The sequence below is a fragment of the Bifidobacterium sp. LH_417 genome, assembly GCF_056357035.1.
In genome coordinates this window covers 1-57,671 of record NZ_JBKEVI010000013.1, presented here as the reverse complement: position 1 = coordinate 57,671, position 57,671 = coordinate 1, and the positions used below count along the sequence as shown (strand labels likewise).

Genomic DNA, 57,671 nt, shown 5'->3' with positions numbered 1-57,671 from the left:
CAGCTATGATTCGAAGTCCGCGAGCACCAACCAGGGGTGGGCGTTCTACGCGGCCCCCGATACCAAGGCCCCGACCTACAAGTCCGAGCACTATCTCGGCATCATGGACCTCACCACGTCGCTCGCGTTCCAGCGCTACAACAACGACGGCTCCGGCCGCAACAGCTCCGGCAGCGCCGAGGTGAAGGATCTCAAGAACGATTGGCGTCACGTCGACATCGTCATCGCCCCGACCTCGTCCACGCTGTACATCGACGGCTCTCAGGTTGCGACCGCCACGCCCGACGGCGCGAACAAGCAGGGCATCGCCGACATCCTCGGCGCGGACGGCGGCATCCTGCAGGTCGGCAAGGCGAACTGGGTGAACGGCGAATACTATTCCGGTCTGCTCGACAACCTGAAGATCTACGGTTCCGCGCACACCGCCGACCAGGTCAAGAAGGACTACGAGGAGTCGCAGCAGCAGTCCAAGCAGGCCGAGGCGGACGCCAACGCGCTCACGGTCAACAACGGCGAATCCGACGTGTACGCGAGCATCACCCTGCCGGACGCCGGCACGGTGAACGGCTCGACGATCACGTGGAAGTCCAGTGACGCCGCCGTCATCACCGACGCCGCGACCGGCACCGACGGCACGATCCCCGCCGGCGTCGTCACCCGTCCGAAGGCGGACACGAAGGTGACGCTCACCGCGACCATCACCGGCAAGGACGGCTCCACCGCGACGAAGACCTTCGAACTGACCGTCAAGGCCGCCGTCGCCGAACCGAAGACCACCGACTACCTGTTCGCGCACTTCACCGGCACGGAAGGCAGCACCACCGACGAGCAGATGTACTTCGCGACCAGCAAGGACGGTCTCACCTGGCACGACACCCGTTCTGCCGGTGACCCGGTGCTCACGTGGGAGAACAGCCAGACCGGTAACAGCCGCGGCAAGGACAACGGCGTGCGCGACCCGTATCTCGTGCGTTCCCCGCAAGGCGACACCGTCTACCTGATCGCCACCGAGCTGAGCATCCACAACCGCGGCGGTTGGGGTGCGGCCGGCGCCACCTCCACCGGCAGCACCAACCTGATCGTGTGGGAATCGCATGACTTCGCCCACTGGAGCGCGCCGCGCGCCGTGGACGTCGCGTCGAAGATCCCCGGCGCGGGCATGGCGTGGGCTCCGGAAGCGTACTGGGATGAGGCCAAGCAGCAGTACATGGTCTACTGGGCGACCGCCTCCGACAAGGACAACGAATCCGGCGACCGCACCAACATGTACTACTCGACCACGCGCGACTTCGTGCACTTCACGACACCCGTCAAGTGGATCGACCGCGCCAAGTCCGTCATCGACACGACGATGATCAAGGCCGACGACGGCTACTACTACCGCGTCTCCGGCGACACGTACCTCGGCATCGAACGCTCGAAGGACCCGTACGCGACGACGCTCACCACCGGCGACACCGTCGCGAACGGCTACTACAACACCGACACCAGCGACCCGAACCAGTGGACGCTCGTCGGCACGTTCGGTGACCTCACCGGCACCGGTCTGACCGGCAAGCAGCTGGAGGGCCCGGAACTGTTCTTCTACAGCTCCGACGACATCCAGACCAACGCCGCCGGCAAGAAGATGAAGTACGGCCTCATGTGGGACCAGTACTCGTCCGGCAAGGGCTACACGCCGTACCGTTCCGCCGATCTCGGCAGCACCGACAAGTCCGATTGGGGCTACGCCTCCGACGTGAACTTCGGTTCGCTTAAGAAGCGTCACGGTACGATTCTGCCGATCAGTGAGACCGAGTATGACGCGGTGATGAAGGCGTTCGATAAGAACGCGCCGCTTGAGCCGGTCACGCCGGACGCGTCCGGTTCAAAGCCGATTGCCTCGTATGATTTCGAGGACGACAGCGATCTCGGTAAGGACACGACCGGTAATGGCAACACGATGACGCTGCACAGCGTCACCGAGCATGGCAAGCCGGGTGATTGGGACAGCAAGGCGATCCAGTTGCGCGGCAACGGCGAGTATGCCGAGCTGCCGGCCGGCCTGTTCGATGGGCGCGACGAGTTCACGCTCGAGTTCTCGTCGAAGTCGCGTCAGTCCTCCGGTAACTTCTTCTCGTTCGCGCTCGGCCAGGACAACAACAAGTACCTGTTCATCCGCCTGCGTGGCAACGAGGCGTACGCGGCCATCACCAAGGGCTCCTACCAGAACGAGCAGAAGATCTCCGGCACGATCAACACGCAGGTGTGGCACAAGTACACGCTCACCGTCACCAAGAACCACATCGCGTTGTACGTGGACGGCGATCTCGCCGGCCAGGTCGACACCGACGTGGCGATCACCGATTTCGGCAGGAACACGAAGGCGTACTTCGGTAAGTCGTTCTACTCGGCCGACGGCACCTACAACGGCGGCATCGACGACGTGAACGTCTACAACTACGCGAAGTCCGCGCTCGACGTGCAGGGCCCGGCCGCCGCGCTCAAGGTGAAGAAGACCGACCAGATCCTCTCGCAGAACGCGACCACCGCCACCGACGGTTCCGGCGCGGTCACGAAGACGATCGTGCTCGACTACTGGGCGGACGCGAAGACCGGCGCGAAGTCGGACAAGTCGAAGGTCTCCTTCGACTATGAGATTCCCGACGGCGTGACCGTCGCGGACGAGTCCGGCAAGACGCTCACCGCCGCCGACCTGGACAAGATCACCGACTACTCGCAGCCGCTCAAGCTGAAGCTCACCTACGACGGCAGGACCGTGGGCTACACGGTCGGCGTCGAGGTGCTTGTCACCCCGGTGCGCATCAGCGGCGACAAGGCGAAGGCCTCCGGCATCGGCGAGAAGGATCCGACCGGCAACGAAGGCTGGAAGTTCTTCGCCGACCCGCAGGTCGTCGCCTACGGCGGCAAGTACTACATCTTCCCGACCACCGACGGCTACTCCGGCTGGGCCGGCCACTCGATCCACGTGTTCGAGTCGTCCGACATGGTCAACTGGGAGGACAAGGGCACCGTCGTCGACCTGTCGAAGGACTACAACGACATGATCGACGGCCGCAAGGAGAAGGCGTGGGCCCCGGGCTTCGCCGTCCGCAACGGCAAGTTCTACCTGTACTTCTCCGGCGGCGGCATGACCAACGTGGCCATCTCCGACCCGGCGAAGGGCGGCACGATCACGTCCGGCTACAAGATCCAGAAGGTCAAGGTCGAGTCGAGCATCGACCCGGCCGTGTTCCAGGACCCGAACGAGCCCGACAAGTACTATCTCGCGTGGGGCCAGTCCCCGGGCAAGTACGCCGAGCTCAACGACGACATGACCGGCATCAAGGCGGGCACCACGGTGACCACCAACGCCACGAAGGACATGCGCGAGGGCTCCTACATCACGTCCCGTCCCGATCCGAACAAGCCCGGCAACACGATTTACTACTACAGCTACTCGTGCTGGGACACCAACGAGCCGCGCTACAGCGTCGGCTACGCGTACGTCTCCGCCAAGAAGCTGAGCGACGTGAAGGGCACGGACTGGCAGTACGGCGGCTACATCCTGTCGAAGGACGACGCGAAGGGCATCCTCGGCACCGCACACCACTCGTTCGTGCAGGTTCCGGGCACCGACGACTGGTACATCGTGTACCACGCGTTCCTCACCGACGAGATGCGCCCGCGCGGCTACGATTCCACGCACAACAACGCGCAGCTCGCCAACGGCAACAAGCGTGAGATCCGCATCGCGCGCGTCACGTATGGCGCCGACGGCACGATTGAGACGATCCCCGTCACGTACGAGGGCGTGCTGCCGGAGACGACGCCCGAAGTGTCCGTCACGGGCGCGGTCGCCGGTTCCGGCGACGACGCGGCCGCGACGCCCGTCGGCACGACGCTGACCGCCGCGTTCAACGACGGCTGGAGGCTCTCGTCCGTGCAGTGGTACCGCGCGGATTCCGCGGACGGTTCCGACGCCGTCAAGATCGACGGCGCGACCGCCGCCGAGTACACGCTGACCGACGCGGACGCGGGCAAGACCGTGTTCGCGAAGGCCATCGGCGAGAACACGACCGGCGTGCTGCAGAACGCACAGCCCGGCACCGAGGGCGCCCAGCCGTCGAAGACGTACGAGCTGACCAGCGTCAACACGGTGAAGGTCGCCGACAAGCCCGCGACCGTGCCGGCCGAATCCGTCACGATCACCGGCGACGGCGTCGCGAACGGCAAGGTGACGGTCGGACCGGAACCCGGCACGCTGCAGCTGAAGGCCACGGTCAACCCGACGAACGCGACCGACAAGGTCACTTGGTCTTCGTCCAACGAGGCTGTTGCCACGGTTGATGAGAACGGTCTCGTCACGTACAACACGGTCTCCGCGGACACCGACGTGACGATCACCGCGACCGCGGGCGACAAGACCGCGACGGTCACGGTGACGGTGAAGGCACAGGGCGAGCCGTCCACGCCGAAGCCCGTCGAATCCGTCACGATCGCCGGCGACGGCGTCAAGGACGGCAAGGTGACGGTCAAGGAAGGCGCGTCCGTGCAGCTCAAGGCCGTGATCACGCCCGCCGACGCGGATAAGACCGACGTCGCGTGGACCACGTCCAACGCGGCCGTCGCCACCGTCGACGAGAACGGCAAGGTGACCGGCGTCAAGGCCGGCACCGCGACGATCACCGCGACCGCTGGCAGCAAGACCGCGACGATCACGGTGACCGTGGCGGCCAAGGACGGTTCCGGTGATGCGAAGCAGCCGGGCAACGGTTCCGGCCTGTCCGCGACCGGTGCTGCCGTGATCGGTGTGGTGGGTGCGATCGTCGCGCTCGCTGCCGCCGGAGCCGGCCTCATGGTCTGGCGCAAGCGCCAGGCCTGATCGGCGCGCCTAGGCGTCTCGCCCTCGCTGGCGGGGGCTGTCGGCGAAGCCGACTGGGGGTGGTCGCGGTGCGTGTGTGCTGTGGCCACCCCCAGTCAGCCTGTCGGCTGACAGCCCCCCCGCCAGCGGGGGCAGTGCGCGTCCCTATCCAGCGTCCTAATTTACGGAGATGAGCCCATTGTTCCGTAAATTAGGACGCTGATTCGTTTTCAGCGTCCCCGATTCCGGAGATGGGCCGCTATCTCCCGACAACGGGACGCTGACGTGTTCTCAGCGTCCCCGATTCGGGAGCAATGGGCTTATTTCCGGACAACGGGACGCTGAGCTGGGGGTGAGTGTCCCGGATTCGGGAGCAAGAGGCTCATCTCCCGACAATGGGACGCTGAGTTGCAGTGAACGCTAACGATATAATGCTGTAAGCAGTTTGGCTGTGCCGTGATGCCGTGCGCAAACTTCGCGAAACCGTGGTGTTTCGTGGGTTTGGGCGCGGCGTCACCCCACCCGCAGTGATGCGGGGACATCATCGGATCGGGCGGCAAGAGCGGCCGCCATGCCCGTGTGTGGCCGTCGCAACGGGCGTTTCGACAACGTGTTGATAACGATTCGATAACAAAACCGACGACAACGTCGGCAACGCAACAAGACAATGACGTGCAGTGAAGGAGAGGCTCTCAGCGCATGAGAACTACCGATAATCACGGAAACGAACAGAAGGGGAGGCGCGTGTGGCGCAAAGGCGTCGCGGCCGTGGCCGCGCTGCCGATGATGGTCACACTGATGACCGCGGGCACCGCCGTGGCCGCCGACGCGACATCGACGATCGCTCCCGCCACCAACGACACGAACAACGTGCTCGACCTCGCATTCGACGGTGACGCGAACGACGCGTCCAACGCGAAGAACAACGGCACCATCGTCGGTGACGGCTCCAGCTACGTCGCCGGCGCGAAGGGCCAGGCCTTGAAGCTCACCGGCAAGCAGCACGTGAGCCTCGGCACCGCCGACAGCCTGCAGTCCGGCAAGCTCACGTTCTCGTTCTGGCTCAAGCCGGATGGTTCGATGGGCGACGGCGAACAGCTCATCGCCTGGGACAAGGCCGCCTGGTACGGCGACGGCTGGTACCTGACCACCACGAAGAACAAGGCGCTGCAGCTGTCCGCCGGTCCCGCGAACGCCAACAAGCAGCCGTACATGATCTCCGTGCCGACCGCGCGCGACGACTTCTTCCCGGCCGGAGAGTGGACGAACGTCGTCGTCACCTACGATTCCGACACGAAGACCGCCACGTTCTACCGCAACGGCGTCAAGCAGTCCACCGAAGTCACCTACAACTACGGTTCCGACGGAGCGACCGGCGTGATCGGCACCACCGCGGACGAGAAGGGACTCGGCTGGAACGGTGCCCAGTACAAGACCGATTCGCTCAACGCCGCGATCGACGAGGTGCGCCAGTACGACGTCGTCGCCACCACCGCCGACGTCGAGAACCTCGTCAAGGAGGGCGACGCCGCGTTCGATGCGAAGACGCTCGCCCAGACGGCGCTCGACAAGGTCGACATCGCGACCAAGGCGACCGCGAACCTCACGTTCGACGCGGACGCCGCGAACGGTTCGACGCTTACCTACGCGTCCGACAACCAGTCCGTGATCTCGAACGACGGCGTCGTCACCCGTCCGGCCGTGGGCGAGAAGGACGCGACCGTGAAGATCACCGTCACCGCGAGCTACGGTTCCGCGGCGGTCACCAAGGAATTCACCGTGACCGTGCCGGCGCAGACCGAGAACGGCGGCGACCATGACGTCCAGTACCTGAAGAACTACCTGTCCGAGTCCGGCATGGACAACGTGACCGTCTCCGACTCCTATCTGCAGAATGCCGGCAAGAAGGAGGTCGAATACCTGCTGAGCTTCGAGCCGGACCGACTGCTCGTCGAATTCCATGCACAGGCCGGCATCGCCACCAACGGCGCGAAGAACTACGGCGGCTGGGAGAACGGCCCGTCCGGTTCCCGCAACCCGGACGGCACCAACAATCCGACCCGCTTCACCGGCCACTTCGTCGGCCACTGGATCGCCGCCGCCTCGCAGGCGCAGCGTTCCACGTTCGCCACTGACGATCAGAAGGCCCAGCTCGCCGAGAAGCTCAAGGCCGTCGTCACCGGTCTGCGCGAAGCGCAGCAGCAGTACGCCAAGAACGATGCCGCCAACGCCGGATTCTTCCCCGCGTTCCCGGTGAGCGCGGTCCCCGGCGGCAAGAACGGCCTGCTCGTCCCGTTCTACAACCTGCACAAGGTCGAGCAGGGCATGGTGCTCGCCTACGAGTACGGCACCGACCAAGAGACGCGTGACGCCGCCAAGGCATCCGCCGTCGACTTCGCCAAGTGGGTCGTCAACTGGAAGAAGGCGCACGCCACCACCGACATGCTCCGCACCGAGTACGGCGGCATGAACGACGCCCTCTACCAGGTCGCCGAAATCGCCGACAAGGACGACAAGGCCACGGTGCTTGAGGCCGCGCACCTCTTCGACGAGACCGCGCTGTTCACCAAGCTCGCCAACGGCCAGGACCCGCTCAACGGCCTGCACGCCAACACCACGATTCCGAAGCTCACCGGCGCCATGCAGCGCTACGTCGCCTACACCGAGGACGAGGACCTGTACAACAGCCTCTCCAAGGACGAGCAGGGCAAGCTCACCAGCCTGTACCTCAAGGCGGCCGAGAACTTCTTCGACATCGTCGTGAAGGACCACACGTACGTGAACGGCGGCAACTCGCAGTCCGAGCACTTCCACGTGGCCGGCCAGCTGTGGAAGGACGCCACGCAGAACGGCGACCAGAACGGCGGCTACCGCAACTTCTCCACCGTGGAGACCTGCAACGAGTACAACATGCTCAAGCTCGCCCGCCTCCTGTTCCAGGTGACCCGCGACGCCAAGTACTCCGAATACTACGAGCACACGTTCATCAATGCGATCGTGGCCTCGCAGAACCCGGAGACCGGCATGACCATGTACTTCCAGCCGATGAAGGCCGGCTACCCGAAGGTGTTCGGCGTGACCGGCACCGAATACGACTCCCAGTGGTTCGGCAATGCGATCGGCGAATACTGGTGCTGCCAGGGCACGGGCATCGAGAACTTCGTGAAGCTCAACGACTCGTTCTACTTCACCGACAAGAACGACGTCTACGTGAACATGTTCTGGTCGTCCACCTACACGGACAAGCGCCATGACCTGACCATCACGCAGACCGCGAACGTCCCGAAGCAGGACACGGTCACCTTCTCCGTGACCGGTTCCGGCTCGGCGAACCTCAAGCTGCGCGTGCCCGACTGGGCCATCGCCTCCGACGTGAAGCTCGTCGTCGACGGCGCCGAGCAGGCGCTCACGAAGGACGACAACGGCTGGGTGACGGTCGCCGTCAAGGGCGGCACGCAGATCGCCTACACGCTGCCCGCGAAACTCCAGGCCATCAGCGCCGCCGACAACAAGAACTGGGTCGCCTTCCAGTACGGCCCGGTCGTGCTCGCCGGCGCGCTCACCGACACCAACTACAAGACGAACTACTCGTACGGCGGCGTGAAGGTCCGCGTGGCCAACTACGACTCCGACGCGAACGCGAAGGCCGCGGTCATCCCGACCGACGGCCAGACCGTGGCCGAATGGCTCAAGGGCATCAACGCCGACGGCAAGTCCGGCAACCTCGTGCGCACCGACGACCCGAACGACGGCGGCGCCCGCGAGACCCTGAGCTTCAAGTTCGCCAACGTGGACGGCGACGCCGCGAACCTCACGCTCCAGCCCTACTACTCGACGTACAAGACCACGTACGCGATCTACTGGGACATGGCCGAGGTCGACTCCGACGCCTACCAGCAGAACATCCTCAAGAAGAAGAACGACGCCGCCAACGCCGCGCTCGTCTCCGACGCGGTCGACGCGTTCGACAACGAGTTCCAGCAGGAGCTCGCCCACAACGCCGCCAAGTCCGACGACTCCAACGCCGGCACGTATGAGGGCAAGCAGTACCGTGACGCGAAGGCGGGCGGCTGGTTCAGCTACGATCTCGCCGTCTCCGCCGACAAGGACAACTACTTGGGCGTCCAGTACCAGTCCGCCGACGCGGGCCGCACGTTCAGCATGATCGTCGATCCGACCCCGGTGTCCGACAAGTCGAAGGGCGAGGTCTCCGCCAACGCGAAGACCTACACCGTGACGATCGAGAACAAGGGGTCGAAGGCCTTCTACTGGGATGTCCGGCAGCTGCCCGCCGATCTGGTCGCACAGGCCAAGGACGGCAAGGTGCGCGTGCTGTTCAAGTCCACCGGCGGTCTCGTCGGCGGCGTCTACGGCGTGCGCATCCAGAACGCGAAGGATCTTTCCTCCGACGCGTCGCTCAAGTCGCTCGCGTTCAGCGCCGGTACGCTCGACAAGACGTTCGACGCCGCGAAGCACCAGTACACGCTCACCGTCCCCGCCGACGCGACGTCGGTCGACGCGACGATCGGCGTGAACATGCCCGGCGCCTACGTGAAGGTGAACGGCGTCATCATCGACGACACGAAGGCGCGCGCGATCGCGCTCGACGGCGACGTCACCACCGTGGACATCTCCTCCGTCGCGCAGGATCACAAGGCGACCGAGTACTACTCGGTGCGGATCGTGCGTGAGGGCGCTTCCGTGCCCGCCGCGACCGGTCCGGTGCTCAAGTACACCTTCGACAAGGACACGATCGCGAAGGGCGGCACGATCGCCAACAGCGGTTCCGCCGGCACCAAGCTCGACGGCAAGGTCGTCAACGACGGCGCGTCCGCGTCCGACCACGCCGACAACGGCAAGGCACTGACGCTGACCGGCGGCGCCAAGAGCACCGCCTCCCCGTACGTGCAGATCCCGGCCGGCGCGATCACCGCCGACCAGAAGGACGTCACCATCTCCGCCGACTACCAGTGGGATGGCAACAACACCTGCATCTACCCGTGGGCGCTCGGCCAGAACAACAAGAACTACCTGGTGAACATCGTCTCCTGCGGTTCCAACACGCGTGTCGAAGCGTCGAAGAACGGCTCGCAGACCCAGCTCGCCGGCAGCACGCCCGCGAAGAACACGTGGGTCCACGTCGACGTGGTCGTCAAGGGCGGCAAGTCCATCGACTACTACCTCGACGGCGCACTCGTCGCCTCCAAGGCGACCACGCTCACCGCGGCCGACTTCATCGGCACGTCCGACATCTCCGGCTACCTCGGCAAGTCGTTCTACGACGACCCGTACTTCGGCGGCCAGATCGACGACTTCCAGATCTGGAACCGTGCGCTCACCGCGGCCGAACTGTTCAACCCGGACACGGACGAGCCGGCCCCGGCACCGTCCGATGACGCGACGCTCAAGTCGCTCACCGTCGCCGGCCAGACCGTCGACCTCAAGGCCGCCGCCTCCGCGGACGGCGCGTCGGTCACCGTCGACGATCCGGCCGCCGTGGCCGCCGCCGACGTCGTCGCCGAAGTCAACGAGACGAACGCGAAGACCGCCGTGACCATCGCGGACGGCGTCGTGCTCGTCAAGGTGACCGCCGCCGACGGCACCACCGAGAAGACCTACACGGTCAAGCTCGTCCGCAAGGCCGTTCCGGTCACGTCCGTCACCGTGACCGGCGACGGCGTCGCGGACGGCAAGGTCGCGCTCGAAACCGGCAAGACCGTGCAGCTCAACGCGACGGTCGCGCCGGAGAACGCCGACGACACGACCGTCACGTGGAAGGTGACCGAGGGCGATGGCGTCGTGACCGTCGGCGCGACCGGACTCGTGACCGCCGTCAAGGCGGGCGCGGCGAAGGTCGTCGCCGTTGCGGGCGGCGTCGAATCCGCGCCGGTCGAAATCACCGTAACCGATCCGACACCGGTGCCGCCGGCCGCGACCGTCGACTCCGTGACGGTCGCCGGCGACGGCGTCAAGGACGGCAAGCTGGCGCTCAAGGCCGGCGACACCGCCCAGCTCACGGCGGACGTGAAGGTGACCGGCGACGCGGCGACGACCGTCGCGTGGACCACGTCCAACGCCGCGGTCGCCACCGTGGACGAGAACGGCAAGGTGACCGCCGTCGCCAAGGGTTCTGCGACGATCACCGCCACCTCGACCGTCGACAACGCCAAGTCCGATGCGGTGACCGTGACCGTCGCCGCGAAGGACGACGGCGGTTCCGACAAGCCCGACCAGCCGGAGCAGTCCGCCCCGGCCGAGAAGGACCTGACCGACGCGAACAAGGTGACCGGTCTGATCGGCGTCGACTCCGTCAAGCCGGGTGCCAAGCTCACGCTCGCCGTGGGCAAGGCGTTCGCCGGCAAGACCGTCAACGTGTACGCGATCGCCGGCGGCAAGACCGTGCTCATCGCCTCTGGCGTGACTGTGGCTGCCGACGGTACGGTCGTCGTGACCGTTCCGGCTGACCTCGCGCAGGGTGCGACCAGGTTCGTCGTCCAGTTCGCCGATGGCGCGCTGATCTGGGATGCGGTCAACGTCGCCAAGCCGACCGCTGACCAGCCGGGAGCCTCCGGAGGCCTCCTCGGCGGTGCCCTGGGCGGCGCGGGCCTGTCTTCGACGGGTGCCGCAGTGCTCGGTGTGCTCGGTGCGGTGGCGGTTCTCGCCGCCGCCGGAGCCGGCCTCATGGTCTGGCGCAAGCGCCAGGCCTGATCGGCGGGGCCCGGGGCGTCTCGCCCCTCCCGCTGGCGGGGGCTCTCCGGTGAATCGGGAGTCTGGTAACTCGCCCGCCGCTGGCGGGGGATCTCCGGCGAGTCGGGGATTTGGCAATCTCGCCCCCGCTGGCGGGGGCTGTCGGCGAAGCCGACTGGGGGTGGTTGCGGTGCGTGTGTGCGGTGGCCACCCCCAGTCAGCCTGTCGGCTGACAGCCCCCGCCAGCGGGGGCGGGGTTCGTTGCTCTCCGTTGGCGGTGTGGTGTTCGGACCCGATGTTTTGCCCCCACTGGCGGGTTTCCGGTGAGTCGGTGGCCTGATAATCTCGCCCCCGCTGGCGGGGGCTGTCGGCGAAGCCGACTGGGGGTGGTTGCGGTGCGTGTGTGCGGTGGCCACCCCCAGTCAGCCTGTCGGCTGACAGCCCCCGCCAGCGGGGGCGGGGTTCGTTGCTCTCCGTTGGCGGTGTGGTGTTCGGACCCGATGTTTTGCCCCCGCTGACGGGTTCCCGGTGAGTCGGTGGCCTGATAATTTCGTCCCCGCCGGCGGGCGGGGTTTTGTCCCCTTGGCCCTTCCGACGAGGGGCTGTCTAGCCTACGGTCGACCGGGGGCGAGCCGCCGTAAGCGCACTTCGTGGTCGCGCCCTCTATCCGGCGTCCTAGTTTACGGAGACGAGCCCATTGCTCCGTAAATTAGGACGCTTATTTGTTCTCAGCGTCCTCGATTCGGGAGATGGGCCGCTATTTCCCGACAACGGGACGCTGAGCTGGGGTGAGTGTCCCCGATTCGGGAGCAATGGGCTCGTTTCCCGACAACGGGACGCTGACTTGTTCTTAGCGTCGTTTTTTCGGGAGCAGTGGGCTTATTTCCTGACAACGGGACGCTGAGCTGGGGTGAGTGTCTCGGATTCGGGAGCAGTGGGCTCGTTTCCCGACAACGGGACGCTGAGGCTGGGACGCTGAGGCTGGGATACTAAGCCCGGGCGATGCGGACGCGGCAAAGGGCGCGGGTACAATCGGGCGTAATCATCCGCAGGGCAATCATCGACGTGGAAGGACCATCATGCGCGAACTCAACTGGGCGACGCTGGGATGCGGCGTCATCGCCAACCAACTCGAGCAGGCGCTGGAACGCAACGGACGCACACTGTACTCGGTGGCGAACCGCACGCACGCGAAGGGCGTCGCGTTCGCCGAGAAGTACGGCATCGGCAAGGTCTACGACGAGATCGACGACGTGTTCGCCGACCCGGACGTGGACGTCATCTACATCTCCACACCGCACAACACGCATATCGAATTCCTGCGCAAGGCGCTCGCCGCCGGCAAGCACGTGCTGTGCGAGAAGTCCATCACGCTCAACTCCGACGAGCTTGACGAGGCGATTGCGCTCGCCGAAGCGAACCACGTGCTGCTCGCCGAGGCGATGACCCTCTACCACATGCCGCTCTACCGCGAACTCGACCGGATCCTCGCCGGTGACGACGGCGAACTCGGCAAGGTCAAGCTCATCCAGATGAACTTCGGCTCCTACAAGGAGTACGACATGACGAACCGCTTCTTCAACCGCAATCTCGCGGGTGGCGCGATGCTCGACATCGGCGTGTATGCGCTCTCCTGCATGCGGTGGTTCATGAGTTCCAAGCCCGACCAAATCGTTTCGCAGGTCAAGGCCGCGCCCACCGGCGTGGACGAGCAGGCCGGCATCCTCCTGACCAATCCGGACGGGCAGATGGCGACGGTCACGCTGTCGCTGCACGCGAAGCAGCCGAAGCGCGGCACCATCTCGTTCGAGAACGGTTACGTGGAGATCTTCGACTATCCGCGCGGCGAACGCGCCTCGATCCACGACACGTCCGGCGCGCTCGTGCGCGAGGTCGAGGCCGGCGAGACCGCGAACGCGCTCGCCTACGAGGTCGCGGACATGGAGGCTGCGATCGAGGCGTTCGAGGCGGGCGAGTCCGGCGAGATTCCGGCCGACGAGGCCGCGGCGAAGGTCGAGAACCTGCTGCACCTGAACTACACGCGCGACGTGATGGACATGATGACCGAGATCCGCCGCGACCAGTGGCATATGACCTACCCCGAAGAGGAGTAGGGGGCGCGGTCAACACGCGTTGACCGAAAACGGTAGATATGGTCCGGCGGCTGATTCGTAGCCGTAGGGTGGGAAGCGTAATCGCACGGTGACGTGAGAGGAGCGGACCATGACGGCGAAACGAGGCGGTTCCGGCAGCAGCGGCGTGGCCGGCGGCCGGAGCGGCAATGGTCGCGGTGGCGCGACTGGTGGCGGAGGTGCGGCCGCGGTCGCCCGACGCATCCAAGAGATGCTGGGATGGCGTTGCTGGACGATTCCGATCGCGCTGGCGGCGCTGGTGCTGTCCGCCTCGCAGTGGCGCGTCGAACTGATGGGTGCGCAGGACTGGGCGTGGCCCAAACTGCTGATGCAGCTCGTCATCATCGCGTCGACCGCGTTGTTCGCGGTCACGCCGGCGGCCTCCAGCGTGCTGACGATTGCCGCCTACTCGGTCGATGTGCTGTTGCCGTACCCGTATCTGGAATCGAACGGATGGTGCCTCGCTATCGCGCTCGGATACATCGCCTACCGGGCGCGTACCTCGGTCACCGTAGGCGTGCTCGGCTATCTCGTGTTGATGAAATGGCTGGAGATGACGGCGGCCGGCGGCATCGTATGGAACATGCTGATTCCGCTCAACTCCACATACATCGCCGCGGCGATCATCGGAGTGATGGCGCGCCGGCAGACCGAACTTGCCGCGTTGCGCCGGCAGGCGATGCGCATGCGGCAGGTCGAGCGCGACCTCGATGTCGCCCACCGGCTGCACGACGCCACCAGCGGTGAACTCACCTCCATTAGTCTGATGGCGCGTCTCGGCATGCAGGATGCGGCTTCGGAACGTCAGCGCGGACTGTTCGCCGACATCATGGCGCGTGCCGGCGAGGCGCTGGAGCATGTGCACCGCATCATCCGCGTCCTCGCGGATGATGACGGCGGTGCGCGTGCGGACGGTAGCGGTGAAAGCGCCGAATCGGGGGAACACGGATGTTCCGGTGCGGGGTATGCCGGCGGGGAAGCCACAGAGGTCGGTGACATCGCCGACGTGGTCGCCGCGGTGCTGCGCGAATTGATGGCGAACGTCGTCCGGTACGGCGGCGAGGGCGGCAGACGCTACACATTGGATGTCGACGCGTCCGGTCGGGGAGTGAACATCGTGCAGACCAACCCGATGGACGGTGCCGGGAACATGGCTGAAGCGGGGACTGCGACGAATGAAGGCGTCGACCGGGGCGGAAGCGCTGGTCGGGATGCCGGCTGTACGCCGGTCGTGTTGCCTCCGGGGCGCGGGCTCGCACTGCTGAGGAGACGCATCGAGGCGGTCGGCGGAAGCATGGTGGTCTCGGCGGAAGGCGGGACGTGGCGGGTTGCGGTGCGAGTCCCGTGTGCGGAGGCCGAACAATGAACGTCATCACCATCGCCATCGTCGACAACGACGTCATCACCGTGAAGGCGCTCGCCGCATTGCTGGAACGCAACGACGACTTCCATGTCATCTGGACCGCGTCGTCGGGGCGGCAGGCGCTCGTCAACTGTCTTGAGGACGAACGATGGCCCGACGTGCTGCTCGTCGACGCGGAACTCGGCGACGAGCGCGGCGCGGAGATATGCCGCCGTCTGCGCGCGGATGATGGCACGTGCGCGATGCTCGTCGTCACCGCGTACCCGCCCGAACGCTACCGGCGCGACGCCGCGCGCGCCGGTGCGCAGGGCATCGTCGGCAAGGCCGACTACCCGTGGCTGGAACGGGCCATCCGGCTCGTCCGCGGCGGCCGCGTGTTCGCCGTGCCGTCGGCGAGACGGGCTGGCAAGGACGAGGCCGATGGCGACGCGCGGTTCCTGCCGCCGGCGGAGGCGCGGCGGCGGCTGCTCGCGCGGCTCGCCGACGATGCAGGTGCGGCCGGCTCGGCCGGTGCGGCCGGTGCGGCCGGTGGACGGCCCGCGTCGCGACTGAGCTATCAGGAATCGCAGGTGCTGGCGATGTCGGCGGACGGATTGACGCAGAACGAGATCGCCGCGAAACTTGACATCACCCCGGCGAGCGTGCGCACGCACTCGTTGCGCGCTCGCCGCAAGCTCGGCGCCGCCACCCTCACCCAAGCCGTAGTGACCTGGCTGCGCCAGCTCGGGCGACGGTAGGTGCGTGACGGGGGCCGTTGCGTCCTATGCCTCGGTGTGCCTCCATAAACAACGTGATAGTATTTGTAATGATATTAATAGTGTCGTGCGAGGTGAGCGTTCATTCCAGTGGCGAGCTAGGGTGTGTTTACTCTCGTTTGGTTGCGATGGTGTTGTTGAGGTGGATGGCGATGAGGACGAGTCTGCGGTTGGCGATGAAGGTCGTGTCGAGCCTGTCGTGGCGGGTGGCGGTCTTCCTGTAGTGCTTCATCCGGTTGAGGATGCGTTCCACGATGTTCCCGCCCCTGTATGCCTCCTTGTCGTACTCCCAGGGCGTCTTGCTTCCTCTTGGGCGGCACGACCGTGGCCAGGCCGAACGATTCGGCCGGCAGGCGGGTCGCCCTCGTAGGCGTGGTCCATGAGCGGCTTCGCCCCCATGAACGCGTCGAGCGAGGCCATCGAGGCGCGCCCGTGGGGCACATCCACAACAGGGCGTTGACGAACGTGTAGTTGCCGCCCACCACACCACAAAGAGCATCACGTCAGTCGGGATGACTATTTTTACGTTACGCAACCAAAAAAGGCGCATCGGCTTACGTTTTCCAACCATGAAGCAGCCGAAATCGCCGTCACGGTTCGTCGCCGAGGCAGGATCTGTGCCGGCGCGAGAAACGTCTGCTTTGTCGTCGGTGTCGCCGCCGGGGAATGGCCGGACCGCGGTCCATCGGAAAACCGTGATGATCGATGACGTTCCCGGCCGAACACTGCGGTGCGCGGCATGCTCGACGCGGCGGCCGAAGCCGCGACCAACGCGTTGCCGACATGGTCGAGCAGGGCAAGCAGACCGTTGATCAGGTTCGCGACGCGTTCGACACGATCAACTCCATTGTCGAGAAAATCCCCGGCTGATTCCCTGCGCGGAGCAGGCGGAGCCCAGTGAAAACAACGCGTTCATGAGCGCGGGCTTGGTGGTGCGTTCAAGCCCGGTTACGTTGTTGAGGATGAACATGGACATCCAGCATATCGACCGAGGCCAAGGAGACCATGCGTCCGACTTCCTTCGAGATATCGTCCATCGAACAGCCGAGGCTTCCCGCGAACCAGAGCTTGTAGAGATTGACGATGCCGCCGGCGAAGTAGTTGACGCGCAGTACGTATGAGCGGCGCTCGCGTATCGCGGCGGGGATCGCCGTGTCGCTGACCATGTGTTCGGCGAAGACCGTCTGGAGCTTGTCGAGGAACCCCGCGGCGCCACTGGCCTGGATGAGGACGCGATAGTAGTCGCGCTCGGCTTCGAGCTGACGGCCTATCCGCATGATCATCGGCGTGGGATCCCTGAGGAAATCCGCGGACCGGATATTGTCGAGCACGGTCATGAGTTTGGAGATCGTCTCATCCTCGATCTCCTCGATCACGCCACGCACGTCGGGATAGTGCGCATAGAACGTGGAGCGGTTGATGTCCGCGAGTCTGACGATTGCGGTGACGGTGATCCTATCGACATCGTTCGTGCGCAGCAGGTCGACGAGTGCCGTGCGTATGGCCTGCCGGGAGCGTCTCGCGCTGCGGTATTCCGCTTTCTGTGCCATGGAATCTCCTTAAAGGTCCGTCAATGCCGACGCCATTGTACAAAATCCGACAGATGTCCGTTTTTTAGTGGTTGTAGGAGCGTCTCATCGCCCATACGATGAACGCAACAGACAAAATCCAACACATGTTTGATATTGCGCAATGGTCTCATACCGCGCGATACGGAAAGGAACGAACCATGATCGACGGAACCTACAACGTGATCGTCCGCACCCCGCTGGGAGCCAGGAGGGGCGTGGTCAGCCTGAGCGACAAGGACGGCGTCCTGACCGCCACGGTCACCGTGAAGGGCAGGAGCCAGAACGCGACCGGCACCACGGACGGCTACGCCTTCGCGTTCGCAGGCAGGGCGAAGACCCCGGTGGGCATGCTCGACTACCGCATCGACGGCCGCGTCGAGGGCGACGACATCACCGCCGCGTGCTCGACGCCCAAGGGAGAATTCCCCATCACCGGCAAGCGGGCCTGAAACCGTCCGCGACATCGGGACGGCGGCGCAACCGGATTCCCCACACAACACGCACCGAACACATATCCGAACACCAACACGAAAGGACAACACCATGCTGGGCAACAACACACGCACCGACGACAAGCAGTTCTACTTCGTGGGAGCAGGCCTCGGCTCCCTGACCGGCGCCGCCTACCTGCTGCGCGACTGCGGCTTCGAGGGCCGCAACATCCACATCATCGAGACCCTGCCGGTCCCCGGAGGCTCGAATGACGGTGCCGGGGACGGCGACAAGGGCTGGGTGGCGCGCGGCGAACGCATGTTCTGCAAGCTCACCTACGAGAACTTCTGGGACATCATGGGGTCCATCCCCTCCCTCGAACACGAGGGCAACTCGGTGACCGACGACATGTTCGCCTTCGCCGAAACGCAGCCGGTCTACGCCCGCGCCCGCTTCGTGGGCGGAGACGGGGAGATTCTGCCGACCGACCACTACGGGCTCGACAAGAGCGAACTGATGAAGCTCGGCACCCTGCTCAAGGCCGACGAATCCGATCTGGACGAACTGACCATCGAGGACTGGTTCGGCGAGCGTGACTCCCACTTCTTCCACACGATCTTCTGGTACTGCTACGAATGCACGTTCGCGTTCACCCCGTGGACCAGCGTCATGGAATTCCGCCGCTACGTGATCCGTCTGCTGCCGCTCATCATGCGGCTTCCCACCGCCGAAGGCGTGGTCCTGACCCAACGCGACCAGTACGACGGCATCATCAAGCCGCTCATGAAGGTGCTCGAGGACGCGGGCGTCGAGTTCATCTACGACACCGGCGTCACCGACATGGACTTCGCCGACACGGACGGCATCACCGTGACCGCACTGCACACCTTGCGCTCCGACGGCACGCGCGGAGTCATCGCGATCCGCCCGCAGGACGACGTGGTCGCCACGCTCGGCTGCATGACCGACAACTCCACGCTCGGCGACACCGACCGCGCCGCCGTGGTGGATGATTCCTACCCGCAAAGCGCGACGCTGTGGCGCAACATCGCCGCCAAGAAAGCCGGGCTCGGCAACCCCGACGTGTTCTTCGGCCACCCGGACAAATCCAACTGGATGAGCTTCAACTGCACGTTCGCGGGCAACGCGCTCATGGAATGGCTGGAGGGATGGACGCACAACAAGACCGGCCAGGGCCTATCCACCACGTTCGTGGACTCCCCGTGGTTCATGGAGCTGAGGAATCCGACCCCACCGTACTGGGACAACCAGGACGAATCCCGCTCCTACCTGTGGATGTGCGCCTTCCACTGCGACGAACCCGGAAAGTACGTGAACAAGCCGATGTGGGAATGCACCGGACGCGAGATCCTCGAGGAACTCATCCAATCCCTGCCCATCCCGGACGATGTGCGGGAGCGAATCCGCGGCGAGGTGGTCAACGCGACCCCGGTCGCCATGCCGTACATCAACGCGCACTTCATGCCGCGCTCCACGGGCGACCGGCCGGACGTGGTGCCCGCAGGATCCACCAACCTCGGCTTCACCGGACAATACTGCGAGATTCCCGGCGACATCGTCTTCACTGAGGAATACTCGGTACGCGCCAGCCGCATGGCCGTCTACCGGCTGCTCGGCATGAAACGCGAAGTCACCCCGATCAAGCCGCTCAACTACGACATCCGCGTGCTCGGCGCGGTCGCACTGAACCTGCTCAAATAAGCCTGACGATAGGTAAGGGCATCGGCAGCATACCGATGCCCCATGTTCAAACCAAACCAGAGTACACACACCCTAGATGAGGATGCAACTGTCCGGAATATCCGGATAGTTCGTCAGGAGGGTTCCCGCGAGGTCTCGCGCGCGGTGTCGTTCTACAATCTCGACGCCATTATCGCGGTCGGATACCGCGTGAACAGCATGAAGGCCACGCGCTTCCGCCAGTTCAACGACTCCCCAATGTCCGACTTCGATGCGTTCGTGCAGGAGGTGGAACGCAAGGTTCGCTCAATGGACTGCCTTCCGCTCCTGTCAGCAACAATACGCGAATGGGGCACCGGCATGATTGTCGGTGCCCCATTCGGTTCGGTACGAAACCTCGCGTGATCCCTACTTCCTCGCCTGGGTGAGCTGGTAGGCGGCGAACAGGATCGCGAGCCAGATGACACCGGCAATCACGGCGACGCGGTAGCTGGGGGAGAAGCACATGAGCACCACGACCAGCGCGAGGAACGCGAGCACCACCCACGGCGTGACCTTCGCGAACGGCAGCTTGAAGTGGATCGCCTTCAGTGCCGCGTCGCCGCTCAGACCGGACAGATCGGTGTCCTCCGGAGCGCCACCGGCGGCCACCACACGGCGGAACTTCATCTCCGTGACCATGATCATCGTCCAGTTGATGATGCCGGCGATCGTCGCAATCGACATGAGATAGTTGAACGCGAACTCAGGCCACACGAACACGACGACCACGGCGATCGCGGTGATCACCGCGGAGGTGAGCACGCCGGCGACCGGCACGCCCTTCGCGTTCAGCTTGCCGAGGTACGCGGGCGCGTTGCCCTGTTTGGCGAGCGAGTACAGCATGCGCGAATTCGCGTACAAGCCGGAGTTGTACACGCTCATCACGGCGGTCAGGCACACGAAGTTGAGGATGCCGGCGGCCGCGTGCACGCCCACCGAATCGAAGATCTGCACAAACGGGCTGGACTTGCCGTCGATCTGGTTCCACGGCACGACGGCCATAATCACGCCGAGCGCACCGATGTAGAACACGAGGATACGCCAGATGATGTCGTTCGTGGCGCGCGGGATCGTGGTCTTCGGATCCTCGGTCTCGCCGGCCGTGATGCCGATGAGCTCGGTGCCGCCGAAGCTGAACATGACGACGACGAGCGCCATGAGCAGGCCCGTCCACGAGCCGTCCTTCGTCTGACCCATCAGGCCGTTCGGGAAGAATCCGCCGCCCACGGTGAACCAGTTCGCGAATGTCGCCTTCGCGCCCGACTCGGTCGGCAGCGCGAACACGATCACCGCGAGACCACCGAGGATCATCGCGATCACGGCCACGATCTTGATGATCGCGAACCAGAACTCGAACTCGCCGAACTTGCTCACGCCGAGCAGGTTCGCCGCGCAGATCACCACGAGGAACACGGCCGCCGACATCCACGTCGGAATCGCCGGGAACCAGTAGTTCACGAAGCTGCCCACCACGGCCAGCTCCACCATCGACACGAGGATGTAGTTGAACCAGTAGTTCCAACCGGAGATGAATCCGGCGCGCTTCGACCAGTAACGGGTCGCGTAGTAGCTGAACGCGCCCGCCTTCGGGTCCTCCACGCTCATCTCGCTCAGCGCGCGCACGATCATGAAGATCGCGAGTCCGCCGATCAGATAGGCGAGCAGAATCGACGGGCCGGCCAGCGCGATCGACTCGCTTGAGCCGTAGAACAGGCCCGTGCCGATGGCGCCGCCCAGTGCAATCAGCTGGATGTGGCGGTTCTTCAACGATTTGCGCAGCGTCGCGGGCACCGGCACATCGTCGGTCTCGCGCGGCTTCGTGGCCGTGGTCCCGGCCTTGTCTTCGGAAGCCATGATGTTTGCTCTCTTCTCTCTTGTCCTCGTAACTCGTGGATCGCGGGCGGTTCCGCCGCCGTATGCGGGTCGGCGGGCCGCCCGCCCATCGCGGGAGACCTTGTGGGCCGTGCGCGATGGCGTGCAACGAACGGTATTGTAGGCCGTCCGCCGGCACGGTTCGGTGATGCGTCCACGCGCGGCTGTGGAGGATCGCTGCGGCCCGGCGATTGCGTTTGCGTCCGCGGTCCGGCGTGGTGACAATGGAAGATACAAGGAGGTGCGTGATGTCACGGGCGTTTCTCAAGGACATGCTGCGCTGTTGGAGGCGTTCGTGGAAGCGGTTCGCCTCCATCGCGCTGATCACGCTGCTCGGCGTGGCCGTGCTCACCGGCATTTACGCGGGATGCCGCGACGCGTTCCTCGCTGCCGGCCGATTCTACGAAGCACAAGGGCTGCATGACATTCAGATCGTCTCCACCGCGGGCCTCACCGACGACGATGTGGCCGCGTTGCGTAAGGTGCGCGGCGTGGAGGCGGTCCAGGCGGAGCGTTCACGGAACGTGACCGTGAGCGTGCGCGGTTCGGACAAGACCGCGGTGGTACGCGAGATCGGCGATGCCGGGGATGCGGCAGCCGGGGACTCCACTGGACTCGATCGCCCGTATCTCCAGGAAGGGCGGCTGCCCCGGAAGGCCAGTGAGGTCGCCGTCACGAAGCAATTCCTCAACGACAGCGGTCTCGCGATCGGCGACCGGTTCACCATCACGCCGGAACCGACGGGCGCGACCGAGCCAACGGGAGCGGCCGGTTCGACTGATTCCGCGGCGCAAACCTCTGCCTCTCCCACAAAGCTCACCATCACCGGCGTGGTCGTCGACCCACGGGATCTCGCCAATCCGGATGGCTACGCCTCGAAGAACGCCTTCCGTTCCACCGCTTCCGACGACTACACGTTCTTCGCTACCACGGGTGACGCGACCGACACCGCTGACGTGTACACCTCGATCGTCCTGCGCGTGCGCGGTGCCGCCGGCCTCGACACGTTCTCCGACGCTTACGACGAGGCCGTGCGCACGGTGGCGGACCGCATCGAGAACAAGACCCAGCCCCAACGTCAGCAGGCCCGCCGCCAGCAGCTTATCGACGAGGCCCAGGCGAAGCTCGACGAGGCGCGCTCCGAGGTCGAACAGCGTTTCGCGGACGCCCAGACCCAACTCGACCGGCAACGTGCGCAGTTCAATGCCCAAGTTGATGAATTGGCGGGGTATCCTGTGGAATCCGCGGGGTATCCTGTGGAATCCGCGGGACAACCTGTAGGAAATTCCTCCCAATCTGCGGAGTACCTCGAAGTAGTCCGGCAATCCGTCATCGCGAAAAGCCCGGAATTGCAACAAGCCCAATCCCGGCTTGACCAGGCGCAAGCGGACCTCACCGCACAGAAGAAGGCCGCGATTCAACAGATCGATACCCAAACCGTACAGATCACCTCCCAGATTCCACAGGTTCGCTGGTATGTCACCACACGAAGCGACATCGGCGGCTTCAGCGCCTTCAAATCGGACATGACCTCGATCGAATCGATCGGCCGCGCGTTCCCCGTCGTGTTCCTGCTCGTCGCGGTGCTTATGAGCCTGACCACGATGGCCCGTATGGTCGAGGAGGACCGTGGCCTCATCGGCACGTACCTTGGCCTTGGCTACCGTGGGCTCGCCGTCGCCTCCCGCTACCTGCTGTTCGCGTTGCTTGCCTGCCTGATTGGCGGCGGACTCGGCCTGATCGCCGGGTTCCTCGGCATCCCCGCGTTTCTGCTCGTCGTGATCGAGGGCCTGTACACGTTGCCCGGCGCACGGCTCGAATACGACTGGCTCTACGGGTCGGCCGGCATCGCCCTGTTCGTGGTCGGCGTGCTCGCGGCCACCGCGATCGCCTGTCGTGGCGACATCCGCCACATGCCGGCCGAACTCATGCGCCCGAAGGCGCCGAAGGCCGGCGCGCGCATCCTCCTCGAACGCATCCGTCCGCTGTGGAGCCGCATGGGGTTCCTCAACAAGGTGACCGCGCGCAACATCTTCCGGTTCAAGTCGCGGCTCATCATGACGGTCGGCGGCGTGGCCGGCTGCACCGCGCTCATCCTGTGCGGCCTCGCCATCAACGACACGGTCGCCGCGATTGGCCCGAAACAGTACGACGGCATCTACCGGTACGACCTCATGGCCGTCTCCGCCGATGCGGACGCGGACGCCCTGCGCACGCGGCTCGCCGAAGACGGCAAGACCACGTCCACGCTGCGCATCCGCGTCGAAAGCGGTGAGATGGCGTCCGGTGGCACCGCGTCCGGCGATGCCGCGTCCGGCGGCGCTGCCGGTACGAACACCGCTTCCGCCTCTTCGGTCTCCTCCTCCAGTGAAACGGTCCAGCTTGTCGTCGTCCCCGAACGCTCGCTCAAGAAACTCAACACGATGATCGACCTGCGCGAGGCGAGCGACAGCGACCTCTACCGCTACAGCGGCGGCATGTTCGGTCGTTCCGGCGGCCGCGAGGTCACGCTCGACGATGCCGGCGTGATCGTCAGCCAGTCCGCGGCGAACGCGCTCGGCGTGCGCGCGGGCGGCACGGTCACGCTGCGCGGCGGCGGCATGACGCGTGCGAAGGCCCGCGTCGCCGCCGTCACGCGCAGCCTCGTCGGTTCGGACGTGTACGTCAGTGAGACGCTATACGAGCGTTTGTTCGATGATTCCGCCGATACGGCTGCCACCACCACTGCCGATGATTCCGCCGATTCCCCCGTCTGGAACGCCGTCTACGCGACGCTTAAGGGCGGCGACGCTGCCCAGGTCGCCTATGTCGACAAGCTCGCCGACGACCCGGCGGTCGTCAGCGCGGTCAGCACCGCCGAACTCGCCAGCGGATTCTCCTTCGACCTCATGGGTGCGGTCGTCGCGCTGATCGTCGGGCTTGCCGGCGCGCTATGCCTCGTCGTGCTGTTCACCTTGTCGAATACGAACATTTCCGAACGCGTGCGCGAGATGGCCACGCTCAAAGTGCTCGGATTCCGTCGACGTGAGATCCACCAGTATGTGAACCGCGAGATGCGCGTGCTCACGTGGATGGGTGTGGCGGTCGGCTTGCCGCTCGGCCGTTGGGTCGGAGGCCTGCTTACCGCCGCGCTCGGCATGCCGTCCCTCTATTTCGAGGTGGACTTGCGCCCGACGAGCTATCTCGCGGCCGCATTCGCGACGCTTGTCTTCGCCGAGTTCGTCGCCTGGCTCACCAAGCCGGTGCTCGACCGCGTCGACCCGGTCAGCGCCCTCAAGAGCGTGGAGTAGCGGTGTTGGTCGTGTCCGAGCCGGGTTCCGCCACGTCGGTCACGTCGGTCACGTCGGTGGAGCCGGTCACGTCGGCTTCGGTCACGTCGGCTTCCGTCATATCGGCATCGGCGGCATCGCCATCCCCGGCCATCCCGTCATCATCGATATGCACGTCCGCCGTCGTCCACGGCTTCCGATCGCGTTTGAGCATATCCGCGCGCAGCCAGTACATGCGATGCTCCACCTGGCGGATGACCTGCGTGGCCGTGCATTTGAGCCGCTGCGTGCGCGTGAGCCGCCCGGCAAGCCGCGACAACGTGAGCAGATCATCCTGATACGCCGCCCGATGCGCCTCCCGTACCTCCGGGTCCATGCCGGGCGCGTCGAAATCGTCCGCCGTCGTCTCCGCGTCGCATGCGCTCGCCAGCGTGTAGTAGCTGCGCGCCGGCAGGATGCCGTGCTTCACCGCCACGTCGAAATTGTGCGCCGCGGCGACGACCATGTCGTGATGGTAGCCGAATTCGCGTTCCGGCGGCTCGTCGCCCTCATGTTGGGACTGGTGGTAGAGCACCACGTCGATGTCGGCGACCTTGCCGACGCGCGCGTACAGCTCGCCGGCCGCCATCATCACGTGCGCGCTCGTGTCTTCCGGGAACCGCAGGTTCTCCCACAGCTCGTGCCGGTACAGCCGCCCCCAGCAGGAATCGTTGAAATACCGGGATTCCGTGTTGCGTCCGAATTCGGTGCCGACGAGCCGCAGACTCTTGCAGAACACGTTCTGGTAGGCGCGGAGCGCGTCGGTGAACACGGTCACGCGTTCCGGTTCGCGCACGCCTTCCGCCGTGGCCTCCGCCACGTCGTACAGTCGCGCGACGCCGAACTGCCGCCAGCGCGCCTTCGCGAGGTCCGCGTCGGTGCGCAGTGCGGCGTGCAGCAGCAGTTCGACGGCACGACGGTCGATGATGTCGTCGCTGTTGACGAAGAGTATCCACGCGCCGTCGGCGGCGTCGAGGCCCGCGTTGCGTGCCTTCGCCGCGCCGCCGTGCGTCTGGTGGATGACGGTGACGCGGTCGTCGCGCATGGTGTATTCGTCGAGGATGGCGGCGCTGGAGTCGGTGGAACCGTCGTCGACGAGGATGATGTCGAGCTGCGGATACGATTGCCTGAGGATTGAGTCGACGCAGTAGCGCACGTAATCCTCGGTGTCGTACACGGGCACGATGACCGAGACCAGCGGCGTGGTTCTCGGCGTGCCCGGCGGCGTAGTCAGCAGCATGTGGTGTGTGAGCCCCGGCTTTCTTTCTCGTTTGGTCGGCTCCAGTATGGCACGGCGGGCCTGAAAGTCGGCTGGAAGCCTCCGGGTCTCACACGACCGTCACGTTTATTCGGCGTCGCCTCCGATGGCCTTCGCCGCGGCGTCGAGGCCGCTGGTCGCGCTGCGCAGGTTCTCCGAGTAGTCGCGGATCGTGGTGATTGCCTCGTCCACGTCCTTCTGGGAGCCGTCGGGCGGGCAGGTGGGCGCGTCGCCCAGCTCGTCGACTTCGGCCTGCGCCGCCTTGAGATCCTTGAGCTGGGAGGCGTCGGTCTTGCTGTCGGCGTTCTTCATCACGTCGTCGACTTCGGCCTGCACGGTCTTGAGGGCGTCCTGGTGCGCTTCGAGCGCGACGAGCTGCGCCTTGCAGTTCTCCACGGATTCGGCGCTCGCCTTGCCGCCGCCCCAGGTGAGCGTGAACGTGGCGATGGCGGCGATCGTGACCGCCACGGCGACGATCGCGCCGATGCGCGCGTCTTTCTTCAGATTCTGCTGCGGCTGCTGCGACTGGTTCGGCTGGTTCGGCTGCTGTGCGCCGGTGGTTTCGGTGTTGCGGGGCTCGTCGTTCGGCACGTGCTGCTCTGTCATCGGGGGTGTCCTTCGTATCTCGTGTCGATCGGCCATCACGCCGGCGTGGCGTCGATGTCGCGTCGTGTTGTGGGGCCGGTATGCGACCGGCGGGCTGATAAGCCCAAGTGAGTATACCCGCTCGCCGCCGTGGCGCAACCAAATCCGCCCCGATGCCCGAAATTCGCGCGCAATGGTGAGACGGCGGGATTTCGCGGCTGTGCATCCGGGCCTTCGTGCTCGTCAGCGCCTGTGCGCCCGGGCCTGCGTTCCCATGCCGCAGGCGCGTCGCTGATCATGCGATGAACAGCGTGCCGGGGAATCCTGAGGAGACGACGGCGGTGTGGTCGGCGTTCAGCACGGCGCATTCGAACGCGAGACCTGGCGCGAGCGTCGTGATCCGCTCGTGCAGCTCGTTCGGCGTGGTGACGAACAGCGCGGTCGCCAGACCGTCGGCCAGCGCGGTCGGATAGGCGGTGAGGGCGGGGCCGGTGGTGTCGTCTCGGTGTGGGGAAGTGGCGGGCGAATCCTGCGTCTGCGATGCCTCCCGCGTGACTGTTTCACGTGAAACAGCCACGTCGTGCGGCATCGGCACGGTGGTCCACGTCGCGGCGACGTCGTCCACCGGGCGACCGTCGACCGCGTTCAGCAGATGGTGGACCGCGATCGTTTCGCTCTCGCCCGGGATGCGCGCGTTCCAGCGGCGGCGGCTCGGCGCGCTCGCGCAGAACGCGCCTCGCGCGACATCCGCCGTGCCGATCGCGCGGTCGGCGTCGGACGGGTCTTCAAGCGCGATGACGACCGGTTCGGCGGAGTCGTCGCGCGCACCCGCGTCGACGAACAGGTCGCCGCCCGCGTCGATGACGAAGGCGTCCGCGTGGTCGTCATGCAGCTTCTTTGCGATCAGGTCGACCAGATAGCCTTTGCCGCACGCGCCGAAATCCAGCGACACCGGTCGGCGTGTGACGAGCGTCGTGCCACGCTCGCCGGCGCGCGTCACGTCGTCGCGCCATGTCGCGCGACCGTGAATCGCGCCGAGATGGCCGGTCGCGTCCGGCGTCGTCGTGAACGAGTAGCGCGCGTCGTAGCCGAGACGGATGAGATCCTCGCCGACGCACGGATCGATGGCGCCGCCCGTCGCCTCGCACAGGAGATCGATCAGGTCGAGCAGCGGCGCCGCCCAGTCGGGGAATGTGAACGTGCCGCCATGCTCGGCGCGGGCCATCGCGGTGACGGTCGAGTCGGAGCGGAAACGCGACAGGGCCGTCTCGTAGTCGTCGATGAACATGTCGATGCCGTCGTAGCCGGACGGGCCATGATGGGTGCGGGCGAACTCCAGAATCGCGTCGAGATCGTCTCCCGACGGCGGCTGGGGGTCGAGGTCCTGTTCCGTCTGCACGATGATTCCTGTGCCCAGTGCGTGGGGGAAGCTCATCGTGTGCGGCATTCGTTCGGCAAGTGACGTCATGGATGCCCATTGTAGGAGCGAACGGGGCCGCATCACCTTCGCGATGCCGGAGATGGCGCGGCCCGCACGCTCCTACTTGGCGCTGACGTTGACGCCCTTGATGATGGTGCCGGCAGAGCTGATGGGCGTGTAGGGCTGGTCGCCGGACTGCTGGTCCGTCGCGAAGTCGAGACGCTGCACCTTGCCGTCGCTCAGCACCACATGGTGATGCGCGATCCGCGAGGCGTTCGAGATGCCCGCCACCTTCTTCGGGCGGTTCCACGAAGGATCGTCGCCGTCGCCCACGCCCCACGTCCATACGGTGCCGTCGGTCTTGAGCGCGTAGGTGAGGCGCCCTCCGAAGCTCATCGACACGTCGCGCACGTCGTCCATCACCTTGACCGGGGTGCTCTTGTGGGAATCGCATGTGCCATCGCCGATCGCGCCGGAGTAGGTGGCGTCCCCGTCCGTGTCGTCGGACGCGCACGCGCCGCCGTTCGTGCCCCAGCCCCACAGGGTGTCGTCCCCGTCGATGGCGTAGCTGGTGTCGGTGCCGTCCTGGCCCATGTCGTTGTCCGTGTAGACCATGCGGATGTCCGACAGGCCATCGACCTTCGTGGCGGTCGGGTCGGATGAGCCGGAGCCGTAGTCGAGCATCCAGACGGAACCGTTCCCGTCGATCAACGCGTCGCCGCCCTCATAGGTGTTCAACAACGCCACGTCGTCGGGGGCGCCGTCGACCGTCCGCACCGTGGCGTCCGCGGGATCGCAGTCACCCTGATCGCAGGCCGTATGCACGACGGAACCGTCGTTCTTCAACGCGACCAGAGTCGTGCCTCCCCACGCCGCGATCGCCTTGACGTCGCCCAATGTGGTGATGCGCACCGGCTCGGTCATCGTGTCGCCCATCGACGTGGAATACCGTTTGCCCCACGTCCACACGGTGCCGTCGTTCTGCAGCGCGTAGTAGGTGCTGCAGCCGAGGGCGACCTGCTTCACGTCGTCCATGCCGATGACCTTCGCCGGAACGTCGGTACCGGAGTAGGTGCCCGAGCTCAGATTCGGCTCGTGCACGCCCGTACCGAGCGAACTCACACCGCACAGCGACGACGTCGACCCCCATGCCCACAACTGCCCGGACGTGTCCACCGCATACCGGGCCGACGTGTTGTCGCCGTAGATCGCCGTGATCTTCGGCAGCCCCTCCACCGTGACGCCGGGTCCGTCGCCCGCGTAGTCGCCGTGCGTATCCCACTCCTTGACGGTGCCGTCCTTCTGCAACGCCATCGCATAGCTGCCTTCGCCGCGCGTGTAGGCGTAGTCGGAAGCGTCGATCACGCCGCCCTGCTTGAACGGGTCGGTGCGGTCGGCGGTCGACTTGTTGCCGCCCGAACCGCTGTCCGAACCGCCGCTCGAACTATCGTCGTCCTCGTATTCGTGGGTGGTGCCGCGGAACGTGAGAATCTCACTGTCGGGGCCGGTGTACAGCTCCGTGCGCACCGGGTCCGACCGGTGGCTGGTGTTGTAGAAACGCGAGTAGTCGGCGTGCAGTTCGTTCGCATAATCGCAGTCGGCCGACGCCCATGAGCTCGGCGACGACAGCATGGTCGCCGTCAGACGCAGCTGCCGCGCCCGTTGCGCCCACTGTTTCGGAATCGCCGATTCGTCGAATTTCCGGTTGACCTCGTCGCGGTTCAGGTCGGTCAGCCCCTGATGGGCCTTGTTGGTGCCGAGATAATACTCGTTCCGACGCAGACCGTACAGCAGATCGTAGAAGCGCATCATCGAACGCACCGCCAGCAGATAGTACGTGCGGGCGAGATCGACCTCCGTCATATCCACGCCGCTTTGCGCGCGCAGGCAGTTCGACCAATGCCGGCCCGCCTCCGCGTACGCGATCGTCGCGATGTTGATGAGCTGGTTGGCCGTCGTGCCGTCATCGCCAGCCTTGAGCAGGTTCTTGAGCCCCGGCGTGAACGACGCCGTGGTGAGCGCCAGCTTGTAGCCGCCCATGACCGCCTTCACATACGGGATCTTGCCGGTCACATAGTCGGAAGCCTTGCCGGCGAGCTTGTCGTTGACCTGGTTCTTCACATACTCCTGCAACGGTTTGCGTGAACTGTCCGCCATCTTCTTCGCGCGCTTCTTGTAGTTCGCGACGAGCTTGCGGGAGTCCTTGTCCGCCAATCCGCTTTCATCGACCTTCTGCAGGGCGTCGAGCTGGCTGAGATAGCCGGACGAGACGCTGCCGGCCGTGTCCATCGCGTTGAGGTAAGAGAGCATGCCGCTTACCGCGGTGCCCGCCTTGTCCATGCCCTTCGTGATCGTGTCGAGTTGCTCGATCCTGTACGCCTGTTTCGTGGTCAGGCGCTTGCGCATGATGCCGACGCTGCCCGATTTCGTGACGGCCGCGATCCGCTTGCTTGCCTCCTCGGCCAGCTCGTCCATGTTCGCGGCGTCGAGGCCGGTCTGCAGATACCGGTTCAGATTGGTGTAGGTCTTGCCGACGTCGTTGATGTAGTCCACCCACTCCTCGTCGGCTTCCTCGTCATCCGGCACGGCGGAGAAATCGTCGGTGAGCAGCGACTCGAACGCCATGTCCGCTGCCTTCTGGCTGTACGTGGTGCCGAGCTTGGGTACGAGCATCGACGTGTCGAAATGCTTGAGCGCGAAGACGAACGTGTACATGCCGCTGTAGTCGGCGTCGTCCGGGTCGCTCGACTCGTCGCCGCCGTTGAGCAGCGCGCTCGCGCTCGCCACGTCGGAGCCAAGCGCGTCGAAGCCCTCCATCATCGTCCAGAACGTCGCCTTCGGCGCGTCGATGATGAGCATCGTCTCATCCTTGTTCATCGTCCAACCCGCGTTGGCGAGGTACAGCGTCTGCCCCAGGGGCAGCAACACGCCCAGCTCCTCGGTCTCCAACGTGCGCATCGGGAAAGCGTCCTGCACGATCGGGATGCGTTCGACGCCGCCAGCGTCGTCGCTGCGCGTGAGGTACACGTTCGCATAGCCGAGCCGGCGCGACACGTCGATGGTGTACCAGCCGCGCCGGAACGTGACCGTCATCGGCGTGACGGTCACGTCCATGCCGGTCACGGTCGCGATGTCGGAGGGTTTCGCGTAGAGACGCGCGTTGTCGACGATGCCCACGTCCATCGTGTGCAGGTCCGATGCCGAGTCGAGCATCGCGCCGACGTTGAGTCTCGCGATGGAGATGCTTTGGATGTCGCTTGCCGAAGCCGTCGCTGCCGGCGCGGCGATGGTGAGCACGGCGACGATGGCGGCGATGATCGGGCGCAACATCGCGCGGATACGGCGGCTTGCGGCGGTCATCATTGCGCCTTCCCGTCGGAGTCGGCGGCACTGTTCGCCGGATTCGCCGTGTAGTCGGGCAGGCCGCCGAGCAGCGCGTTCGACAGGTCGGCGGTCATCGTCACCTTCCATGAACCGTCCTGTTCGACGAGCTGCATGGTGACGTCGTAGGCTTTCGTCGGTGCGTTCGCGGCGGCGAGTTTGTCGGTGAAGATCGATGTCGCCTGCCGTTCCGCCTTGCGTGCGTCGGCGCCTTGGCCGGAGCCCGCCTTCGCCGCCGCCTCGGCGTACTGCTTCATGAACGTCGTGTCCGTGGCGATGCTCGCGAAGTCGACGTTGGTGATGGTCGCGCGGATCGTGCACGTGCCGGAACAGAAGAGGCCGTTGTCGTGCACGTCGTAGGACATGTGCGTGCGCATCGCCGTGGTCATGCCGCCGAGCGCGACCGAGGCGCCGGTGCCGTTCGCGGCGAGCAGGTTTGTGAAGGCGGCCTCGTCGCCGTCGCGGTATGCGGCGAGCAGGTCGGAGGCGGCGCCCGAGGGGCCGTGGGCGACGTGTGACCGGTAGAGCAGGAATCCGTCGAACGCCAGCAGCACGACGATGATTGCGGCGATCGCGGCGATGATGCGTTTCACCGGGCGTCGTTTCATGCGTGCGGCGGGCTGTCCTGCCGGTGTTGGTGCGGGGGATTGTGTGAGTGCGGGCGCGGTGGATTGCGTGGGTGTGGGGGATTGCGTGGGTGTGGGTGTGGGTGTGGGGGATTGCGTAGGTGTCGGGGATTGCGCGGGTGCGGGTGCCGGTGTGGGGGATTGCGTGGGTGTGGGGGATTGCGCGGGTGCGGGTGAGGGTGTCGGGGATTGCGCTGGCGGGGCATACGGTTGCGGTCGCTGTGGCCGTTGCGGCATCGACGGTTGCGGGCGCTCCGGAATCGACGGATGATTCGGCTGGATCGGCTGATTCGGCTGGGCTGGTTGGGGCAGCTGATTCGGCTGGGCTGGTTGGGGCGGCTGAGTGGGCTGAGTGGGCTGAGTTGGCTGGAATGGCTGGGTACTGCGCTGATCGTCCATGATGCGCTTCCTTAGCGTCGGCTCGTCTTCTCGTGCTCCCTATTATATGGGCGGGTATACGGGTGGGGCGTTGCGATGCGGTGTCGGCGCAGCGGAAGGAGTGTTCCGAGGGCGGATGCGGGGTGCCTCCGCCCCTGCGCTCCTCCCTGCGTCTCCGACCATGCGGCCCAGCTCTCGTCTTTGGCGCAACCGCCAGCCGTCGTCGTCGTATGATCATGTGGTTCCGTCCCTCGTGTCTCCCCTCCCGCTGGAGGGGAGGTGGCGTGTGCGAGCGTCCCTCGTGTTTTCCTCCCGCTGGCGGGAGGTGGCGCGTAGCGCCGGAGGGTGGTTGCCGGGAAGGCCGGGATTCCATTCCTTTCCTTGGGGCATTGACTGGCCCGCGGCCCGGAGCCGCTATTCCCGCCCCGGCAGGACGATGCGCCGTATCCGCACCGGCGTCACAAATCCCGGAGAACGACGGCTTCTTCCGGGATTTCTGACGCTGAGTCATTCCCAGCGTCACATATCCCGGAGATGAGCGGCTTCGTCCGGAATCTGGGATGCTGGGTCCTTCTCAGCGTCCCGGGTTCGGGAGGACGGCTCCGTCGTCCGGGATTTGTGACGCTGAGTCATGCACCCCCGCTGGTCGGCGTCACATATCCCGGGAATAAACGGCTTCATCCGGGATTTCTGACGCCGGGATGGGGCGAGCGGACAGGGAACGGTCTCCCGGGGTGATGCGGACAGCCGGCCTTCGGACCTGGGGATGTCCCTGTGCTCCACAACAGCGCGTGAGGATGGTGTTGTGGCACGGTGGTGCGCCACAACACGGCCGTGGGAGGCGGTTCGTGGGAGTTGTGGCGCGTTGTGGGGGTCTGTCTGCTCCACGACGCGCGGTGGGAGCGATACCGTCGGCTGTTGTGGAGCGGTCCCGCTCCACAACAGGGGCGGGAGCCGGGATTGCGGGGAGTTGTGGCGCGCTTTACGGGCTGGGAACGCTGGAAACAGGGGTTCTCGCGGGGGTCGAGGCGGGAGGCTGCTCCACAACAGGCTCTCCGACATGTGTTGTGGAGCAGACCCGGCCGGGATGCGGGACGTAGGACGCGGGGTATGGGGCCTAGGGTGCGGGAGCGGGGTGTGGGGAGCCGCGCGCCGCACGCGCCCGCCGCACGCATCCTGGAACGGCCGGCCCATGTCTGAACGACCAGCCGGCCCACGTCTGAAAACGGCCGGTCTCGCGCCCGAACCGGCCAGCCCAGCATCGGCGAACGTATCGGGTTGCGGCCCGCGACCACCTTCCGGCGCTGCGCGCCACCTCCCGCCAGCGGGAGGAAAATACCAATCATCCCGCAGTACATCCGCAACCTGACCGCCACCTCCCGCCAGCGGGAGGGGAGAAGAACTGGCCTGCACACCCCCAAGCGATCGGCCCGCGCCTGAAACGATCGGCCCGCGCCTGAAACGATTGGCCCGCGCCCGAAACGGCCGGTCCGCGACCGGACTGACCGGCCCCGCGCTGGGAATCCGTGGCGCGCCACCCGCGACAGTCACCCGCGCGAGGTTGTGCGCCGACCGACAACCTTGGAGGGGAATCCCAGCATTTCCGCCATGCGATCACCGGTCCGGCGCCACTGCCACGTGACCACCCTCCGGCGCTGCGCGCCACCTCCCGCCAGCGGGAGGGGAGAGGAGCTGGCCTGCACACGCCCCGAAATGACCGGTCTGCGCCCGGACCGACTGGCACCGCACCGGTGGACGCATCGGATTCCAATCCGTGACCACCCTCTGGCGCTGCGCGCCACCTCCCGCCATCGGGAGGGGGATGACGATTGCCCCGCAGTGCGTTTGTAGCTTGATTGGTGTGTTCCGCCAGCGGGAGGGGGGGATGAAACCACGACTGCACGGCCATGCGCATCACCATGCAAAGAACTGGTCTACCGCATCGTATGCGGCGTGTATGCGGCGTCTTCGGCAGAACGCGCGTATCGCGTCAAGAGTCGGCTGCGTCGCGGCGTGAGGCATGTTGATGGGGATGGGTGTTACTATTGACACAGTGTCAATGACGTCACGGAGGTAGTTAATGATGGATGACGCGACAACGGGCGGACGCCGGTCCGCGGGAACGGGTGACGGCGGACGGGTGACCGCAGGCAAGACGACGGTGAGGAATCTGCCGCAGTCGAAGATCATGGCGTTCGCGGTCGGCCAGTTCGGCTGGGCGCTGCTGAGCGGCATCATCTCGAACTGGCTCGTCTACTTCTATCAGCCGGACAACGAGACCATCGCCCAAGGCCAGACCGTGTTCGTGCCGCAGGGGCTCGCCGTGCTCGGCGTCGTCACCGTGGTGGGCGGCATCACCGCGTTCGCCCGCTTCTTCGACGCGTTCATCGACCCCGCCGTCGCCTCCCTCTCTGACCGCTGCGACGCGCGCGCCGGCCGCCGCATGCCGTTCCTCAAGTTCGCGGCCCTCCCGCTCGCGCTCGTCACCGTGCTCGTCTTCTGGAGTCCGGTCAACGGCACGAGCTGGGCGAACGCGGCCGTGCTGTTCGTCACCGTGATCGGCTACTACATCGCGCTCACCTTCTACTGCACGCCCTACAACGCGCTCATCGCCGAGCTCGGCCACGATTCCAAGCAGCAGCTCGCCATCTCCACCGCCATCTCGTTCACGTGGGTGTTCGGCACGGCCGTCGCCTACGTCGCGCCCGTCATCTGGGGCGGATTCGTGCCGACGCTCGGCCGCGTGGATGCGATCCGCGTCACGTTCACGATCATGGCGGCGGTCGCGTTCGTGTGCATGCTCGTGCCGCCGCTCGCCATCCGCGAGAAGGACTACGTCGATTCGCAGCCCACGTCCGAATCGACGGTCGAATCATTGAAGCAGACGTTCGGCGACGGCGAATTCCGCAAGTTCGTCTGCTCCGACGTCGTCTACTGGGTGGCGATCACCACGTTCCAGACCGGCCTGCCGTTCTTCGTGACCTCGCTGCTGAAACTCCCCGAGACCACGACCACCGTCTACTTCGTCTTGATGACCGGCGTCTCCGTGCTGTTCTACGTGCCCGTCAACCTGCTTGCCAATCGGGTGGGCAAGAAGCGGCTGCTGCTCGTCGCGTTCGTGATCTTCACCTGCGCGTTCGCGTTCGCCGGCGCGCTCGGCTCGGCGGCGGTCGCGTTCATCCCGCCGATGGCGCAGGGCATCGTGCTGTCCGTCGCGGGCGCGATCCCGATGGCCGCGTTCGGCATCCTGCCGCAGGCCATCGTCGCCAACATCGCCGACGCCAGTTCGAAGACCACCGGTCAGGACCGGCAGGGCATGTTCTACGCGGCACGCACGTTCGCAATGAAGATGGGCCAATCCGTCGCAATGCTCCTGTTCACCGGAGTCTCCACGATCGGCATGGCATCCGGCACCGGCTACCGCATCGCCGCCGTGTGCGCCGCCATCCTGTGCGGCATCGGCGGCGTGGTCTTCGCCTTCTACGACGAACGCAAGGTCCTCGCCGTGCTCGAACGCTGACCGCCGGTCCGGCGCGGACAGTCACGGCGACGGTGTTCCGCGATGTGGACGCAAGGCGGGCGATGGCGCGGCCTGTTCGCGATATGAGACATCGCGAGCGGTGCCGCGCCCGCCTGAATGTGGCGGAATCGTGGTGAAACCGTGGTTCCCGATGATGATTCAGCGTTTCAGACGGCGACTACCTCAGAACAATCCAAAAATCAAGACTGTTGTTCCAGGAATTTTTTCTCTATCGTTCTGAGAGATTGCGAAATAAGAGAGGAAGCCCTGGAATGTCCACGTTGCTCAATCGTGCCCCGGCGAAGCTTGTCGCGCTCGCCGGCGCGTTGATGATGATCGTGGTGATGGCCGTGACGCCGTTCGCCGCCGTCCCGCAGACCGCGACCGCCGCGGACTCCAGCTCGTCCTCCTCGTCGTCCGGCCTGTCTTCCGCCACCAAGAGCGCCACCGACTACAAGACCTGGTCCGCCGTGGCCGAGGCGATGGCCGAACAGCTGCAGGACGGCCAGAAGGAGTACGAGGACGGCAACACGTCCGGCGCGACCTCCGACTTCATGGCCGCGTACAACTCGATCTACGTCGCCTCCAACTTCACCGCCGTCGTGAACTCCACAATCGGCGCGGACAAGCAGTCCGCCCAGCAGCAGGCGTTCCAGGACATCCAGAACCTCTCCTACGTGCCCGGCAACAACGACGAGCTCGACCAGAAGATCACCGCGCTCGTCGCCGACCTCGACGCCACCGCGCAGCAGCTCGACGCGAACACCGGGCTCGCCAAGCCGAAGGAGTACGCGAAGGCGCTGCAGGCTCAGCTCGACAAGGAGCGCAAGGAGCTCGACGCCAAAAAGAAGAAGAACCCGGGCAAGGGCAACCGCTCCTGGACCGACGTGGCCAACGAGATGCTCCCGATTCTCGACAACGCGTACAAGGCGTACGAGAAGGGCGACGGTGCCAAGGGCGCCACCCTCGTCAACAACGCGTATTACCAGTACTACGAGAAGCTCGGCTTCGAGAAGAACGTGATGAACGCGATTTCCGGCAACCGCGTCTCGCAGGTCGAATACCAGTTCAAGATGTGCCGTTCGGCGATGAACAAGGGCAAGGATCTGAAGTCCACGAAGAAGCTCGTCGACGACCTCAAGGCCATGCTCGTCAAGGACGCCGGCATCCTCGACGGCGGTGCCGCCGACAAGGAGGGCGGCTTCACGAAGTTCATCACCAGCGCCGTCGGCCAGGCGTTCCTCATCCTCATCCGCGAGGGTCTTGAGGCGCTGCTCGTCGTCGCCGCCGTGATCGCCTACCTCGTCAAGTCCGGCAACAAGCGCTTCACCAAGTGGATCTATCTGGGCGTCGTCGTCGGCCTCGCCGGCTCCGGCATCATCGCCGTGATCTTCACGCTCCTGTTCGGCGGCTCCGGCCCGCAGCAGGAGATCATGGAGGGCGTGTGCGCACTGATCGCCATGGGCATGCTCCTGTGGACCAGCAACTGGATGCTCAACAAGTCGAGCGTCGAGGCGTGGAACCGCTACATCCGCACCAAGACCGAGGCGGCCGTCAAGTCCGTCTCCGAACAGGTCGAGGCCGGCGAGAAGGTGGCGTTCGGCACGATCGTCTCGCTCGCCATGCTGAGCTTCCTCGCCGTGTTCCGCGAGGGCGCCGAGACCGTGATCTTCTACCAGTCCATCTACTCGATGAGCCAGGATTCGAAGGGCATGTGGACGGGCGGCATCGCCGCGGCAGTCGTGCTGGTGATCATCTTCCTGATCATCCGCTTCACCTCCGTGAAGATTCCGATCGGCCCGTTCTTCCTCGTCACGTCGATCCTGATGTCCGTGCTGGTCGTCGTCTTCGCCGGCGGCGGCGTGCACGCGCTCATCGAAGGCGACCTGCTGCCCGCCATCTATCTGGACGGCGTGCCGACGAACGACTGGCTCGGCTTCTACCCGTACGTCGAGTGCATCGTCGCGCAGGTGCTCGCGGCCGTCGCCGTGATCGCGCTGTTCGTGGTCGGCTTCGCCAAGCAGCGCAAGCTCAAGGCGTCCGCCGCGAAGGCCGATTCCACCAAGTAAGACTTTCCCGAGTAATCGATAATTCAACCAACAAGCTGTGAAGTCCCTTTCGTGAGGTCCCCTTCACTCCCACAAGAAAAGGATAGAGAAATGATGAAGAACAAGAAGATCGCCGCCCTGCTCGGCGTGCTGCTCGCCGGTTCGATGGCGTTCTCGCTGGCCGCCTGCGGCTCCTCCAACGACACCTCCTCCGCCAAGTCGGACTCCTCCTCGCAGTCCTCCGGCTCCGGCTCCGATTCCTCCGCCTCCGATTCGGGCGCCGGCTTCGAAGAGGTCCCGGTCGGCCCGTCCGGTACCGCCGAGGAGCAGGATCAGGAAGTCGGCCCGCTGACCGTCGGCGCCGTCTACTTCCAGCCGATCGACATGGAGCCGTCCTCCATGGGCCTCAAGGCCGCGGACGCCTCCTTCCACCTCGAGGCCGACATCCACGCCAACAAGAAGGGCACCGAGCTCGGCTACGGCAAGGGCAACTTCATCCCGGACCTGACCGTCAACTACACGATCATCGACAAGTCCACCGGCAAGGAAGTCGAGGGCGGCACCGCCACCTCCGGCACCTTCATGCAGATGAACGCCTCCGACGGCCCGCACTACGGCGCCAACGTCAAGCTCGACAAGGCCGGCACCTACCAGCTGAAGCTCTCGATCGAGTCCCCGGCCAAGAAGGGCTGGATGCTCCACGTCGACCCGGAGACCGGCGTCAAGGGCCACTTCTGGACCGAGCCGCTCGAAGTCACCTTCGACAACTGGGAGTACACGCCGCGTCAGTGGTGATTTCCGTAGGAAATCACCACGGCGGAGTGGCCGAGCCGTGAAGCGAACAGCCGTTCGCGTAAGCGAACGTCCGTTATTCGCCGGTGATGCCTCCCTCTGACGAGGGAGGTGGCATCGCGAAGCGATGACGGAGGGAGAGAAGAAGAGCGGCGCAAGCCGCGGAGAACACGGTATCGGCCGAAGGCCGATTCCCTCTCATCACGGCTGCCGCCGCGGTCTCTCCCCCAGTCGGCTTCGCCGACAGCCCCCTCGTCAGAGGGGGCTTCAGTCCGTTTTGCGGTAATCTCTCCCTCAGTCCGCCTATGGCGGTCAGCTCCCTCATCGCAGGGAGTCGCATACAATCGAAAGGGCGCGAATGCTGGAACAATTCGTTGCGGTGATGCCGGGGACGCTGGCACCCGCGTTGCTGGTCATGTGCCTGAGCGTGACGCTCACGGTCGGCGAAGGCAAGGACAAACCGTTCAGCGCCCACTGGCGTCTCTACGGCCTCCTCTTCGGCACGGTCGCGGCCATCGTGTTCGCCGCCCTACGCGCCACCGCCGTCATCAACCAGCGCACCTTCGTCAACCAGCCGGTGCTCACCGTGGCCGTCATCGTCGACGTGCTCGCCATCGTGGCCGTCATCGCCGGGCACTGGATTACCACGGACTGGCGCAGGCACGCGCCGCTCATGCACGCGGCCAACGCGGTCGGCGCCCTCGCCATCGCGCTCACCGTCTTCTACGCGCTGCCCGACGTGATCCTTCAGCTCACGATCTGGGTGGAGCCGGGCGAGACCGCGTTCACCTCGGCGATGCTGCTGCGCGCGCTCGGCTTCGTGCTCGGCGTCGTCATGTCCGTCATCGTCGCGGCTATCTTCCGCACGATGCGCAACACCGCCGTGCGGCCCGCGTTCACCGCGGCCGCGGCGGCGATGATGGCGATCCTGTTCGTCCAGCATGCGACCGGACTCTTGCAGATCATCCAGGCGCACTCGCTGTTCTTCCCGCACTTCCTGTTCCAGCCGCTCGTCTGGTCCATCAACCACAACACGCAGATGATCATCGCGCAAGGCGTCGTGTTCGCCGTCCCCGCCGTCGCGTCGATCGTCGCCGGCTTCCGCACGCCGACGAAACCGCGCGACGGCGAGAACGAGGCCGACGTGCGACGGCACAAGGCGTTCCGCCGTCGTGCCGTCGCCGCGGCCGTGTGGAGTCTCGTCGCCGCGATCGGCGTGACCGTGACGCTCACCGCGGGCGTCGCCGCGACCACGCGCACGATCACGCTCTCGCCGCCGGAAGCGTATTCGCTCAAGGACGGCGTGGCGACGATCCCGTTCAGCCAGGTCGAGGACGGGCATCTGCACCGCTTCGAATACAAGGCGAAGGACGGCACGTCGATGCGGTTCATCATCATCAAGAAGAACGGCGGCGCGTACGGCATCGGCCTCGACGCGTGCGAGAACTGCGGCGACGCCGGCTACTACGAGAAGGACGGCAAGATCATCTGCAAGAAGTGCGAGGTCGCGATCAACCTGGCGACCATCGGATTCAAGGGCGGATGCAACCCGATCCCGTTCCCGTACAAGACCGGCAACGGCAAGATCACGATCCACACCGCCGACCTGGACGCCCTGAGCGCCCACTTCCAGTGAGGAGAATCGCCATGGGGAACATCGTTTTCGGCCCCCTCTGGAGGGGGCTGTCGGCAAAGCCGACTGAGGGAGGTCGTCGGGCAACCACCCACCGTCATGCCGCGCATGACACCTCCCGCCGGCGGGAGGTGAGGTAGTCATGTTCTTTCTGCGAATGATCGCGCGGTCGTTCACGCGTCAGTTGCGGCGACGGCTGCTCATCGCCCTCACCGTGTGCCTGTCGGCCACGGTGAGCGTGGCGATGCTCGGCGTCGTGTTCGACGTGGGCGACAAGCTCAACGCCGAACTGTCGACGTACGGCTCGAACATCACCGTGCAGCCGAAGTCGGACGCCGTCGTCTCCGACCTGTACAACACGGATGGCGCGACGGGCGGCGCGGCCGCCGAATCCGACCCGACGTCGTTCCTCAAGGAGTCCGACGCGGCGAAGATCAAGACGATCTTCTGGGCGTTCAACATCACGAACTTCGCGCCGCAGCTCAACGTGCACGCCGAGGTCGCGGGGGCGAACGGCGGCGGACCGTCGGTCAACGCGCCGATCGTCGGCACGTGGTTCAACAAGACGCTGAAGCTCGAATCCGGCGAGACCACCGTCGTGGGCGTCGAGGGCATGCGCTCGTGGTGGACGCTCGACGGCACTTGGCCGAAGGACGATTCCGACCAGGGCGTGATCGGCACGACGCTCGCGCAGCAGCTCGGCGTCAAGCGCGGCGACACGGTCACGCTCACCAAGAAGACCGCGTCCGGGCAGACGCACACGCAGAAGATCCGCCTGACCGGCGTCTACGATTCCGGCGACGACGAGAACGGTTCGCTGTACATCGCCTCGTCCACCGCGCAGGTGCTCGCCGACCTGCCCGATTCGATCGACAAGATCGAAGTGAAGGCGCTCACCACGCCGGAGAACGATCTGGCGCGCAAGGCCGCGAAGAACCCGGCCGCGCTGAGCCAGGACGAGTGGGAGACCTGGTACTGCACCGCCTACCCGAGCTCGATCGCCTACCAGATCGAAGAGGTGATTCCGGGGGCGGTCGCCAAGCAGGTGCGTCAGGTCGCCGCGTTGCAGGGCAACGTCCTGCAGAAGACTCAGGCCGTGATGATCCTGATGACGGTGCTGAGTTTGATCGCCGCCGCCGTGGCCGTCGCGAACCTGATGGTCGCGTCGATCGGCGAGCGGTCCAGCGAACTCGCGCTGCTCAAGGCGATCGGCGCGACCGACGGCGCGGTCTCCCGCCTGATGATGGCGGAGACGGCGACCGTCTCGATGCTTGGCGCGGTGGTCGGCGCAGGACTCGGTTCGGGCGTCGCGCAGATCATCGGGCAGGTGGTGTTCGGCTCGGGCATCACGATGCGTCCGATGGTGTTCGTGCTTGTGTTCGTGCTGCTCGCGCTCACGGTCGCGTTGGCCTCCGCCTCGTCGATCCGCTCGATTCTGAGTCTCAAGCCCGCGGAGGTGCTCCATGGCCGCTGATCGTCGTGTTTGCTGGAATCGTGAAGGAGGTTTGCGATGACGAATACCGGCATGTTCTTCCGGATGCTGTTCAGCGCCGTGTTCCGCCGCCGTTCGCGCGCGGTCATGGCGGTCATCGCGTCGATGGTCGGCGCGGCCACGCTGTTCTGCCTGGCGATGATCTGCATCGCCGTGCCGCAGCAGATGAACCAGGAGATGCGCGCGTACGGCGCGAACCTCATCGTCACGCCCACCGGTGATTCCGGTTCGTCTGATTCCGGCGATTCCGGTTCGTCCGGTTCCGCCGACGCCGCGGGTTCCGCCGACGCCGCGGGTTCCGCCGACGCGAAATCCACCGGCATCGACGCGGCGATGGTGAAGCACACCACCGAGATGGTCGCGGCGAAGGGCTCGCAGAAGCACGCGACCTACCGCTACGAGAACGTGCGCGTCAACGCCGCACCGTACGTGATGGCCGGCGTGGACGCCGCCGCCGTGCGCAACCTCAACCATCATTGGGTGGTGGACGGCTCCTGGCCGACCGCCGGCAAGGTGCTCGTCGGCCGCGACGTCGCCGATGCGATGGGTCTCAAGGTCGGCGGCTCGATTACCATCGGCTACCGCGCCTCCGACAACGCGTCCTCTTCCTCGACCTCCTCTGACGAGGGGACTGCCTCGAGCAGCGGAACCGGGGGAGAGGCCACCACGGAAGGTGCCACGGGTGCCACGGGCGCTACCGCCGAATCGCCCGAATCGGACGCCGCCGCGCAGTCTTCCCAGTCGTCGCAGCAGATGCGCGACGGCCGCGTCAACAGCGACATCATGGACACCACCGGAACCGAGTTCCGCGTGGCCGGCATCGTCGATACCGGCGGCAGCGAGGACTCCATCATCTACGCGACCAACGCCGACGTCGACAAGCTCACCGGCGTGCAGCGCGGCGTGGACGTCATCGAATACTCGTCGGGCGCGAGCGACCTGAACGCGCTCGTCACCAGCATCAACGACATGACGTCGATGCACGTCAAGGCGCAGCAGGTCACCAAGATCACCGCGTCGGACACGCGCATCATCACGATGTTGCAGACGCTGTTTTGGATCGTCTCGCTCGTCGTGCTCGTGCTCACACTCGTCGGCGTCGGCACGACCATCAGCTCGATCGTCTCGCAGCGGCGCAACGAGATCGGTCTGCGCAAGGCGCTCGGCGCGAGCTCCGCCGCGATCGGCGTGGAGTTCTACGTCGAATCCGCGATGTACGGCCTGATCGGCGGCCTCGTCGGCACGGCGATCGGCTACGGGCTTGCCAGCTGGCTGTGCGTCGCCGTGTTCGAACGCGCGATCGCGTTCAACTGGGCGCTCGGCGTGGCGTCCGTGCTGCTCGCCGCGCTCGTCGCCGTCGTCGCCTCCATCCCGCCCGTCCACCGCGCCACCCGCATCGACCCCGCCATCGTGCTTCGCGAAGAGTAGCCCCTCTCCGCTCCCCTTGAGGGGAGCTGGCTGCGAAGCGGACTGAGGGGTGTCCGAAACCACCGGAACCCTCCGTGACTACGTCAAAAAGGAAACCACCATGTTGCTTGAACTCGACCACATCTCGAAGATCTACGGCGACCTGCATGCCGTGGACGACTTGAACCTCACTGTGCCGGAAGGTGAATGGCTGGCGATCGTCGGCTCGTCCGGCTCCGGCAAGACCACGCTGATGAACATGATCGGCTGCATGGACTCGCCGTCGAAGGGCTCCGTGAAGCTCGAAGGCCGCAAGCTCGAGGACCTCAACGCCTCGCAGCTCGCCGACGTGCGCAAGAACATGATCGGCCTCGTGTTCCAGAAGTTCTACCTCGTGCCGCATCTGACGGCCGTGGAGAACGTGATGGTCGCCCAGTACTACCATTCCGTCGTCGACGAGGACCAGGCCATGAAGGCGCTGGAGCGCGTCGGCCTCAAGGACCGCGCCCACCATCTGCCGAGCCAGCTGTCCGGCGGCGAACAGCAGCGCGTGTGCATCGCGCGCGCCCTCATCAACGAGCCGAAGCTCATCCTCGCCGACGAGCCTACCGGCAACCTCGATGAGAAGAACGAGAAGATCGTGCTCGACCTGTTCCGTCAGCTGCACGAGCAGGGCACGACGATCATCGTCGTCACGCACGACGCGCTCGTCGCCAGTTGCGCCCAGCGCGAGATCATGCTCAATCACGGCGTGCTTGTGGGCGAGAAGTGGAATGACGACGCCGCGCGTACCGCATACGAGAAGGAGGGCGGCAGGCCGGCCTCGACCGGCGCCCAGGTCGAGGGCGCGCAGACAGGCGAGACCGCCATCGGCTTCGCCGACCCCACCAAGGCCGCCAAGACCGGCGGCGAGGAGTGACGGTCGCGTTTGTCCTGTTTTGTCCCATTGGTTTCGTTGGTTCCGTTTGCCCCGTCCGTGCGACGGTCCGGTGGCGGTGCGCGGACTCGTCGCATGATGCGGAAGGGCATGGTGTAGAAGGGTGATTATGAGCGATACGCAAAGCGATACGCAGGAGCAGAGGAACGACGGCAAGCGAGCCGTCATCAGGACAGTCGCGCTGACGGCCACAACGCTGGTGCTGTTGGGTGGCGTGGCAGGCTGTGCCGAGTCGAAGGCGACGCCGATGGACGACCAGTACGCCGGCAACTCCGGTGAGACCGAGAAATCCCAGGAGGAGCAGTCGCAGTCCGGTGACACCTCCGGTTCGTCGGGCAGCTCTGGTGATTCGTCCGGTTCCTCCGATTCTTCCGGTTCATCCGACGCGAAGGACACCGGCAACTACAAGGACGGTACGTATTCGATCAACGGCCAGTATGGTCCGGTGGGCGAGGATTCGATCGATGTCCACTTCACGATCAAAGACCAGAACGTCGAGACGGTCGAGGTAATCGGCCACCCGTTCACGTCGATCTCGAAGAAGCATCAGACCGACTTCGCCAACGCGATCAACGGCGTGGTGGACGGCAAGCCGCTCAAGGGCCTCAAAGTGGACAAGGTCGCCGGTGCCAGCTGGACGTCCGACGCGTTCAACAAGGCCCTTGACCTCTGCCGCGAGCAGGCCTCCATCCAATAACCGCGTAGCCGCCAGTGCGGCATCGCGCGTTACGAGATTCTTCCTCCCGCTGGCGGGAGGTGGCGCGTAGCGTCGGAGGGTGGTCCTCGGAATATGGTGGTGGAATGATCCGGTTGTCCGGTTTACCGTGGTGTCGGCGTTCGTGGTGTTGTGCATTGCGGCGGTGACGATACTCGATCGGAATGGCTAGGAGCGAGGAGAGCGTGATGAGCGGGAATGCGAACAGTTTCGGTTCGGATGATAGGCGTCCAGTGCCGTTGCCGGATGGTGTGGATGCGGGTCGGATGGCGATTGTGCCTCCGCTTCCATTGTCGGATGGTGCGTCCATGGGTGTTCCCGCGGACGCGGGTGCGGGTGTTCCCGCGGACGCGGGTGTTTCCACTGGTGCCGGCATGGTCCCGGCCGCAACCGTGAAGGGCTCGCGTCCGAAGTGGCTGATTCCCGCTATCTCAGTGGTCGCGGTGCTCGCCCTGGCGGGCGGCGGCATCGGCGGGTATGCGGCGTGGAACAGCCATGAGTTGGGCGTGGCGAAGAGCGCGTGTGCGAAGGCCGCGGATTCGGCGCGTGTGGCGGCGAACGAGTACAACACGCTCCTGAACGGGGATGCGGCCGGCATGGCGAAGGTGAAACCGGCGGACGTGAAGGACGCGACGACCGTGGACGCTCTCGCCAAGGCGGTGAACGTGGAGACGCCCGTGTACGCGGGTTGCACGGCCGACGACAAGGCGGGATTGGACGCGGCTACGACGCGGCTCGGCGACCAGGCCGACTGGTACAAGACGCATGAGAAGAGCCTGAAGAAGGCGGTCAAGGCAGTCGAAGCGTCCAGGCTCGACAAGACCGTGGACACCGCGAACGCCCTGTTGAAATCCTCGGATGGGAAGGTCGCCGACGGGAAGACGCGCGACCGGCTGGCGAAGGCCATCAAGGCGCGTGACCTGAAGGCGATCGGCGAGGCCACGGCCGCGGTGAACGCGAGCGTGAAGCAGAAGTCGGACGCGGACGCGAAAGCCGACGCGGAAGCGCAGGCCGCGGCCCAGCCGGCGGCCGGCGGCGCGGCCTCGGACGGCTCGTACATAGGTGCCGGCTATTCGGGCGGCTCGTCGTATGCGAACACCGGGTACACCGGTTCGGGTTACACGGGTGGCGGTTCGGGTTACACGGGTGGCGGCTACACGGGTGGCGGCCAGGCGGCCGCGCCCAGCACCCCCAGCGGCGGAAACGTCACCGTCGGCGGGGATGCCGAATTGTCTGACGACGGTAACTGGGTCGGTTGTACAGTCACTAGCAGCAAGCCGGAGTGCAGCGGCTGGATCGAATGGAACTGACCCGCTCCCGCTGACCTGGCTCCTCTCTTTCCGTTTCCTCGTGGGCGGCCGCTCGGATGCGTTTCCGGGCGGCCGCCTCTCGTTGTTTTCGGGGGTGTCGGCCGATCCGCATAGGCGGGTGGCGTACATTCCCCGAGAGGAAAGGAAACCGGTATAGATTGGAAACACGCGGCACGCGCCGCCATCGCCACGCTCGTGGCCGCGGGCGCGCTCATGGCGGGCGCCGCCACCGCGAACGCGGCGCAGACATCGGGCGAGACGAAGGGGCTGCCCGGCTACGATTTCAAGAGCGGCGTCGGCCTGGGGCCGGTCGGCGGCTCGCAGGGCGGCTGGGTCTACTGCATCGAATCCGGTGCGGACGTGGGCTCGTTCGACGGCACGTGGCAGGACGCGTCCAACGAGGACGAGAAGACGGCCGCGTGGATGATCGAGGCCACGAAGAACAGTTCGGACGACCTCACGCAGGCGGCGGTCGCCTACGCGATCCACGACCATCTCGACGAGGGTTCCTCCCAGTGGCAGTCCGTCAAGAAGGAACAGCTGGACGGTGCGGACATCAACCAGGTCGCGGCCAAGGCGAACGAACTGTGGGAGCAGGCCAAGAACAAGGTCGTGAAGTCCGCGAACTGGGAGAAGGTCCGGTACACGAAAGGCATGGCGCAGGGCGTCGCCACCGCCGAACTCAAGGACGGCAACGGCAACTACGTGAGCGGCGTGCCGTACACCGTCGACTACGACAAGACGATGATCCAGATCGACAACCCGACCGGCGTGACCGGCAACGGGCCCATCGACATCAACTGGACCGCCCTCAAGAACGGCGAAGTCGCAATCCATGTCAACTACGATACGCGCGTTCTCAGGAAGCTGGTACCCGCCGTCGGACAGCACAAGGTCGCCGGGATGCATGACCCGCTGGTCGATTCGTCCCCTGACGTGGAGTTCAAGGTGGTGCGCGGCATGCAACCGCACGTCACCTCGGACACCTCCGCCGCCATCGACCAGTCGAAAACCGTGACGGGCGCGAACGGCAACCAGTACTCATGGTCCGAATACAAAACCGACACCGACGTGACCTACACGCACGCCCCCTGCCCACGACCGCCCTCCGGCGCTACGAGCTAGGAGATACGAGGGCCGGAGTCGCATGGTCATACGCGTCAGAACGCGAAGAGCGTGAAACCCCCTCGACGCTATCGCAGATCGGAAACGTGGAGAAGGCCGGAAACAACCCTTTGCCAGACCGCATTGGAACACCGGTCTACAACCCCCTATCGCAGAGGCTCCTGTCGGCATTATTGGGGCGTCCATCGGGGCGTCCCCTGACGAGGTGCTGGCGCGCGTAGTGCGACCGACGAGGGAGAGATTGCCGTCAGGCGCGTAGACTGGGTGCCGTGTCTGAATGGGATACATGGTCATCCACCGTGCGGCTCTGGCTTGCGGCTCGCCGCCCGTCGACCTTCACCGTCGCGCTGCGCAAGCGCTTCGCCCTGTACTTCGCCCTGATCGCCGCGGGTTGGCTGCCGTGGATCGCGCTCACCTGGCCCGGCGCCATGCGCGACGACACGATGGCCCAATATCTTCAGGCGATGGGCCTGCACCACTACTACACGCAGCACCCGCTGTTCGACACCCTGATCTTCGGTCTGTTCTGGCGGTTCGGCTCGTCGGTCTTCGGCTCCCCGCTCGCCGGCCAGGCCGTCTACACGATCGTGCAGACGCTTGCCCTCGCCTCCGGCATCGCGTTGGCGCTCTGCTACATCCGCAAACTCGGCGCGCCCCTGTGGCTCGTCACCGTCGGTCTCGTCTACGCCGCGTCGAGCTACGTGGTCGTCGCCGCCGTGACGACGATGGGCAAGGATTCGCTGCACACGGTCTTCTTCCTCCCGTTCGCCGTCATCTTCACCGAGGCGTGCCTGACACGCGGCCGTGTGCTGCGCCGCATGCCGGTCGCGGTCGCGTTCACGCTGCTCGCGTTCGTGGTCGTCGCGTCGAAACGCACGGCGCTGATCATCGTCGTCTGCGCGGGCATCGGCCTCCTGTGCGTGTGCGACGGCCGTCGCCCCACGCCCTGTCCCGCTCTCCGCCCGGGATCCGATCGTCCGGCAAACTCTCCGGAATCCCGGCCGGCCACCGGCCACACCCCGCTTCTCCGCACGGCTTCCGCGCGCCTGCGCGCCGGAATCTGCCTCATCGTCGCCGTCATTCTCGCGCAAGGCGTGTTCACGCCGATCGCGAACGCCGTGACGCATGCCGTCCCGTCGCCGGGCCGCGAGGTCTGGGGCATCGTCACGCAACCGGTCGCCCGTCTCGCACACGACGATCCCGCCGCGATCTCATCGGACCAGCGTCGCGTGCTGGACGCGATCATGGATCTCGACAAGGCAGCCGAGACCATCAACCCGCATCGGTCGGACGAGACGTTTCACACGTTGAGGGAGCCGCGCGTCGCCGCTGACGGCACCGTCATCGCGCCCGGCCCGACCGTGGTGCAGAAGCTCGAGGCCGTGCGCGTGTGGGTGCGGCTCGGCTCCGCGCATCCGCTCGTCTACGCGCGCGCCTACGCCGCCCAGACGCGCGGCTGGTGGGATCCGCGCGTGAACTTCTCCTATCCGACCGACTCCGACTATCTGTTGCGCGGCGGCTATCTCAGACAGTGGTCGACATACCTGTCGGCTGATGAGGTGCGTCGTGCAAGTACCGGCGATACTGCCGAGGTGCATCATGCGGAAGGTACCGGCAACACCGCCGCAATCACCGAGGAGGCGCGCATGACCGCCATCGCGCGCGATCTCGCGCCGCTCGCCGGCACGTCGAACCGGCCGCAATGGTGCCGCGACGTGCTGCGCGACATTCGTGATTGGGCGCGTGGTGGTACGACCGCGGCCGTGCGCACGCGCGGCGGTTCCGGTGACGCCGCGCGCGCCGGCAATCCGCTTACGGGGATGGCGTTGTACGTCACGTGGATTCCGCTCGCGGTCGGAATCGCGTTGATGGCGGAGGCGGTGATGCGGTCCCGACGCGGCCATGATCGTGCGGATGACCGTATGACCGGTGAGGCGGCTGGCCGTTACCCATCCGGTTGTTTGGCTGGCCGTCACCCATCCGGTCGCGTCGCCGGTCGCGTTGTCACGGCATCACCCGGACCCCGTCTTGCCGCATTCGGATTGCTCGCGTTCACCGTGCTGTCGCTGTACGCCTCGCCCGAAGCCCTGTTTTGGTACCCGATTCCGGTGTTCGCAAGCCTGCCGCTGTTCGTGGCTTTGCCGTTCATCCTCGATTGACATGGCTGACACGGTCAAGGAGGGAACCGCTAGGCCATGATCTTCGTGCTCTCCACCTTGGCCACATACCACTGGTTGAACTGCACCAAGGGCTTCCTCAGCACGAGGCCGATGAGCAGCAGTGGCGGGATGAACAGCAGCAGCGCACCCAACGCCTTCCAGTAATCCATGTCGTAGATGCCGGCGATCGCCGCGCGGATCATCGTCACCGAATGGGTGATGGGCAGCACCGGGCTGATCCGGCCGATCCAATCGGGCAGCATCTGCAACGGGTAGGCGGCGTTCGAGCCGGAGATCTGGATGATGAGCATGAGCACGCCGATCGCCTTGCCCACGTTGCCGAAGCTCACCACCATCGTGTACGCGAAGAACGAGAACACGAGCGAACTCACCCATCCGGTGAGCATGAACAGCAGCGGGTGCACGGCCTGCACGCGGATGAACAGCAGCGCGCCACCGAACGCGAACGTGCTCTGCAACAACGCCAACAGGGCGAAGATCCCGTAATGGCCCAGATACATCTGATGCGGTCGCGGGTCCCCGAGTTCACGGCGTACACGATGCGAGACCGTCGTCTTCAACGTGACCGCCATAAGCAGCGACCCCACCCACAACGGCAGCAGCAGGTACAAGGGCGCGAGCGACGAGCCGAAGGACTCCACCGGGAACACGGCCTTGCGCTTGAGCGTCACCGGCGCCGCCAGCGTGGCCGAAAGCGTCTCTGGATCGTTGCCGAGCACCTCCTTGACCATGCTCATATCACCGCTGTCGAGCGCCTTCGACAGCTTCTCGTCGAACGAGCCGAGCTCCTTGCCGGCCTTCGCGAGCTTGCCGGAGACATCCGTCAACGTGTCATGCACCGAAGTGAGATCGTTCTGCGCGTTCGTGGCCGTCGTGTCGAGGTCGCCGAGCGTGGTCTTCAGTTTCGCCGCGCCCGAATCGAGCACCTGCGTGGCGTCCGTTACCGAAGCGTTGAGCTGTGCGAGCTGCGGCTTGACCTGCGAGTCGAAATCCGATTTCACGCCGGCGATCGCGGACTGCGCCTGCGTGGCGAGATCCTTGACCTGCTGATGCTGGTTCTGCACGTCCGTGTTCTTCGTGCGCACGCCCGAAGCCGCGTCGGTCAGACGCGTCTGCAACGTCTGCTGCAAGGCGATCGCCGTGTCGAGACGGTCGAGCGTCGAATCGAGCAGCGGCTGCAGGTTCTCGGGCAGCTTGCCCTGCAGGTCGGCGATCGACTGGCGGATCGTCTGGTATTCGGTCACTTGCGCGCCCACATGCTTCGCCTGCGTGTCGAGCGTGGTGGCCGTGTCTTCGGCCTGCGTGCCCGCGTTCGCATACAGGGCGTCCACCTGGTCGGCCACCGCTCCGTAGCTGTCGGCGCTGCTGGACAGCGCGCTCGCCAACGTGTCGGCGGCGGTGGTCATCGCGCCGGACAGGTCGGTCACGCCTTGTTTCGCGCTGTCGAGCTGATTGCCCGCGGCGGTGGCCGAGGCGGATGCGTTGTCGAGCAGCGAGTTCGATTCGCCGAGCAGCGAGCTCGCGGAACCGGTGATCGTCGCGTAGTCGCCGAGCATCGCGGACGTGTCGTTCAGCGTGGTCGCGAAGTCGCCGATGTTCGCGCTGAACCGTGCGAGAGCGGTCTGCGCCTGCGGCGACGACAGGTCGTCGGCGAGCTGCGACGCGATGGACAGCGCGGTGTTCGTCAGCGTTTTCGCGAACATCTGGTTGATCTGCGTGCTCACCTCGTTCGCGCCTTCGTTGGTGAGGTTCGGCGCGAGCGCGTTCTTCTTCTCGTTGTCGTAGTAGTCGATCTTCACATGATCGACGTCGGCGGAGAAGAACGTCATCATCTTCTTGCTGAAGTCCTTCGGAATGACGATGGCCGCATAGTATTTGCCGGATTTCGTGCCGTCGATCGCGTCGTCTTTCGTGGTGATCGTCCAGTCGAGCTGCGAGTTGGCGCGCAGCGTGTTCACGACGGTGTCGCCGATGGTCATCTTCACCGGAATCAGGTCGGATTTGTATCCTTCATCCACGCTGGCGACGGCGAACTTCAGGTTCTTGAGGTTGCCGAACGGGTTCCAGCTGGCGGCGATGTTGAACCACGAGAACAGGCCGGGGATCGACACCAGTCCGATCACGATGATGATGGAGACGACGTTGCTGAACATGCGCCGCACGTCGCCGGTGAACAGTTTCCACGTCTTGTGCCTCACGCGCGGCACGGCGGCGGTCGCGGCACCGCGCGTGCCGGTCGCGCCGCGTCCGTCGCGCGCGTCCGCCGCACTCGCCGTGCGCGCGTCCGCCGCGTCAGTCTCGCTGAAACCGTCGAAGTCGAGTGGTTCGATGCGTTCCGTCGTGTCGTTCACTGTGCGTGCCTCCCCTCATGCGTCGGATTGAGTGGTTGCGCGAGCCGTTCCCGCACGCGTTCGCGCTTGCGTGCCTTCGCCTTCTCGCGGATGCGTTCGCGCTCGTGGATGTACGCGCGGATCGTCTCGTCGTCCAGATTGCCGAGTTCCATCTGACGGCGCAGATTGTCGTTCATGAACTCGATGGCGATGAGGAACGCGATGATGAGCAGGATCCAGATGATCCACGCGAGCAGCGCCTCCAGCTTCGTGTTCGGCGTGAGCGAGAACGTGACCGCGAGGATGACCGGCACGACGATGCCGGCGACGAGCGCGCCGCGCTTGAGCTGCGGGTACAGCACGGCGAAGCGTGCCGCCTGCCGTTCGATACGCTCGCGGTATCCTTCGTGGCTGGTGAGCATGCGCACCGCCGTGGAGAGCCGGTATTCGGTGCCGGGCATGTGCACCGGCTCGCCGATGATCATGTCGCTTTCCTCGATTTCGCGCGCGAACAGACGGTTCACGTTCGCCATGAGCGGGCGGATGAGCAGACCGAGCGCGAGACCGAACACGGCGAACAGCAGCAGATGGCCGATCTTGTTGAACCAGTGACCGTCGTAGAAGCCGCCGATCGTCTCGCGGAACGCGTCGATCGAATACGTGAACGGGAAGAACGGGTACAGGTTGCGGAAGAAGTCCGGCATCATCTCGATCGGGTACAGGCCGGACGCGCCGGGGATCTGCAGGATGATGAGCGCCACGCACACGCCCTTGCCGACATGCAGGAACGTGGAGGACAAGGCGAAGATGAGCGTCGCGTATACGAGCGACGTGATGATGCCGGTGAGGACGAACGCGAACGCGTTCACCGTCTGCACGCCGATGATGAGGTCGCCCACCGTGGTCACGAATCCCTGCATCGCCGCGAACACGCAGAACAGCAGGAATCGCGCCATGTAGCCCTGCGTGATTGTCATGTTCTCGATGCCTTCGTCGTCGGTCTCGAGCTTGATGATCACGGCGAGCGCGAACGCGCCCACCCACAACGCCATGTTCGTGAACAGTGGCGCCATGCCGGAGCCGTAGGCGTTCACCGGGTACAGGGCCTTCTTGTTGATCACGGTGGGGGAGAGCATGAATTCGGCGATGCGTTTCGTGTCGAGCTTGCCGTCCGAACCGAACAGGTCGCCGAGCATGCTGGACGTGTCGAGCGCGCGGATGTCGGTGGCGACCGTGTCGAGTTTCGTTTCCATGCCGGCGAGCGCCTTGTCGGTGTCACCGAGCGCGGTGACCGTGTCGGCCGCGGCCCGGTCGAGCTGGTCGAGCACGAGGGTCGTTTGACTGACGAGCGCGCCTTGGCTGGTCAGGCCGCCGGCGAGCATGCCGGTGGTGCCGGCGAGCGTGCTGAGTCCGCTGTTGAGCTGCGGCAGTGCGCCGGAGGTGAGTGTTTTGCGTGCGTTCGTCGTCGTGGTGAGTGTCGTCTGCGTGGCCTTGTTGAAGTCCGTGGCGAGACCGGAGACGGAGGTGACGGTCTTCGTGGTGTCGTCGTTGAGGGTTTTCGCGTCCTTCAGTGTTTCGGCGGTGGTCGCGTTCTGTTGTTCGAGTTTCGCGATGGCGTCGTCGAGCGCCTGCGTGGCCGCGTTGTCGCCGGGCAGTTGGCCGGTGAGTGACTTGAGTTTGTCGATGACCTGCTTGTTGGACTGGTTGACTTGCGTGAGTGTGGTCACGGCGTCGCCGACCGCGCCGTTCGCGACGGTGAGGCCGCCCGCCACCTGCGTGACGCCGTCGGTCGCCTGCTGCGAGGCTTGCGACAGCATCGACGTGCCGGTGTCGAGCGTGCCGGACGTGTTCGCGACGAACGTGTTGAGCGTCGATTGCGTGGTGCCGATGAGCTGCGACGTGCTGGTCAGCCCGTTGCTCGCGTCGGTCGCGAGGCGTTGCACGTCGTTCAATGCTTCGCGCGCCTGCTGCGTTTTGGCGGGCGTCTGTTTGAGTGTGTCGGTGAGTTCGCTGATTTTGCCGCGCGTGTTCACTACGTCGCGGCGGGCGTCGTCGAGGGTCTTGAGCGTTTTCGTCTGGACGGTGCCGGCGGTGTCGCCCGCCTTCTCTGTCGCCTTGTTGACCGCTTTGGCGAGGACTTCGCTCACCGTGGAGACGAACGTGCCGTTGACCTGCGTGTCCACCGTGCTAGCGCCCACGTCCGTGATCTTCGGCGCGACGGCGCTCGCCTTCTCGTTGACGTAGTACTCGAGTTGCGGCCGGTCGCCGCCGGTGACGACGCCGGCCATCCGGTCGCTGAAGTCCTTGGGGATGATGATGGCGGCGTACGCCTTGCCGGATTCGACGCGGTTCATGGCTTCGGACTCCTCGGCGAAGGACCATCCGAGCTGGTGGTTCGTCTTGAGCTGCGTGACGATTTGCGATCCGAGGTTCTGCTTGCCGATGAGCGCGTTGTTGGTGCCTTTGTCGTTGTTGACGACGACCACCTGGATGCCTTGCGTGTTGCCGTACGGGTTCCAGAATCCCACGATGTTGAACCATGCGTACAGCGGGGGGATGAAAGTCAGACCGGCGGTGATGACCCATGCGGCCGGCACTTTCAGCATGCGTATGAGGTCGCGTTTGAGAATCGCGAGAACGTTGCCCATGCCTGTGTGTTCCTTCTACTACTGTCGTTCGCGGCGCGTGCGGCGCCGGTGTGGCATCGTGTTCGGTTTGCTGTCGCCGGTCGCGAATCCTCCCGTTGCGGGGCGTGCGTCGGCGGGATGTCTGTCACGTGGTGACGATGCCGTATGTTCAGTGCTCACCTTAGTCGAAGGTGATGAAGGAACAGGAAGGATTGCCGTGTCGTTGGGCAATCTGTCTAATTGTTGTCGGTTTCTTATCATGCCGCCCTCCGGTGTGAGGCAGCGCACAGCGCCGGAGGGTGGTCGGGCCTCTCTCCCCTCCCGCTGGCGGGAGGTGGTGCGTAGCGCCGGAGGGTGGTTGGCGGGTTAGGAAGAATCCCGGTGAAGACGAGCAAGAGAGCGACGGACGGACCCCCTACCTCCCTATGGTGAGGGAGGTAAGGGGTCCGATGGGTGGTGCCGTCAGGAGGCGATGGAGCCGCCGGAGGATGCGGACGAATCGGTGTCGGAGGAGTTGGAATTCGACCCGCTGCTCGATCCGTTGGAGTTGGAACCGGATCCGGAATCGGACGATTCGGAATCACCGTTGGACGAGCCGCCGGGACCCATGCCGCCGCTCGGCGGCTCGCCCATCTGGCCGCCCTGCCCGCCTTGGCCACTCTGCCCGGAGCCGTCCGACGAGCCGCCGGGCATCTGGCCCATCTGGCTCGTATCTTGCCCGCCGCGTCCGGAATCGGAGAACACGTTGACGACCGCGCCTCCCGCAATGCCGCCGATTAGGCCGCACGCCAGCGTCACGCCGGCGATGATCGCGATGGTCTTACCGCCCAGCTTGGTACGCTTCGACTTGTCCTTGCCGTTGGGCGCTCCGGCGAATCCGTCATCCGTGCCGGGGACGCTCGGAACGGACGGAACGCCGGGGGCCGCCAGACCGCTGTTGCCGGTCGGAATAGTGCCCGTGTACGATGCCTGCGGCACACCCGCACCCGGGTATCCGGCGGACTGGGGGAACGCGCCGACGGTGCCGGTCGGGGCGCCGGCACCGCTCGGAGTGCCGGCGTATCGGGACTGGTTGCCGACCTGCTGGGGGGACTGCTGGAACGCCGGCTGCTGCGTGGACGTCCATGCCGGCTTCATGCCGGCGGCCGTCAGGGTGGCGTCGTCGGAGGTGAGGCCGTCGCCGCCCGTCGGGGGCAGCGTCTGCGTCGCCGCGGCGGCGCGTGTGGCGGCCTCGGTCGGGCGCGCCTGCTCGGGGATGGTCTGCGTTGCATCGTTCGTGGTGTTGGCCGGCAGTGCCGTGGTCTCGGCGGCGGTGTCGAGCACCTGCGTCTTGTTCGGGTCGTTGGTGGTCATGATGGGGTCCTTTCGTAGGTCTGTGGGTAGGTGATGTCACGTAGCAGTGGGACCTCCCCCAGTCGGCTGTCGCTGACAGCCCCTTCAGAGGGGGGGTGTTCCTATGTTTTTGTCAACCTTTGTGGTTTGTCGTGTTGGCGGGTCGGGTTGTCTGTGTTGGGCGTGCTTCGCCCTGCCGCCGGTGTCCGGTTTGTGTTTGTCCGTCCGGGCTGTCAGGCGGCGAGGGTTGGTTCCTGGTAGAGGGTGCCGTTCTTGAGCATGCTGTAGATCACGTCGCAGCGTCGGCGGGCGAGGCAGACGATGGCGGCGTTGTGGTGCTTGCCTTGTTCGCGTTTGCGTTTGTAGTAGGCGGTCGAGGGCGGGTGTTTGGTGCTGGCGACGAACGAGGATTGCCATAGCGCGTTCTTGAGTCGTTTGTTGCCGCCCCTCGCTGGTCTCTCGCCTTTGATGCTGGTGCCGGACCGGCTGGTGACCGGGGCGATGCCGGCGTAGGAGGCGAGGTGGGCGGCCGATCTGAAGTTGGCGATGTCGCCGCCGATGCCGAGGAGGATGTTGCTTGCGGTCCTGACGCCTATCCCGGGCATCGACGTCAGGACCTCGAGAAGAGGGTGGTCCTCCAGCAGGGCCTCGACCTGCGTGCCGATCTCGCGTCGCCGGTCCTTGATGGTCTTGATGTCGCGGGCGATGGAGGGGATGATGGTCTCGGCCGTGGCGGTGCCGGGCACGGTGACGGTCTGCTCGCCGATGGCCCTGAACATGTCGTCGATGATCCCGCCGGCGCGCAGCTTGTTGTCTTTGGCCCATTTCCTGACCTCGTCGATGCCGGCTTGTCTCATGCCCGCGGGGCCGCCGTACCGTTCGAGGAGCGCGAGGGTCGCGTCGCGGGTGGCGCGTTCCCCCTTCAGGACGCGTTCGAACGCGGGATGGGTCTGCAGGAGCAGGCTGCGAAGGCGGTTGATGTGGCGCGTGGATTCGTGGGCGAGGTCCTCGTCGTGGCCGGCGAGCAGTTTCAGCGCGGCGAGGGTCTCGTCGTCGCTTCCCGCGTCCCTGAGGCTCTCGGGCAGTTTGAGCGCGGCCCACGCGATCACGTACGCGTCCCTCCGGTCGGTCTTCGCGTTGCCGGGCAACAGCTGCGCGGCCCTGCGCATGGCGGTGCCGGGCAGGTACGCGACCGTGATCCCCATGCTCCGGGCCACGGTCAGGGGCAGGGAGCCGATGGTGTTGGGCTGGTCGACGACCAGCAGCACGCGGCCGTGCCCGGACAGTTTCCCCAGCATGGCGCGGATGGACTTCTCGTCCTGTCTCACCGGCTTGTCGTACAGGGTGCTGCCGTCATGGTCGAGGGCGTGCGCGTGGTGCGCGCTCTTGCCCACGTCCAGTCCGACCCACACGTCGATGTCGTCCGGGCTCATCGTCGTATCTCCCGTCATGAGATGCCTCGGCCGCCGTGGACCGCTGGAATACGGTCCGGACGCCCGCGCCGCACCCACATTACGACGAGACCTGCGCCATGCGCCCCTACGCGTCCATGCGGCCGGCCTGGTTCCTATCAGCGGTCTGCAGGCATCCCCGCTCCCGGCGACAACACCCCCCGGATCATCAACGACAGGGCGAGAAAGTCATACCAGGACCGGCGACCCGGCCCCGACCATCGAGGCCTACCAAACATGGTAATGGGCGAGGATTGTTGACGTGAGCCTGTCTGTGTCGGCGGCGCGACGGCCCTCTTCAGAGGGGGGTGTTCCTATGTTTTTGTCAACTTGTGGCCGGGGTGATGTATCGGGTTAGGGGTTGTGCGTGGTGGGCGTGCTTCGCCGTCCGGCCGGGGGTTTGCCGGTCGGGTCCGGG

The 57,671-nt window shown here is 65.5% G+C and carries 32 protein-coding genes and 1 pseudogene (1 of these 33 running past the window's edge); 21 read left to right on the top strand and 12 right to left on the bottom strand.

Annotation, left to right across the window (positions count from 1 at the left end):
- The 5 genes from AC1AYR_RS08385 to AC1AYR_RS08365 form a co-directional block, all read left to right on the top strand.
- A protein-coding gene (locus tag AC1AYR_RS08385) for a LamG-like jellyroll fold domain-containing protein (protein WP_476512286.1) crosses the window boundary here: on the top strand, nucleotides 1-4,864 show its 3' portion. It extends 410 nt beyond the left edge of the window; the window shows 4,864 of its 5,274 coding nt (coding positions 411-5,274); its start codon lies beyond the left edge, outside the window; it ends in the stop codon at nucleotides 4,862-4,864.
- A 678-nt stretch (nucleotides 4,865-5,542) separates the two neighbouring features.
- Nucleotides 5,543-11,551 carry a beta-1,3-specific beta-L-arabinofuranosidase gene (locus AC1AYR_RS08380; RefSeq protein ID WP_476512285.1) on the top strand — a complete coding sequence of 2,003 codons (6,009 nt, stop codon included), beginning with the start codon at nucleotides 5,543-5,545 and terminating at the stop codon, nucleotides 11,549-11,551.
- Nucleotides 11,552-12,609: 1,058 nt separating this feature from the next.
- Nucleotides 12,610-13,644 carry a Gfo/Idh/MocA family protein gene (locus AC1AYR_RS08375; RefSeq protein WP_476512284.1) on the top strand — a complete coding sequence of 345 codons (1,035 nt, stop codon included), beginning with the start codon at nucleotides 12,610-12,612 and terminating at the stop codon, nucleotides 13,642-13,644.
- A gap of 109 nt (nucleotides 13,645-13,753) precedes the next feature.
- Nucleotides 13,754-15,028: a sensor histidine kinase gene (locus tag AC1AYR_RS08370; protein ID WP_476512283.1), complete on the top strand. Its 1,275-nt coding sequence runs from the start codon at nucleotides 13,754-13,756 to the stop codon at nucleotides 15,026-15,028.
- On the top strand, nucleotides 15,025-15,762 hold the full coding sequence (locus AC1AYR_RS08365) for a response regulator transcription factor (protein ID WP_476512282.1): 738 nt from the start codon (nucleotides 15,025-15,027) through the stop codon (nucleotides 15,760-15,762). The genes AC1AYR_RS08370 and AC1AYR_RS08365 overlap by 4 nt, the downstream gene beginning before the upstream one ends.
- Before the next feature lie 127 nt (nucleotides 15,763-15,889).
- On the opposite strand, the gene AC1AYR_RS08360 is transcribed toward AC1AYR_RS08365, so the two are convergent.
- Entirely contained in the window at nucleotides 15,890-16,012 is a 123-nt protein-coding gene (locus tag AC1AYR_RS08360; protein WP_476512281.1) for a hypothetical protein, read from the bottom strand.
- Between the two features lie 473 nt (nucleotides 16,013-16,485).
- Between AC1AYR_RS08360 and AC1AYR_RS08355 the strand changes: the two genes are divergently transcribed.
- Nucleotides 16,486-16,650: a hypothetical protein gene (locus AC1AYR_RS08355; protein WP_476512280.1), complete on the top strand. Its 165-nt coding sequence runs from the start codon at nucleotides 16,486-16,488 to the stop codon at nucleotides 16,648-16,650.
- A gap of 68 nt (nucleotides 16,651-16,718) precedes the next feature.
- Here the strand turns inward: AC1AYR_RS08355 and AC1AYR_RS08350 are convergent, their stop codons facing one another.
- Entirely contained in the window at nucleotides 16,719-17,330 is a 612-nt protein-coding gene (locus tag AC1AYR_RS08350) for a TetR/AcrR family transcriptional regulator (protein ID WP_476512279.1), read from the bottom strand.
- Between the two features lie 179 nt (nucleotides 17,331-17,509).
- Between AC1AYR_RS08350 and AC1AYR_RS08345 the strand changes: the two genes are divergently transcribed.
- From AC1AYR_RS08345 to rhuM, 3 genes are all read left to right on the top strand, one after another.
- Nucleotides 17,510-17,800, top strand: a complete 291-nt coding sequence (locus AC1AYR_RS08345) for a hypothetical protein (RefSeq protein ID WP_476512278.1) — start codon at nucleotides 17,510-17,512, stop codon at nucleotides 17,798-17,800.
- Between the two features lie 94 nt (nucleotides 17,801-17,894).
- The gene (locus AC1AYR_RS08340; protein ID WP_476512277.1) at nucleotides 17,895-19,505 is read left to right on the top strand and encodes an oleate hydratase; all 1,611 of its coding nucleotides are present in this window, start codon (nucleotides 17,895-17,897) and stop codon (nucleotides 19,503-19,505) included.
- A 42-nt stretch (nucleotides 19,506-19,547) separates the two neighbouring features.
- The gene (gene rhuM, locus AC1AYR_RS08335; protein WP_476512276.1) at nucleotides 19,548-19,889 is read left to right on the top strand and encodes a RhuM family protein; all 342 of its coding nucleotides are present in this window, start codon (nucleotides 19,548-19,550) and stop codon (nucleotides 19,887-19,889) included.
- Between the two features lie 3 nt (nucleotides 19,890-19,892).
- Here rhuM and AC1AYR_RS08330 read toward each other — a convergent pair whose 3' ends face one another.
- Nucleotides 19,893-21,380, bottom strand: coding sequence for an amino acid permease (locus AC1AYR_RS08330; RefSeq protein ID WP_476512275.1), 1,488 nt, complete (start codon nucleotides 21,378-21,380; stop codon nucleotides 19,893-19,895).
- Between the two features lie 266 nt (nucleotides 21,381-21,646).
- On the opposite strand from AC1AYR_RS08330, the gene AC1AYR_RS08325 reads away from it, so the two are divergent.
- Entirely contained in the window at nucleotides 21,647-24,688 is a 3,042-nt protein-coding gene (locus tag AC1AYR_RS08325; RefSeq protein WP_476512274.1) for an FtsX-like permease family protein, read from the top strand.
- On the opposite strand, the gene AC1AYR_RS08320 is transcribed toward AC1AYR_RS08325, so the two are convergent.
- The 5 genes from AC1AYR_RS08320 to AC1AYR_RS08300 form a co-directional block, all read right to left on the bottom strand.
- A complete protein-coding gene (locus tag AC1AYR_RS08320) occupies nucleotides 24,672-25,946 on the bottom strand; it encodes a glycosyltransferase family 2 protein (RefSeq protein WP_476512273.1) in 1,275 nt (424 codons plus the stop codon). The genes AC1AYR_RS08325 and AC1AYR_RS08320 overlap by 17 nt on opposite strands.
- Nucleotides 25,947-26,051: 105 nt before the next feature.
- Nucleotides 26,052-26,570 carry a hypothetical protein gene (locus AC1AYR_RS08315; RefSeq protein ID WP_476512272.1) on the bottom strand — a complete coding sequence of 173 codons (519 nt, stop codon included), beginning with the start codon at nucleotides 26,568-26,570 and terminating at the stop codon, nucleotides 26,052-26,054.
- A 274-nt stretch (nucleotides 26,571-26,844) separates the two neighbouring features.
- Entirely contained in the window at nucleotides 26,845-28,017 is a 1,173-nt protein-coding gene (locus tag AC1AYR_RS08310) for an FAD:protein FMN transferase (RefSeq protein WP_476512271.1), read from the bottom strand.
- Nucleotides 28,018-28,089: 72 nt separating this feature from the next.
- Nucleotides 28,090-31,329, bottom strand: a complete 3,240-nt coding sequence (locus AC1AYR_RS08305) for an RCC1 domain-containing protein (protein WP_476512270.1) — start codon at nucleotides 31,327-31,329, stop codon at nucleotides 28,090-28,092.
- On the bottom strand, nucleotides 31,329-31,958 hold the full coding sequence (locus AC1AYR_RS08300) for a hypothetical protein (RefSeq protein WP_476512269.1): 630 nt from the start codon (nucleotides 31,956-31,958) through the stop codon (nucleotides 31,329-31,331). The genes AC1AYR_RS08305 and AC1AYR_RS08300 overlap by 1 nt, the downstream gene beginning before the upstream one ends.
- Before the next feature lie 2,581 nt (nucleotides 31,959-34,539).
- Between AC1AYR_RS08300 and AC1AYR_RS08295 the strand changes: the two genes are divergently transcribed.
- The 11 genes and pseudogenes from AC1AYR_RS08295 to AC1AYR_RS08245 all read left to right on the top strand — a co-directional run bounded on the left by AC1AYR_RS08295 (nucleotide 34,540) and on the right by AC1AYR_RS08245 (nucleotide 49,492).
- The gene (locus AC1AYR_RS08295; protein WP_476512298.1) at nucleotides 34,540-35,874 is read left to right on the top strand and encodes an MFS transporter; all 1,335 of its coding nucleotides are present in this window, start codon (nucleotides 34,540-34,542) and stop codon (nucleotides 35,872-35,874) included.
- 329 nt (nucleotides 35,875-36,203) lie between these two features.
- Nucleotides 36,204-37,943, top strand: coding sequence for an FTR1 family iron permease (locus tag AC1AYR_RS08290; RefSeq protein WP_476512297.1), 1,740 nt, complete (start codon nucleotides 36,204-36,206; stop codon nucleotides 37,941-37,943).
- A 90-nt stretch (nucleotides 37,944-38,033) separates the two neighbouring features.
- On the top strand, nucleotides 38,034-38,717 hold the full coding sequence (locus AC1AYR_RS08285) for an iron transporter (protein WP_476512268.1): 684 nt from the start codon (nucleotides 38,034-38,036) through the stop codon (nucleotides 38,715-38,717).
- Between the two features lie 355 nt (nucleotides 38,718-39,072).
- Entirely contained in the window at nucleotides 39,073-40,350 is a 1,278-nt protein-coding gene (locus AC1AYR_RS08280) for a Fe-S-containing protein (RefSeq protein WP_476512267.1), read from the top strand.
- 139 nt (nucleotides 40,351-40,489) lie between these two features.
- Entirely contained in the window at nucleotides 40,490-41,821 is a 1,332-nt protein-coding gene (locus AC1AYR_RS08275; RefSeq protein ID WP_476512266.1) for an ABC transporter permease, read from the top strand.
- A 333-nt stretch (nucleotides 41,822-42,154) separates the two neighbouring features.
- A pseudogene (locus AC1AYR_RS08270) lies at nucleotides 42,155-43,267 on the top strand (ABC transporter permease); the annotation flags it as partial.
- Between the two features lie 100 nt (nucleotides 43,268-43,367).
- A complete protein-coding gene (locus AC1AYR_RS08265) occupies nucleotides 43,368-44,165 on the top strand; it encodes an ABC transporter ATP-binding protein (protein WP_476512265.1) in 798 nt (265 codons plus the stop codon).
- A 127-nt stretch (nucleotides 44,166-44,292) separates the two neighbouring features.
- Complete coding sequence (locus AC1AYR_RS08260) at nucleotides 44,293-44,880, top strand: FMN-binding protein (protein WP_476512264.1); 588 nt, start codon at nucleotides 44,293-44,295, stop codon at nucleotides 44,878-44,880.
- Nucleotides 44,881-45,206: 326 nt separating this feature from the next.
- Nucleotides 45,207-46,208, top strand: a complete 1,002-nt coding sequence (locus AC1AYR_RS08255; RefSeq protein ID WP_476512263.1) for a hypothetical protein — start codon at nucleotides 45,207-45,209, stop codon at nucleotides 46,206-46,208.
- Nucleotides 46,209-46,403: 195 nt separating this feature from the next.
- Entirely contained in the window at nucleotides 46,404-47,333 is a 930-nt protein-coding gene (locus AC1AYR_RS08250; protein WP_476512262.1) for a hypothetical protein, read from the top strand.
- A gap of 269 nt (nucleotides 47,334-47,602) precedes the next feature.
- Nucleotides 47,603-49,492, top strand: a complete 1,890-nt coding sequence (locus AC1AYR_RS08245; protein ID WP_476512261.1) for a DUF6020 family protein — start codon at nucleotides 47,603-47,605, stop codon at nucleotides 49,490-49,492.
- Between the two features lie 29 nt (nucleotides 49,493-49,521).
- On the opposite strand, the gene AC1AYR_RS08240 is transcribed toward AC1AYR_RS08245, so the two are convergent.
- The 4 genes from AC1AYR_RS08240 to AC1AYR_RS08225 all read right to left on the bottom strand — a co-directional run bounded on the left by AC1AYR_RS08240 (nucleotide 49,522) and on the right by AC1AYR_RS08225 (nucleotide 57,235).
- The gene (locus AC1AYR_RS08240; RefSeq protein WP_476512296.1) at nucleotides 49,522-51,666 is read right to left on the bottom strand and encodes a YhgE/Pip family protein; all 2,145 of its coding nucleotides are present in this window, start codon (nucleotides 51,664-51,666) and stop codon (nucleotides 49,522-49,524) included.
- A 194-nt stretch (nucleotides 51,667-51,860) separates the two neighbouring features.
- Nucleotides 51,861-54,491, bottom strand: coding sequence for a YhgE/Pip family protein (locus AC1AYR_RS08235; protein WP_476512260.1), 2,631 nt, complete (start codon nucleotides 54,489-54,491; stop codon nucleotides 51,861-51,863).
- A 441-nt stretch (nucleotides 54,492-54,932) separates the two neighbouring features.
- Nucleotides 54,933-55,823: a hypothetical protein gene (locus AC1AYR_RS08230; protein WP_476555159.1), complete on the bottom strand. Its 891-nt coding sequence runs from the start codon at nucleotides 55,821-55,823 to the stop codon at nucleotides 54,933-54,935.
- A gap of 212 nt (nucleotides 55,824-56,035) precedes the next feature.
- The gene (locus AC1AYR_RS08225) at nucleotides 56,036-57,235 is read right to left on the bottom strand and encodes an IS110 family RNA-guided transposase (RefSeq protein WP_476555160.1); all 1,200 of its coding nucleotides are present in this window, start codon (nucleotides 57,233-57,235) and stop codon (nucleotides 56,036-56,038) included.
- Nucleotides 57,236-57,671 lie beyond the last annotated feature (436 nt).

Bases quoted from the DNA above. Each gene is read 5' to 3' on its own strand.
- AC1AYR_RS08345 (WP_476512278.1), top strand. From the start codon at position 17,510: ATGATCGACGGAACCTACAACGTGATCGTCCGCACCCCGCTGGGAGCC.
- AC1AYR_RS08280 (WP_476512267.1), top strand. From the start codon at position 39,073: ATGCTGGAACAATTCGTTGCGGTGATGCCGGGGACGCTGGCACCCGCG.
- AC1AYR_RS08340 (WP_476512277.1), top strand. From the start codon at position 17,895: ATGCTGGGCAACAACACACGCACCGACGACAAGCAGTTCTACTTCGTG.
- rhuM (WP_476512276.1), top strand. From the start codon at position 19,548: ATGTTCAAACCAAACCAGAGTACACACACCCTAGATGAGGATGCAACT.
- AC1AYR_RS08325 (WP_476512274.1), top strand. From the start codon at position 21,647: ATGTCACGGGCGTTTCTCAAGGACATGCTGCGCTGTTGGAGGCGTTCG.
- AC1AYR_RS08330 (WP_476512275.1), bottom strand. From the start codon at position 21,380: ATGGCTTCCGAAGACAAGGCCGGGACCACGGCCACGAAGCCGCGCGAG.
- AC1AYR_RS08380 (WP_476512285.1), top strand. From the start codon at position 5,543: ATGAGAACTACCGATAATCACGGAAACGAACAGAAGGGGAGGCGCGTG.
- AC1AYR_RS08235 (WP_476512260.1), bottom strand. From the start codon at position 54,491: ATGGGCAACGTTCTCGCGATTCTCAAACGCGACCTCATACGCATGCTG.
- AC1AYR_RS08360 (WP_476512281.1), bottom strand. From the start codon at position 16,012: ATGAAGCACTACAGGAAGACCGCCACCCGCCACGACAGGCTCGACACG.
- AC1AYR_RS08255 (WP_476512263.1), top strand. From the start codon at position 45,207: ATGGGTGTTCCCGCGGACGCGGGTGCGGGTGTTCCCGCGGACGCGGGT.
- AC1AYR_RS08320 (WP_476512273.1), bottom strand. From the start codon at position 25,946: ATGCTGCTGACTACGCCGCCGGGCACGCCGAGAACCACGCCGCTGGTC.
- AC1AYR_RS08305 (WP_476512270.1), bottom strand. From the start codon at position 31,329: ATGACCGCCGCAAGCCGCCGTATCCGCGCGATGTTGCGCCCGATCATC.
- AC1AYR_RS08355 (WP_476512280.1), top strand. From the start codon at position 16,486: ATGACGTTCCCGGCCGAACACTGCGGTGCGCGGCATGCTCGACGCGGC.
- AC1AYR_RS08375 (WP_476512284.1), top strand. From the start codon at position 12,610: ATGCGCGAACTCAACTGGGCGACGCTGGGATGCGGCGTCATCGCCAAC.
- AC1AYR_RS08240 (WP_476512296.1), bottom strand. From the start codon at position 51,666: ATGTTCAGCAACGTCGTCTCCATCATCATCGTGATCGGACTGGTGTCG.
- AC1AYR_RS08350 (WP_476512279.1), bottom strand. From the start codon at position 17,330: ATGGCACAGAAAGCGGAATACCGCAGCGCGAGACGCTCCCGGCAGGCC.
- AC1AYR_RS08370 (WP_476512283.1), top strand. From the start codon at position 13,754: ATGACGGCGAAACGAGGCGGTTCCGGCAGCAGCGGCGTGGCCGGCGGC.
- AC1AYR_RS08365 (WP_476512282.1), top strand. From the start codon at position 15,025: ATGAACGTCATCACCATCGCCATCGTCGACAACGACGTCATCACCGTG.
- AC1AYR_RS08300 (WP_476512269.1), bottom strand. From the start codon at position 31,958: ATGAAACGACGCCCGGTGAAACGCATCATCGCCGCGATCGCCGCAATC.
- AC1AYR_RS08315 (WP_476512272.1), bottom strand. From the start codon at position 26,570: ATGACAGAGCAGCACGTGCCGAACGACGAGCCCCGCAACACCGAAACC.
- AC1AYR_RS08260 (WP_476512264.1), top strand. From the start codon at position 44,293: ATGAGCGATACGCAAAGCGATACGCAGGAGCAGAGGAACGACGGCAAG.
- AC1AYR_RS08310 (WP_476512271.1), bottom strand. From the start codon at position 28,017: ATGACGTCACTTGCCGAACGAATGCCGCACACGATGAGCTTCCCCCAC.
- AC1AYR_RS08285 (WP_476512268.1), top strand. From the start codon at position 38,034: ATGATGAAGAACAAGAAGATCGCCGCCCTGCTCGGCGTGCTGCTCGCC.
- AC1AYR_RS08265 (WP_476512265.1), top strand. From the start codon at position 43,368: ATGTTGCTTGAACTCGACCACATCTCGAAGATCTACGGCGACCTGCAT.
- AC1AYR_RS08230 (WP_476555159.1), bottom strand. From the start codon at position 55,823: ATGACCACCAACGACCCGAACAAGACGCAGGTGCTCGACACCGCCGCC.
- AC1AYR_RS08275 (WP_476512266.1), top strand. From the start codon at position 40,490: ATGTTCTTTCTGCGAATGATCGCGCGGTCGTTCACGCGTCAGTTGCGG.
- AC1AYR_RS08225 (WP_476555160.1), bottom strand. From the start codon at position 57,235: ATGAGCCCGGACGACATCGACGTGTGGGTCGGACTGGACGTGGGCAAG.
- AC1AYR_RS08290 (WP_476512297.1), top strand. From the start codon at position 36,204: ATGATGATCGTGGTGATGGCCGTGACGCCGTTCGCCGCCGTCCCGCAG.